Source organism: Clostridium vitabionis (genome assembly GCF_015351765.1).
GTDB classification, from domain to species: Bacteria; Bacillota; Clostridia; order Lachnospirales; family Lachnospiraceae; genus Clostridium_R; species Clostridium_R vitabionis.
The window spans coordinates 1-56209 of the sequence record NZ_JADKQA010000005.1; the positions used below are offsets into that span (position 1 = coordinate 1).

At 52.7% G+C, this 56209-nt stretch carries 58 protein-coding genes, 1 tRNA gene, 1 pseudogene and 1 riboswitch (1 of these 61 cut by a window edge); of the genes and pseudogenes, 6 read left to right on the forward strand and 54 right to left on the reverse strand.

What is annotated here, in order from left to right; genetic code table 11:
- Nucleotides 1-171: 171 nt before the first annotated feature.
- The 21 genes and pseudogenes from ISF27_RS09860 to ISF27_RS09960 all read right to left on the reverse strand — a co-directional run bounded on the left by ISF27_RS09860 (nucleotide 172) and on the right by ISF27_RS09960 (nucleotide 15580).
- The gene (locus ISF27_RS09860) at nucleotides 172-351 is read right to left on the reverse strand and encodes a cysteine-rich KTR domain-containing protein (protein ID WP_194611334.1); all 180 of its coding nucleotides are present in this window, start codon (nucleotides 349-351) and stop codon (nucleotides 172-174) included.
- Between the two features lie 199 nt (nucleotides 352-550).
- A complete protein-coding gene (locus ISF27_RS09865; RefSeq protein ID WP_002592868.1) occupies nucleotides 551-847 on the reverse strand; it encodes a hypothetical protein in 297 nt (98 codons plus the stop codon).
- A 134-nt stretch (nucleotides 848-981) separates the two neighbouring features.
- The gene (locus ISF27_RS09870) at nucleotides 982-1173 is read right to left on the reverse strand and encodes a transposon-encoded TnpW family protein (protein ID WP_002592869.1); all 192 of its coding nucleotides are present in this window, start codon (nucleotides 1171-1173) and stop codon (nucleotides 982-984) included.
- Nucleotides 1174-1251: 78 nt separating this feature from the next.
- Complete coding sequence (locus tag ISF27_RS09875; protein ID WP_038286029.1) at nucleotides 1252-3126, reverse strand: recombinase family protein; 1875 nt, start codon at nucleotides 3124-3126, stop codon at nucleotides 1252-1254.
- A 31-nt stretch (nucleotides 3127-3157) separates the two neighbouring features.
- Nucleotides 3158-3463 (reverse strand): annotated as a pseudogene (locus ISF27_RS09880) (VirD4-like conjugal transfer protein, CD1115 family); the annotation flags it as partial.
- A gap of 59 nt (nucleotides 3464-3522) precedes the next feature.
- A complete protein-coding gene (locus ISF27_RS09885) occupies nucleotides 3523-4050 on the reverse strand; it encodes a PcfB family protein (protein WP_194611336.1) in 528 nt (175 codons plus the stop codon).
- 98 nt (nucleotides 4051-4148) lie between these two features.
- Nucleotides 4149-4481, reverse strand: a complete 333-nt coding sequence (locus ISF27_RS09890) for a hypothetical protein (RefSeq protein ID WP_194611337.1) — start codon at nucleotides 4479-4481, stop codon at nucleotides 4149-4151.
- Between the two features lie 14 nt (nucleotides 4482-4495).
- A complete protein-coding gene (locus tag ISF27_RS09895; protein ID WP_194611338.1) occupies nucleotides 4496-4915 on the reverse strand; it encodes a hypothetical protein in 420 nt (139 codons plus the stop codon).
- Entirely contained in the window at nucleotides 4908-5297 is a 390-nt protein-coding gene (locus tag ISF27_RS09900) for a replication initiator protein A (protein ID WP_194611339.1), read from the reverse strand. Before ISF27_RS09900 ends, ISF27_RS09895 begins: the two co-directional genes overlap by 8 nt.
- A 165-nt stretch (nucleotides 5298-5462) precedes the next feature.
- Nucleotides 5463-6494 carry a DUF5688 family protein gene (locus tag ISF27_RS09905; protein ID WP_194611340.1) on the reverse strand — a complete coding sequence of 344 codons (1032 nt, stop codon included), beginning with the start codon at nucleotides 6492-6494 and terminating at the stop codon, nucleotides 5463-5465.
- A gap of 255 nt (nucleotides 6495-6749) precedes the next feature.
- A complete protein-coding gene (locus tag ISF27_RS09910; RefSeq protein ID WP_194611341.1) occupies nucleotides 6750-7826 on the reverse strand; it encodes a PDDEXK nuclease domain-containing protein in 1077 nt (358 codons plus the stop codon).
- A 49-nt stretch (nucleotides 7827-7875) separates the two neighbouring features.
- Entirely contained in the window at nucleotides 7876-8535 is a 660-nt protein-coding gene (locus tag ISF27_RS09915) for a hypothetical protein (RefSeq protein ID WP_194611342.1), read from the reverse strand.
- A 20-nt stretch (nucleotides 8536-8555) separates the two neighbouring features.
- On the reverse strand, nucleotides 8556-8747 hold the full coding sequence (locus ISF27_RS09920) for a helix-turn-helix domain-containing protein (RefSeq protein WP_194611343.1): 192 nt from the start codon (nucleotides 8745-8747) through the stop codon (nucleotides 8556-8558).
- 83 nt (nucleotides 8748-8830) lie between these two features.
- The gene (locus ISF27_RS09925; protein ID WP_194611344.1) at nucleotides 8831-10411 is read right to left on the reverse strand and encodes a transposase; all 1581 of its coding nucleotides are present in this window, start codon (nucleotides 10409-10411) and stop codon (nucleotides 8831-8833) included.
- Nucleotides 10412-10696: 285 nt separating this feature from the next.
- Nucleotides 10697-11728: a DUF6017 domain-containing protein gene (locus tag ISF27_RS09930; protein ID WP_194611345.1), complete on the reverse strand. Its 1032-nt coding sequence runs from the start codon at nucleotides 11726-11728 to the stop codon at nucleotides 10697-10699.
- 29 nt (nucleotides 11729-11757) lie between these two features.
- Nucleotides 11758-12123, reverse strand: a complete 366-nt coding sequence (locus ISF27_RS09935; RefSeq protein ID WP_194611346.1) for a replication initiator protein A — start codon at nucleotides 12121-12123, stop codon at nucleotides 11758-11760.
- 13 nt (nucleotides 12124-12136) lie between these two features.
- Entirely contained in the window at nucleotides 12137-13108 is a 972-nt protein-coding gene (locus ISF27_RS09940) for a ParB/RepB/Spo0J family partition protein (protein WP_194611347.1), read from the reverse strand.
- Nucleotides 13077-13883: a ParA family protein gene (locus ISF27_RS09945; RefSeq protein ID WP_194611348.1), complete on the reverse strand. Its 807-nt coding sequence runs from the start codon at nucleotides 13881-13883 to the stop codon at nucleotides 13077-13079. The genes ISF27_RS09940 and ISF27_RS09945 overlap by 32 nt, the downstream gene beginning before the upstream one ends.
- Nucleotides 13876-14307 (reverse strand): plasmid mobilization protein, encoded by a 432-nt coding sequence (locus ISF27_RS09950; RefSeq protein WP_235986277.1) that lies wholly within the window; start codon nucleotides 14305-14307, stop codon nucleotides 13876-13878. The genes ISF27_RS09945 and ISF27_RS09950 overlap by 8 nt, the downstream gene beginning before the upstream one ends.
- The gene (locus ISF27_RS09955; protein WP_194611349.1) at nucleotides 14285-15385 is read right to left on the reverse strand and encodes a site-specific integrase; all 1101 of its coding nucleotides are present in this window, start codon (nucleotides 15383-15385) and stop codon (nucleotides 14285-14287) included. Before ISF27_RS09955 ends, ISF27_RS09950 begins: the two co-directional genes overlap by 23 nt.
- A 3-nt stretch (nucleotides 15386-15388) precedes the next feature.
- A complete protein-coding gene (locus ISF27_RS09960) occupies nucleotides 15389-15580 on the reverse strand; it encodes a DNA-binding protein (protein ID WP_194611350.1) in 192 nt (63 codons plus the stop codon).
- Nucleotides 15581-15797: 217 nt separating this feature from the next.
- Between ISF27_RS09960 and ISF27_RS09965 the strand changes: the two genes are divergently transcribed.
- Nucleotides 15798-16442: a helix-turn-helix domain-containing protein gene (locus tag ISF27_RS09965; protein WP_194611351.1), complete on the forward strand. Its 645-nt coding sequence runs from the start codon at nucleotides 15798-15800 to the stop codon at nucleotides 16440-16442.
- A gap of 800 nt (nucleotides 16443-17242) precedes the next feature.
- Here ISF27_RS09965 and ISF27_RS13630 read toward each other — a convergent pair.
- The 4 genes from ISF27_RS13630 to ISF27_RS09985 form a co-directional block, all read right to left on the reverse strand.
- The gene (locus ISF27_RS13630; protein ID WP_407926082.1) at nucleotides 17243-17431 is read right to left on the reverse strand and encodes an RNA 2'-phosphotransferase; all 189 of its coding nucleotides are present in this window, start codon (nucleotides 17429-17431) and stop codon (nucleotides 17243-17245) included.
- 292 nt (nucleotides 17432-17723) lie between these two features.
- Entirely contained in the window at nucleotides 17724-18416 is a 693-nt protein-coding gene (locus ISF27_RS09975; protein ID WP_194611352.1) for an ABC transporter permease, read from the reverse strand.
- Nucleotides 18413-19330, reverse strand: a complete 918-nt coding sequence (locus tag ISF27_RS09980; protein ID WP_194611353.1) for an ABC transporter ATP-binding protein — start codon at nucleotides 19328-19330, stop codon at nucleotides 18413-18415. The genes ISF27_RS09975 and ISF27_RS09980 overlap by 4 nt, the downstream gene beginning before the upstream one ends.
- A gap of 50 nt (nucleotides 19331-19380) precedes the next feature.
- The gene (locus tag ISF27_RS09985) at nucleotides 19381-20169 is read right to left on the reverse strand and encodes a sensor histidine kinase (RefSeq protein WP_194611354.1); all 789 of its coding nucleotides are present in this window, start codon (nucleotides 20167-20169) and stop codon (nucleotides 19381-19383) included.
- A 228-nt stretch (nucleotides 20170-20397) separates the two neighbouring features.
- On the opposite strand from ISF27_RS09985, the gene ISF27_RS09990 reads away from it, so the two are divergent.
- Entirely contained in the window at nucleotides 20398-21198 is an 801-nt protein-coding gene (locus ISF27_RS09990) for a helix-turn-helix domain-containing protein (RefSeq protein WP_002575858.1), read from the forward strand.
- Nucleotides 21199-21278: 80 nt separating this feature from the next.
- Here ISF27_RS09990 and ISF27_RS09995 read toward each other — a convergent pair whose 3' ends face one another.
- From ISF27_RS09995 to ISF27_RS10035, 9 genes are all read right to left on the reverse strand, one after another.
- On the reverse strand, nucleotides 21279-22499 hold the full coding sequence (locus tag ISF27_RS09995) for an MFS transporter (protein ID WP_002584949.1): 1221 nt from the start codon (nucleotides 22497-22499) through the stop codon (nucleotides 21279-21281).
- Between the two features lie 375 nt (nucleotides 22500-22874).
- Nucleotides 22875-23111 (reverse strand): hypothetical protein, encoded by a 237-nt coding sequence (locus ISF27_RS10000; RefSeq protein WP_014080336.1) that lies wholly within the window; start codon nucleotides 23109-23111, stop codon nucleotides 22875-22877.
- A 533-nt stretch (nucleotides 23112-23644) separates the two neighbouring features.
- A complete protein-coding gene (locus tag ISF27_RS10005; protein ID WP_194611355.1) occupies nucleotides 23645-24325 on the reverse strand; it encodes a response regulator transcription factor in 681 nt (226 codons plus the stop codon).
- A 184-nt stretch (nucleotides 24326-24509) separates the two neighbouring features.
- Nucleotides 24510-26036, reverse strand: coding sequence for a MobA/MobL family protein (locus tag ISF27_RS10010; RefSeq protein WP_194611356.1), 1527 nt, complete (start codon nucleotides 26034-26036; stop codon nucleotides 24510-24512).
- Nucleotides 26037-26406: 370 nt separating this feature from the next.
- Nucleotides 26407-27732 carry a virulence-associated E family protein gene (locus tag ISF27_RS10015; protein ID WP_194611544.1) on the reverse strand — a complete coding sequence of 442 codons (1326 nt, stop codon included), beginning with the start codon at nucleotides 27730-27732 and terminating at the stop codon, nucleotides 26407-26409.
- On the reverse strand, nucleotides 27716-28450 hold the full coding sequence (locus ISF27_RS10020) for a CHC2 zinc finger domain-containing protein (RefSeq protein ID WP_194611357.1): 735 nt from the start codon (nucleotides 28448-28450) through the stop codon (nucleotides 27716-27718). Before ISF27_RS10020 ends, ISF27_RS10015 begins: the two co-directional genes overlap by 17 nt.
- Nucleotides 28437-28778: a plasmid mobilization protein gene (locus ISF27_RS10025; protein ID WP_194611358.1), complete on the reverse strand. Its 342-nt coding sequence runs from the start codon at nucleotides 28776-28778 to the stop codon at nucleotides 28437-28439. Before ISF27_RS10025 ends, ISF27_RS10020 begins: the two co-directional genes overlap by 14 nt.
- Nucleotides 28779-28780: 2 nt before the next feature.
- Nucleotides 28781-29845, reverse strand: a complete 1065-nt coding sequence (locus tag ISF27_RS10030) for a site-specific integrase (RefSeq protein ID WP_194611359.1) — start codon at nucleotides 29843-29845, stop codon at nucleotides 28781-28783.
- Complete coding sequence (locus tag ISF27_RS10035) at nucleotides 29845-30039, reverse strand: ICEBs1 excisionase (RefSeq protein ID WP_235986279.1); 195 nt, start codon at nucleotides 30037-30039, stop codon at nucleotides 29845-29847. Before ISF27_RS10035 ends, ISF27_RS10030 begins: the two co-directional genes overlap by 1 nt.
- Before the next feature lie 202 nt (nucleotides 30040-30241).
- Here ISF27_RS10035 and ISF27_RS10040 point away from each other — a divergent pair, with 202 nt between their 5' ends.
- Nucleotides 30242-30883, forward strand: a complete 642-nt coding sequence (locus tag ISF27_RS10040) for a helix-turn-helix domain-containing protein (protein WP_194611360.1) — start codon at nucleotides 30242-30244, stop codon at nucleotides 30881-30883.
- An 88-nt stretch (nucleotides 30884-30971) separates the two neighbouring features.
- Here the strand turns inward: ISF27_RS10040 and guaA are convergent, their stop codons facing one another.
- The 6 genes from guaA to queA form a co-directional block, all read right to left on the reverse strand.
- Entirely contained in the window at nucleotides 30972-32513 is a 1542-nt protein-coding gene (gene guaA, locus ISF27_RS10045) for a glutamine-hydrolyzing GMP synthase (RefSeq protein ID WP_328701600.1), read from the reverse strand.
- Nucleotides 32514-32755: 242 nt separating this feature from the next.
- Nucleotides 32756-35587, reverse strand: a complete 2832-nt coding sequence (gene uvrA, locus ISF27_RS10050; protein WP_194611361.1) for an excinuclease ABC subunit UvrA — start codon at nucleotides 35585-35587, stop codon at nucleotides 32756-32758.
- Between the two features lie 71 nt (nucleotides 35588-35658).
- Nucleotides 35659-36576 (reverse strand): homoserine O-acetyltransferase MetA, encoded by a 918-nt coding sequence (gene metA / locus ISF27_RS10055; protein WP_194611362.1) that lies wholly within the window; start codon nucleotides 36574-36576, stop codon nucleotides 35659-35661.
- An 87-nt stretch (nucleotides 36577-36663) separates the two neighbouring features.
- Nucleotides 36664-38670: an NAD-dependent DNA ligase LigA gene (gene ligA, locus ISF27_RS10060; protein ID WP_194611547.1), complete on the reverse strand. Its 2007-nt coding sequence runs from the start codon at nucleotides 38668-38670 to the stop codon at nucleotides 36664-36666.
- The gene (locus tag ISF27_RS10065) at nucleotides 38651-39721 is read right to left on the reverse strand and encodes a pseudouridine synthase (protein WP_194611363.1); all 1071 of its coding nucleotides are present in this window, start codon (nucleotides 39719-39721) and stop codon (nucleotides 38651-38653) included. The genes ligA and ISF27_RS10065 overlap by 20 nt, the downstream gene beginning before the upstream one ends.
- A gap of 106 nt (nucleotides 39722-39827) precedes the next feature.
- Nucleotides 39828-40853 (reverse strand): tRNA preQ1(34) S-adenosylmethionine ribosyltransferase-isomerase QueA, encoded by a 1026-nt coding sequence (queA, locus tag ISF27_RS10070; protein WP_194611364.1) that lies wholly within the window; start codon nucleotides 40851-40853, stop codon nucleotides 39828-39830.
- A 304-nt stretch (nucleotides 40854-41157) separates the two neighbouring features.
- Here queA and ISF27_RS10075 point away from each other — a divergent pair.
- Nucleotides 41158-41229, forward strand: a tRNA-Arg gene (locus tag ISF27_RS10075).
- Between the two features lie 431 nt (nucleotides 41230-41660).
- A complete protein-coding gene (locus tag ISF27_RS10080) occupies nucleotides 41661-42314 on the forward strand; it encodes a phosphatase PAP2 family protein (protein WP_194611365.1) in 654 nt (217 codons plus the stop codon).
- Between the two features lie 132 nt (nucleotides 42315-42446).
- Here the strand turns inward: ISF27_RS10080 and ISF27_RS10085 are convergent, their stop codons facing one another.
- The 10 genes from ISF27_RS10085 to ISF27_RS10130 all read right to left on the reverse strand — a co-directional run bounded on the left by ISF27_RS10085 (nucleotide 42447) and on the right by ISF27_RS10130 (nucleotide 50926).
- Complete coding sequence (locus ISF27_RS10085) at nucleotides 42447-43466, reverse strand: glycosyltransferase family 2 protein (protein ID WP_194611366.1); 1020 nt, start codon at nucleotides 43464-43466, stop codon at nucleotides 42447-42449.
- Nucleotides 43463-45577, reverse strand: coding sequence for an aminopeptidase (locus ISF27_RS10090; RefSeq protein WP_194611367.1), 2115 nt, complete (start codon nucleotides 45575-45577; stop codon nucleotides 43463-43465). Before ISF27_RS10090 ends, ISF27_RS10085 begins: the two co-directional genes overlap by 4 nt.
- A 130-nt stretch (nucleotides 45578-45707) precedes the next feature.
- A complete protein-coding gene (locus ISF27_RS10095) occupies nucleotides 45708-46034 on the reverse strand; it encodes a calcium:proton exchanger (RefSeq protein WP_194611368.1) in 327 nt (108 codons plus the stop codon).
- Nucleotides 46015-46506, reverse strand: a complete 492-nt coding sequence (locus tag ISF27_RS10100) for a VanZ family protein (RefSeq protein WP_194611369.1) — start codon at nucleotides 46504-46506, stop codon at nucleotides 46015-46017. Before ISF27_RS10100 ends, ISF27_RS10095 begins: the two co-directional genes overlap by 20 nt.
- Entirely contained in the window at nucleotides 46506-46697 is a 192-nt protein-coding gene (locus ISF27_RS10105; RefSeq protein WP_194611570.1) for a hypothetical protein, read from the reverse strand. Before ISF27_RS10105 ends, ISF27_RS10100 begins: the two co-directional genes overlap by 1 nt.
- Nucleotides 46698-46763: 66 nt before the next feature.
- On the reverse strand, nucleotides 46764-47441 hold the full coding sequence (pyrE, locus tag ISF27_RS10110; protein ID WP_194611370.1) for an orotate phosphoribosyltransferase: 678 nt from the start codon (nucleotides 47439-47441) through the stop codon (nucleotides 46764-46766).
- A 32-nt stretch (nucleotides 47442-47473) separates the two neighbouring features.
- The gene (locus ISF27_RS10115) at nucleotides 47474-48379 is read right to left on the reverse strand and encodes a dihydroorotate dehydrogenase (protein ID WP_194611548.1); all 906 of its coding nucleotides are present in this window, start codon (nucleotides 48377-48379) and stop codon (nucleotides 47474-47476) included.
- A gap of 50 nt (nucleotides 48380-48429) precedes the next feature.
- A complete protein-coding gene (locus ISF27_RS10120) occupies nucleotides 48430-49194 on the reverse strand; it encodes a dihydroorotate dehydrogenase electron transfer subunit (RefSeq protein WP_194611371.1) in 765 nt (254 codons plus the stop codon).
- 20 nt (nucleotides 49195-49214) lie between these two features.
- Entirely contained in the window at nucleotides 49215-50132 is a 918-nt protein-coding gene (pyrF, locus tag ISF27_RS10125; RefSeq protein ID WP_194611372.1) for an orotidine-5'-phosphate decarboxylase, read from the reverse strand.
- A gap of 20 nt (nucleotides 50133-50152) precedes the next feature.
- Nucleotides 50153-50926 (reverse strand): nitroreductase family protein, encoded by a 774-nt coding sequence (locus ISF27_RS10130; RefSeq protein WP_194611373.1) that lies wholly within the window; start codon nucleotides 50924-50926, stop codon nucleotides 50153-50155.
- A 199-nt stretch (nucleotides 50927-51125) separates the two neighbouring features.
- On the opposite strand from ISF27_RS10130, the gene ISF27_RS10135 reads away from it, so the two are divergent.
- The gene (locus ISF27_RS10135) at nucleotides 51126-51986 is read left to right on the forward strand and encodes a GNAT family N-acetyltransferase (RefSeq protein ID WP_194611374.1); all 861 of its coding nucleotides are present in this window, start codon (nucleotides 51126-51128) and stop codon (nucleotides 51984-51986) included.
- A gap of 7 nt (nucleotides 51987-51993) precedes the next feature.
- Here ISF27_RS10135 and ISF27_RS10140 read toward each other — a convergent pair whose 3' ends face one another.
- The 4 genes from ISF27_RS10140 to ISF27_RS10155 all read right to left on the reverse strand — a co-directional run.
- A complete protein-coding gene (locus ISF27_RS10140) occupies nucleotides 51994-52719 on the reverse strand; it encodes a GTP pyrophosphokinase (RefSeq protein ID WP_194611375.1) in 726 nt (241 codons plus the stop codon).
- Between the two features lie 32 nt (nucleotides 52720-52751).
- A complete protein-coding gene (locus ISF27_RS10145; protein ID WP_194611376.1) occupies nucleotides 52752-53567 on the reverse strand; it encodes an Mrp/NBP35 family ATP-binding protein in 816 nt (271 codons plus the stop codon).
- A gap of 15 nt (nucleotides 53568-53582) precedes the next feature.
- The gene (locus ISF27_RS10150) at nucleotides 53583-54146 is read right to left on the reverse strand and encodes a folate family ECF transporter S component (RefSeq protein WP_194611377.1); all 564 of its coding nucleotides are present in this window, start codon (nucleotides 54144-54146) and stop codon (nucleotides 53583-53585) included.
- Between the two features lie 56 nt (nucleotides 54147-54202).
- Nucleotides 54203-54323, reverse strand: a riboswitch (THF riboswitch).
- Nucleotides 54324-54504: 181 nt separating this feature from the next.
- Nucleotides 54505-56209 carry the 3' portion of a homocysteine S-methyltransferase family protein gene (locus ISF27_RS10155; RefSeq protein ID WP_194611378.1) on the reverse strand. Its footprint extends 806 nt past the window's final position, so 1705 of the gene's 2511 nt are visible here — the last part of the coding sequence; its start codon lies off the right edge, out of view — the gene reads right to left on this strand; the stop codon is at nucleotides 54505-54507.

Here is a 56209-nt window from a genome sequence, read left to right on the forward strand (position 1 = left end):
CCAGAATTCCGGGCTGCACTGTACGGTTGGCAGCCGTCCAGATACCTTTGCAGTTTGCTAAAATTGGACCCAATGTTGAGCAGACACTAAGTAAATCCGTATGGGTCATTCAATATTTCCGTAGGTGTACTTTTAGGTAAGTGTTTCATTTAATATCCTTCCTTTTCAAAATTAAAAAGTTTGTTTTTCAGAGTTTTTGATTATGATTTCTAATTTTTCAACATCAACGATATGTGTTAATTTACATTTAGGGCAGAAAAGAGGAAAATTTCTTAATACCGTATTATAAAATACTTGAACCCTCGTCTTTCCGTCAATTCTCAACATGAGCATTGACCTGCATTTATACATATAACACTACAACAAAATTAAGGCATAGTTTTTATACTATGTCTATACATCGTTAGTTTTGTTGTATAGCATACGCAAAATAAGCATGACAAAAAAGCCCATATTGAAAATGGGAAAAATCTTTTTTGATTTCAATGCTTATCGAATACGCATGCTATGTCAATTTAAAGTATAGCACAAAACTATGAACATTTCAACTCTATTTCAGCCTGTCGGCGACGTTGCTCTCTCTGGCATACCGCCGCGCCGCTTCCCGCCGTTCCTCGCTGTATGGGGCGGTCAGACGGAAAGAGAAGCGGCCTTTCTCAATGTCAAACTCCATGCAGCCCGTTTCCGGGTCTGCGTCAGTCTGCTGGCAGATCGCCGGATAACGGCGGCTGTATGCAAGCAGACGCTTTTTCAAGGCGGTGTTGTGGGTGCGGATATGGATAAGGGGGTCTTTCTCGTCAAACCAAATATCGGTGGTCTTTTCCTGCTTGGTAAGCCCTGTTCTCATGCAAACTCCTTTCTGTGCCCCTGTTACGCAATAGGGGCATTTTTCGGGTGTTTTCTCCGGCTCTTGACTTGGAGAAAACGGCGTTTTTGACGATAAAAACCGCCCGGACGTGGAATGTATCGTCGGGGCGGCTGTTATCGCAAGATTTCCGATTTTTCCGGCTCTTGACCGTCAGACGCAGATAAACACGAACTGTCGGCAAGTATCGTCTTGAGCAGCTTGTCGCGGAATGTTTCTGTGCTGCTGTGATTGAAAAATAACTCCGCAACAATAGTCTGCCCGTTTCTCTGCGTCGTGATGATACTGTCGGGGGTCTGTTCTGCCATAGGCAGCTCCTTTCTCCGGGCACAAAAGAGGGACTTCCCGTAGCCGGAAAATCCCTCTTGGTTGTCGGTTATTCTGTTTTACTGTGCGGGCTGTGCGGCGGCGGTCTGCGCCTTTCTCCTTGCCCGGTATTCCCGCGCCTTGATACGCTCATACTCCCGCTGCTTTTCAAGGTTTCGCGCCCGGTACTCCCTTGAATACTTCCGGTGGTAGGCGCGGCTCTTTTCCTTTTTGGCTTCTTCGATTTCTTCCCGCATTTGCCGGATTTCCTGCTCTGTCGGCTCTGCAAGCTGCGTTACTTCGTTCTCAAATCTGCCGATATAGTTGAAATATATGCTGATGTGCTGGATTGCGTATCTCGCCCTTTTCTGGTCGCGCTCATGCACTTCAATCCTGCTGATAAACTCGTTGAGAATGGCGGGGGTGAGGTCAGTAAAGGCGGCATGGCGTTCCGTCAGCTTCAAAAACTTCTGCGCCCGTCCTCCCGCGTTCTCATAAGCGGATAGCTGCTCTTGGAGTATGGAAAGCTCCGTTTTCAATGCGTAGTATTCTTCTGAATACTTCTGCGACATTTGCTCGTAGCGGTCTTGCGGGATAGTGCCGAGGGCGTTGTCCTCATAGAGCTTGTTCAGCACCTTGTCGATCTGTTCAAGGCGCGTCGTGATTTGTGGGATACGCTTCTGCTGCTTTTTGGTCTGGTCGGTCTGCTGCATGGCAAGGTTCTTTTTCACTAAGGCTTCAAACTCCGCCCGGTTGCTGATAGAATAGTCCTCGATTTTCTTCAGCACTTCCGCGACGGTCTGCATGAGCAAGTCCGCGTCAATGATGTGCGGGGAATGGCATTTGGGGTTTTTGGCTTTTCCCTTGTGGTACTCGCTGCAATAGGCAACGTGCCGCTTGCCGCCGTTTCTGTAATCTATGCGGATGTGCATTTTTGCGCCGCAATCCTTACAGAAAAGCAAGCCCGACAAAGGGTGGATTTCCCCGTCCCCGTTGGGGCGTCTGACGGGCGCGTTTTCCAAAATCCGCTGTGCGGTTTCAAAGTCGGCGCGGTCAATAATCGGCTCATGCACATTTTCGGTTATCTGCCATTGGCTCCGGTCTACATAGTGGTTCCGCTTGTCCCGGAAATGCTTTGTAGTCTTGAAGTTGACTACATCGCCGCAATACTCCTGCCGTGTAAGGATATGGGTCAAAGTGGCTTTGTTCCACTTGTAACGGTTATCCTCATTGAGCGCCCTGTTTTTGCACGTTCCCCGCCCGCGCTCTTTCATGTAGAATGTGGGCGTTGGGATTTGCGCCTGCGTCAGATATACGGCGATTTGGTTGCGGTTTTTCCCGTCCAGAAACAGGCGAAAAATCAAACGGACAACTCCGGCGGCTTCCTCGTCGATTATCCAAAAATCCTTGTTGTCCGGGGATTTGACATAGCCATAGAGAGCTTCGGTGGCAATCGGCTTTCCACTCATGCCCTTCGTCTTAATGCCGGTCTTTACTTTCTTGCTGATGTCCTTTGCGTACCACTCCGACATGATGTTGATAAAGGGCGCAAACTCCAATGTGTCGGGCTTCTCGCTGTCTATCCCGTTGTTGACCGCGATAAAGCGCACATTGTTCCGTCTGAATATCTCCATAGCGTTGCCGACTTGGAGATAGTCGCGCCCCCAGCGGGTCATGTCTTTCATAATACACACGCCGATTTTACCGTTTTCTACGTCCTCTATCATGCGGGAGTAGGCGGAGCGGTCGAAAAATCTGCCGCTTTCATCGTCGTCAATGTAGTGCCGGATATTCGTCAATTTTAGCTGTCTGGCGTAGCTTTCCAAAAACTTCTTCTGGTTCTGTATGGAGTTGCTTTCGCCGCCGTCCCTGTCCTCGTCGCCTACGGAAAGGCGGGAGTAAAGGGCTGTGATTTTGTTGTAATCATTCATGTGCATATCCTCCTGTGCGTCCATGTAGAGTTCTTTACACTTAAGATTATGCACTCCACCGGGCAGAGCCGTACTCCTCGCCCTGCCGGTACTTCTTTGCGTTCTTTCCCTTCAGATACACGGCAAGCCGGAGCGCTGCGCCGCAGACAATGCCGACGATCAGATCCGTCGGATAGAGGCTCGGAAGCAGATTTTGAAATGCCAGCTGCAGCGTCCCGCTCTGAAAGATATCCTGCAGTTTCTCCGATGCATTGACTCCCTCTGCGAGTCTCCACGCCTCGCCGAAGTTGGTGAAGATCAGGCCGACGCTGATGTACGGGAGGCAGAGGATCAGCTTTTTCTTCCACTTACTGCCATTCAATCAGCCGCCTCCCTTCCTGCATCGCCGGGAGCCTCTAGGCAGAGGTGTTCCGGTAATGTTCATCGCACCTCCTCCTTCCTTTTCTCGACTTCTTTCCGCGGGATCGATGCGACAGCAGCCTTCAGCTTCTTCAGCGCCGCGAGGAGACTTGGCTTCTTCCTTCCGGCCTCTTTCTCCTTCTTCATGCACTTGGCTGAATACTCGTTCATTACTTTTTCGATCGTGTCCGCATCCTTCGCCTTGAAGAAGACCGTATACTTCGGCGGATCCTGGTACCTGCTCTTCACCACGGCAAAATCCATCCCGTAGCGCCGGGCAATCGGTTTGAAGTCTCCGATTCCAAGCTCGGAAATATCAATGTTCTTTGCTCCCTCGTCCTTTTTCAGAATTTCCTTTACGGACATCTCTTTTCCCGTACCGTTCAACTTCTCCATCACTTTCTCCGGTGCTGTTTTCATCTGCTGTATGAATTTTGCTAGTTCCTTTTCATTCAGCTGCACTGCCTTCCGTACGAAATAATACGCTACCTGTTTCGCCGGTCCCGCAACTGCATTAATCGTTTCTCTTGCAACCTCTTCATTCAGCAATATGATCACCTCCCTCCAGACAATGTCTTCTTCCGCACAGAGATGGCTGAATACGCAAGGTACAACCGACATCCTTCACCGATGTCCGTGGCAAATGATTAAGCACAGCCGACCACACCTTTCAGCGTCGTGACAATCACCTTTGCCTTCCTCGCAATGGCGATGTCATCTTCAACTTCTTCATTTCGTACATATCCGCAGATCACCAGAAAACGGGACCTTCGGAGCATATCTTCCGACATCTCACGCCTTCTCTTGTGGGCATCCTCCACATCCGGCGGGATAATCCCGTCAAAGGCAAGCACCGGGCAAAGAGGAAGGTATCCCTCCCTGACCAGCGCTGTGCAGTACCTCACTGCCTCATCCCTGGCAACGACCGGATTCTCATTCCACGCTGCCGTCACATAGGCTCTTGGAATCGTTCTGCTCATCTCTTCTGCCTCCTTCAGTCAATCTCCAATGCGGAAAATGTCAGTTCTCCCGCACGCAGCACTGCCATATGGTTCTCCAAAATATCCTGTACATGGCAGATTTCTTCGTCAGTCAGTGGTGTCAGCTTCTGATGCTCATTTTTCATGACGACAAAACTTCCTACGAAATACTTACTTCCCTCAACAAGGAATGACTTCGTCGCATTGTACAAAACGAGATATTTGCCGCCGCCGATGCTCAGACTTCCGAAATCACCGTTCAACTTGCAGAGAATATCTACTGATTCTCTGGGTTTCAAAAGACGCATCTGTCCATCCGTTCCGATGATTGGATAATGGAGATCCCTTTCCAGCAGTACCTTTTTGCCATGATCCTGCATTACCAGCCCGTCCTTCAAAGGATCGAGCGTTATATTAATCTTTACATCATTCATTTCTTTCCTTTCTGCCCGGAAACGATTCTCCTGGCCCCTTCAGATATATTCGATTTGGCTTTCCCTGCCCTTGCCGTTCCTTCTCAAGAAAACCCTTCTCCTGCAACTCTGTTATAAGCTTTCCTGCCGTTCTGACCGAGCACCCCAGTTCTTCCGAGATCTGCCGGATTGTGCAATAAATGTATCTCCTGCCCTTTTCGTCTTCCCACCCATACTTTTCAGCGAGGCAGGTCCGATAACGGAGAAGTCCATATAGCTGTCTCGACAATGGCGTTATCTCCCGGTATGGCTGCGCTTCGTACAATGACAAAGGAATTTGCGTAAAGCTGTTCTGTTCCGGCTCTTCCGTTCGGACACTGTCATTTGCCAGTTGCTTTTTCATTTTTACCTTTCAGTTTTTTATAGCAGGGAAAGCAATAATCGCGTCCCCTTCCATAGCAGCATGGATGCAGGCAGTTTCGAGGCATTGCAGTCTTGGTGGGAAATGCCGGCGGTATGGAATCCATCTTGCCGGTCCCGATCTTCTGTGAGTTATAAACTCTGCACATCAGATTTCATTGCCTCCCTTCACTTTTGATGTTGAAGCACGCTCTATCCTGTTTGCTTTTTCCTCGGAAACGCGCTGTGATTTCTCCGCGAGATTTTCAAGAAGTGACCCTTTTCTTCTGTCCCTTCTCTTCCTTGCCGCAAATTGTTCTGCCTTCTCAAAGATGTGTTCCCGTGAATCAAAGTGATAGGCATTATCACTGAGCCTCTCCTCCGGGGCTACTTCAGTTTGATTGACAGCCTGTACAAGATCAGTGAGCTCCTCCGCGTGAAGAAATCCATTGTCTTTTGCAAGAATCACCTCGTGTATGCTCGACGGAAGAATAAAAAAGTCTCCTTCAAGCTGCTGTGCTGCCTGATCAAGGAAGCCTGGATACGCAATTACTCCAGCTCCGTGAATTGCATCCGGAGAGGAAGCGACAAACAGGAACTCATCATCACCCAGAGGTTCCCGGTGCAGAACTTCCGACATTGGCGCAATGGATGCTGGTCGTATTCTGGCTGCATTTTCCAGAGCATCCCTCTGCAGCTGTTCTGGTGTTATGCCATACTGCTGTAGCAGGGAATTGTTGATCAGGATCGTCCCTTTCGAAATGTCATCCGGATCTGCCATCACCTTGCACACAAGCGCCATGTCGGCGATATTCCCGTGCGGGACATCACGAAGACAGTTTCTGCTCTGATTTCCAGAGACAAGATCTACAATCAGCCTGTCCTTTACATTTTCATAATCAGTAATGAAACTCGCATCCAGCCTTGACATCTGAGCAAGCGTGTGACTGATCTGATGTGTCAGATTTTCCGCGATCTCCTCCATCGGCATTCCTGAAAGATATGTCTCATACGCCTTTGAAAGATTCGCACTGACCGCCATTTCAGTGCCGTTCAGCTTCACGTTAACCGCCTCATAACTACCGCCAGCCGTTTCTACGCTTCTCACACCGACTGTAATGTGACCATACCCGTCCTCCTGCAGGCGATCGATCAGCTCATCCGTCACTCGGTCTGCAAAATTTTCAAATTCTTTTGTCATAGGCTCCTCTCTTTAATGCCTGCCAGATACTTCCGTTTTTCAGGCATAAGAAAAGCGCCAGACCCGTAACACATCTGTCACGAGCTGACGCTCAGGTAATGAATATGCTGTTTTCTTCTGCAAAAGAAAGACTCCGGTTTGGGATCTTCGGTTCCCTCTCCGATTGTCCAGTATAAGAATATCACCCGGAAAATCGCCTGGAAATACTCAGGCGGTACTCATCCGGTACTCAGTTGGTACTCACCGTCCGTCCGCTTAATTCAATTCCTGTTCGATTTCCTCAATGGTCGGCATGGACTGCTTGAAATTCTCCGGGATGAGTTTGGATAATTCATATTCTGAAACCCCAATGGGGACATTTACGCTGTTCAGTGCATATCTGGCAAGCACCGCATCTTTGGTCTTGCAGATCAGGAGCCCGATCGTCGGTGTATCGCCGTCCCTTTTCAGAATGCCGTCCACAGCGGCAACATACGTGCCGAGCTGTCCCATGTCTCCCGGTTCAAAAGCCCTGGTCTTGACTTCTATGACAACATAGCAATGCAGCGCAATGTTATAAAACAGTTCATCGATGAACTGTTCCGTCTTGCCGACATTCAGTCTGTACTCCCTCCCGACGAATGCGAAACCAGTCCCCAATTCGAGAAGGAAGCGCTGGATATTGTCCATCAGGGCATCTTTCAGCTCTTTCTCATCGTATCGTTCCCGTAACGTCAGGAAGTCAAAATTGTAGGGATCCTTTGTCATCTGCTGTGCGAGGTCGCTCTCCGCATCCGGCAGCCGCTTATCAAAATTCGTGATCGCCTTTCCCTGCCGCTCATAAAGATCCGTATCAAGGAAGTTCAGGAGGACAGCCCGGGACCAGTTGTTTTCCATGGTCTTCTCTGCGTAAAACAAGGCTTTTTTCGGATCATCTCCGCATTTGTCCAAAATATTCACGATATGTCCCCACGGGATACAGAATATCGGGGATAATTGTGCAACAGCTTGTTGCAGAATTTCAGTTCCTTCAGAAACTGCAACAGCTTGTTGCGAAATTTCAGGGGAAGAAAACAGTCGATAATAGTGGTTCATGTACCGCAGGTTCCGTGGTGAGAAGGAATGCATGCCTGGCAAAGCTGCCTTTAAGTCCTTGCTGATCTGCTCATACAACTTTGATCCCCAACTGTATTTCTGTTTTTCCTGCTCAATACCTTCTCCAAGTCTCCAATAAAACTTCAGCATCTCAGAGTTTACTGTTGACGCAGCCTTTATCTGGCTTTTCCTAAAGTCACTGCTGATCTGCTGTATCCAGCGTTTATATTCATCATCTATTCTGATCTGATCACTCATGAATTATTCTCCCCTAACGGAACCACTGACAGCTTCAGGCTGCCAGACTTTATGAATACAACATATCCTGCTCGTTTTCACTATTTCGCCCAAATATGACGACAGCCAATAAAATCAGAACTGCTCCGGCCACACACATCGTATTGATGATCATTTCGATTCTGTTGGCACTGCGTCCAAGTCCGACAAAATACGGTTTCCAGATACCTTCCGCCAGGAATCCGAAGAGACTTACTGCAGACAGGCCGTACAGCGCACCAGAGAGAATGCCCGCAAGGATTCCTCTGCTTCCATGTTCTTTCGGAAGATTTCGCAGATTGACCCGTACCGCGAATACCGAAAGTAAAAGGTAAACGACCGAGACAAAAAGGCAATACCCCATGGAATCCGGAGTCAGTTCTTCAAAGACAACCGCTCCGATCGCACCCATAAAAACACAGCAGAAAAACGTAATCACTGCACGGGAAACATGCTTTATGTGCATCAGGACAGCAATTCCCGCCTCGACGAGTGCAAGAAGCACAATAAAACACATCCACGGATGTCCGGGAATCCACGTCTGAATTCCCGGATTCTGGCTGTAAATAATCAGGCTGGCGATGCCGCCAAGCACATACGGCATATACGCCAGCGTTAGTCCCATGACTGCCAACGCTATACAGACAGCCAGATAGATCAGGTAGAGTATGACTCCGAACACGGCCATCATGGTAGAACCTCCTTGCAAGACTATTTTTTGATCAGTTTTTCCATCTCCACTTTATAGGCGATCAGCCGGAGAAGATACCCCGGCATTTTGCGGTGTCCCAGCTCCCAATCCGTGATCGTCGGATAAGGTATGCCGAAATATTCCGCGAATTCCTTTCGATTCATCCCTGTACTCTCGCGAATGGGCGTGTGAAAAAACGAAAGTTTTTTCATGCGTCCTTTTCCTTTCGTAGATAAAATCAGCTTTTTCCCTTAAAAAGGGTATAATTCCCCTTTCCCCATAAATCGGATGCTTATCAGGCAAATGCAACAGTGCTTTTTCTCATCTGCTTGTTGTAAAATTTATAGAGATTCTGTCCGATAGAAACCAGAAAGACTTCAAGCACTACGGATTTGAGGCCTCTTCGGACAATTCTTTTATACCATCTGTCATTCTTCATGATACCAAATGTTCCTTCGGCCTGTATTGATCGGTTCATTCTGAGAAGCGCTCCGTGGATACTTTCCAGATTGCTGATCACTTCCTTGTGCATAGCTGTGAGTTCCCGGTTGATCCTTACCGTTCGGTTCTTATCTGTCTTTTTGCATCTCGCCGCATAGGGACAGCCGCGGCAGTCTTCGCATTGATAGATTTCTTCCTGCCTTCCGTACTGATTTCCTCGCACATTCCTGCGGTACTGCAGATGAAACGCCTTTCCATTTGGACAGCGCATGATTCCGTCTTTACCGATTGGAAAATTCACTGCACGGAATGGATCGTCATGGTAGTTCCGGTCTTTCGTCTCTTTCTTGAACATGGGAAATTTCATGTATTTTTCCATTCCGGATTGTTCGCAGAAAATATAGTTGTTGTAGGAGCCATAGCCTGCATCCGCAACCGGATATTTCGGATAGAAACCATAGACTTTCTTGAATTTATTCATTAACGGGACAAAACAGTCCATGTCTGAGCGGTAGTGATTTACATCAACGACTGCGATATATTCGTCGGCGACGCCAACCTGAACATTATAGGCAGGAAGAAGCTGATCATTCCTCATGTAGTCCGTTTTGATCCGCATAAAAGTGGCGGAGTGATCTGTCTTGGAATAGCTGTTTCTTTCATCACCGCAGATAGAGATCTTTTCAACATACTCTTCAAGCTTGCCGGCATATTCTACAAGTTTCTCATAATGGCGCTGCTGAATCGTTTTGCGGTGGCCTCTTCCGTGAACGAACTCGGTTTCCTTCAGCTGATACAGTTCAGCATACTTTTCTGCCGCTTCCCTGATGTACTCGGGAGCGTATTCTGTATTGATACTGAATCGGACATTTGTGTACTGTAATTCGTCGTTGATCGCATTGAACAGCGCTGTTATCTTGTTAAAGAGCCGGTATCTTGACTTTTCTGTGGCCTTCTTCCAAACCCAGGAGTATTTGTTTGCGTTCGCTTCAAACTTGGAACCATCTATGTAGAGATGCTGAAGATCCACGTGTTCTTTCTCGAATATCGTTTTATTTATGTCGTTGAATATTTCTTCGATGGAATCCCCTAGAACCTCATTGATAAAGTATCCAAAAGTGCGATAAGACGGAGTTTCGTGCTCCATAAGATACATGAAACGGAGATTGATCCGGCACTGGTCCTCCAGTTCACGCAATGAAATATAGCCATTCATCATGAATCCGAATAATACTGTTTTCAACATGCTGACCGGGTTATATCTCAGCCTGCCCGTATAATGTTTCGGTAAGCATTTGAGATATTTCTCCAGCTTGATTTCTCCCATGAATCTGTCAAAAGTCAGCACCGGATCACAAATATCCAGATAATCAGAAATAAGCATTGGCAAAACTGCCTGTTTGGGATTAGAATAAATGTTGTTAATATTAAACATCACAATTTAATTTTAACACAAAAAGAAGAACCTCGGGCTCTCACGAGTCCTTGGTTCTTCTTTTTATGGGCTGTGTTTTTTCACAGCCCCATTCCTATTCTCCAGATTGTTTTTTTCATCCTCGTCCATGATGATCACCCCTATGTATTTATGCATTGCATATTTTTCTAATTTCATTATATTTATGCTCTGCATAAATGACAAGCACTTTTCACGTAATCCTCAAATATTCCAGCAATAATGCAGAATTGACGTGCCGGATTACTTACGGCTCTCACTTTTTCTTCAGCGCCTTGCCAGCTCCGGCATGTCATGATTCACTTCTGCCTGATAGTAACCGTCTATCGTCGCCGGTGCATTGAATAAGGCCGCAAGCATGTATTTACGGATGTTGCGGACTTTGGTTGTATTAGCCAGGATGCAGTCAATCACGTACTGGATGTGATCATATCGCAGTTTTCGAAAACGCTCCCGGACAAGTTCAACCGGCAGGCGACTGCTGGCAATCACGATGCTCTCTGACTGCGATGCTTCAATCTCAAGCATCAGCTCACAGATTCCATCAATCATTTCGTCCTGAAACGGGTATTTTTGTAGAAGGGCTTCATAATCGATTCTATTTCGGATCTCCCTCATCGGATTCGCCGCTCCTGTAACCGCTCCGCTCTGATTGCCATGATTCTCCAAAGATGCCGTCCGGATATTATCTGCCTTCCCCTCCGCCAGAGATACGATAAGATCAGATGAGATAAGCTCCCTCTCCGTCTGATTCATTTCAGTATTACTCTTATTATTCTTATTAGGGTTGGTTTTTCCAACCTCTAGAGGTTTATTTTTCAAACTTTCAGAAGTTTGTTTTTCGGACTTCTTGAAGTTTGTTTTTCCAACTTCTGAGGCAGGTTCCGGCAACTCCTCCGACGACTTTTTCTGCGCTTTTCCGGCATCCGTCGGGATAAAGAAGTTCTTTACATAAATCACGGTAGGTTTTCCCTGACCTTGCCGCCGCTTCTCAATCAGGCCAATCCCCTTCTCACTGTCCAGCTCGGAGAGCAACTGCACCGCCTTGTTCTTCCTGCAGTTCAGATATTCCATCGTATCTTCAACGGAAAAATAGATATAAACCCGGTTCTGCGCATCTATCCAGTGATTTTTGACAGACAGACTGATACGGTCCAGCATCAGACCATACAATACCTTGGCATCCGTGGACAGATTCCGGAAATAACTGTTCGTAAACAGCTGCTTGGGAATACGGTAGAACGTGAACTGATCCGCTTCGCCTCCAGTGAAATATTTCAGGATCGGTTTCTCATCCATAGCGCCCCCCCTCTCCAGAAGTGCACAATTTACACTTCATGATTACTCGCCGGAAGGAAATTCCGGACATAAATCCGATTCGGAAATCCACGGCCCTGCTTTCTCCGCTCAATCAATCCGACCTTCTCCAGCTCCAGAAGGCAACTCTTAACCTTCCTCTCGGACAAATGAAGCTCCTCTGTGAGTTCCGGCACCGGGTAAATGACATACACATGACCATCTGCGTCCAGCCAGCGGTTTTTTGGAGAGGAGCTCATCCGATCGAATAACAGCCCGTACAGTATTCTCGACGGATTAGACAGATCTGAGAAATAATCATTGCTGATCAAAGTCTTTGGGATTCGGACAAACTCATACTGCTCCGCTTCACTGCCCGCGATATAAGAAAACTGCATGCCGCCCTCCTTCTTAATCCTGATGATTTTCTGCACTCCATTCCTGCAGGAGCTTTAGAATGACCTCTTTCCTCTGCTGCCCAGAGAAGTGCGGAGGAAAAAATTGATTGAGCTTCGCACCGGAGAATGTCACACGCCCTGTATCCTTTGGCTTCGGGAGCGCATCATTCATCAGCTGAATCAGTGTGAACTGTGTCAGTTGCTCCGGGTGATCCACCGCGCGGACTGCCAAGATCTGCTCCTTCTTCAGGAACCCGTTATCCTTCACATACTCATAGATCCACCCCTGAATCTGCCTGTCGAGATACGAGATCTCCACAGCAAGAGCGATGGCAATCCGCTTCTGATCGACAAATTCCAGGAGACGGGGATCCAACTCGGTGAGGCGGATATACCTAAGTACCTGCCTTCCACCCATACCAGCATCTTTTCCTACTTCTTCACTGCTCCAGGCGTCTCGTGACTTCTCGACTTTATGTCGAGAAGTGATAGGCTGCTTTTCATTCTCACCCGTTCTAAACTTCTCGCCACCAGGTCGAGAAGTGATATCCTTTCTAGCTCCCTGCCACCTCATGGCGTCCATCTTCATCTTCAGCGAGAAAGCTCTCTCACTCGGCAGGATTTCCTCGCGCTGCATGTTCGCGTCCACCATTGCGATAGTCGCTTCATCGTCGGTCATCGGTTTGATGATCGCCGGGATCGTCGTAAGGCCTGCAAGTTTCGCCGCGTGCATTCTCCGATGTCCGGAGATCATCTCATAGGTTCCCTCATCATCCGGTCGAACCAGTACCGGCACGAGTACGCCGTGCTGACGTATGCTCTCCACCAGTTCCTGCATCCTGTCATCATCCAAAACCTTAAATGGATGATTCTCAAACGGAAAAATCTGATCAATGCGGATTTCTGAAGTCGCGTCCTTTGCAACCGGCGCTCCCAGCAGTTCCTCAACCGACTCAAAATGCACCTTTTCTCTCTTCGCTGTCATTCTCCAGGACCTCCTCTGTCAATTCTCTGTATGCCTTTGCCGCCTTGCCCTGCGGATCGTAATCATAGATATTTTTCGCTGCCTGACTGGTTTCCGACGCCTTAACAGACATCGGAATCACCATCTGGAAAATCGGGATTGTGCCCCCGTAGGCCTGATTCACCTCTTCCACTATTTCCTTTGCATACAGCGTTCTTCTGTCCACCATCGTAAACAGAATCCCTTCAATCGTAAGCGCACTGTTGAGGCGCCGCTTCACCGTATAGATCGTCCGGATCAGCTGCTGCAGGCCGCGAACCGGCAGATATGCCGGCTGTACCGGGATCAGAACACTTCCGGCACAGGCCAGTGCATTTACCGTGAGCATTCCAAGCGACGGCATGCAGTCGATCAGGATATAGTCGTAATTACTTGAGATCCGCTCCATATAGGAGCGCAGCACCAGCTCGCGGCTCATCGCATTGACCAGAGAAACCTCCGCCGCAGAAAGATCGATACTGGAGGGAATCAGATCCATCCGCTCCGCGACAGAATGAATAGCATATCCTTCCGGAATCACTTCGTCATTTACGACTTTCATAAAAATGTCTGTGATTGTCCCATCCAGTTTGTCCGGCTCACGGAATCCCATGCTGATGGTCAGGGATGCCTGCGGATCGAGATCGATCATAAGAACTTTCTTCCCTGCCTCGGCAAGACCGGCGCCAAGGTTTACGACTGTAGTCGTCTTGCCGACGCCGCCTTTCTGATTTGCAATGGCCATAATCTTACTCATACTGCCTCTTCCTTTCTGCCATAAGCCTTTCCAGTTTTTGCAGGTGCATCATCTTGCTGTATTGCGTCTCCTGCATTACCGGCTGTTTTCCTTGCTTCTTCGGCTTCTCCTGAAATGCCTGCAGGATTTCCAGCATAGTCCGGACCGGCGTCATCAGCTCCTCATCCATTTCCGAGACGGAGTTCAGCCTTTTTAGCTCAGTCAGGATTTCCCTGAGATCCTTCCGGAACTGTACCAGCATCAACGCATTTCCAACGGCATTTACCTCATTATGAAGAACTGCATAGATCAGATAATCCTGCTTTGTCCGATATCCCAGCAGTTTCACTCTGTCATTCAGCTCCGCTTCTTCCTCCGGCGACATGCGAAAGGCGATAGTTCTGGACCGGAGGCGGTTGTGATCATCTTTGTTCTTTTGCGACATTCAGGATTGCCTCTCTTTCCTTGTTCAGCTCGGATGCCATTTCCGTCTGAATCGACGGGAACAGATGCGCATACCGGTAAGTAATATCCACTGCCTCATGACCTACCCGGTTACCGATGGCGAGAGCAGAGAATCCCATATTGATCAGTAGCGATACATGACTGTGCCGGAGATCATGAATCCGAATCCGTTTCACGCCGCTGAGCTTCACTCCACGATCCATCTCATGATGCAGAAAGCTCTTGCTGATGCAGAAGATCCGGTCCGTCGGACCGACCTTATACAGATGGCTCAGATACTCCTTCACTTCGAGTGTCAGAAATTCAGGCATAATGATGACACGTCTGCTTTTCGGCGTCTTTGGATCTGTGATGACATCCTCGCCGTGAATCCGCTGAAGAGATTTATTGATGCGGAGCGAATTTTTCTCCAGGTCGAAATCCTCCGGCGTAAGAGCCAGCAGTTCACCGAGACGGACGCCGCACCAGTACAGAATTTCAAACGCCATATACGTTTCTTCCTTGTCCGCCACCTTCTCAACAAAGGTTTCATATTCTTCCTGTGTCCAGAAACGCATTTCCCCGGTTTCTTCCTTTCCCATGTTGCCAGCTCTGCGGGCTGCATTAGACCGCAGCCCGTACAGATTCACGGCATGATTCAGAATGGCACTCAGCTGATTGTGAATCGTCTTCAGATACGTCTTGGAATACCCTTCGCCAAAAGAGTTCCGGTAGTTCAGCAGTTCATTCTGCCAGTTCACAATATCCGACGGTGTTATCTCCGACATTTTCTTATTTTTGAAATAAGGAAGGATCTTTGTCCGGATGATGTGCTCCTTGCTGTTCCACGTATTGAGACGGAGGCGCGGTTTCATGTCATTGCTGTAAACCTCAACGAAAGAGGAGAATGTCATGGACATGTCATAATGCTTTTGAAGCTTGAATGCCCGCTCCCATTCCACCGCGTCCTGCTTCTTCTCAAAGCCCCGCTTTGTCTTCTGTTTACGCTCGCCGGTCCAGTCCTCGTAATAAGTTCGGACTTCCCATTTTCCTGTCTTTTCATTCTTGATCACTGCCATGGATCAGTCCTCTTTTGCGGAGCTTCCGTAAAATACTTCCTCAAAATACTTACGGCTGATTCTACCTCTTACCGTGTGATACCCCTTGGCAATCATCTCGTCATTCAACTGGCGGATGATCTTGTATGCCATGCTGTCCGAAACACCAAGAATCTCCTGAATATCTGCTGCTTTCATAAATCTGCTGTCGTTCATTTCGTATCCTCCTGTACGCATGTTTTCGTTGTTTACAGTTCATTTATGAACTGTTTTCATGCTCTTATCCTAACAGTTCGTTTTTGAACTGTCAATACATCCTGGCAAAAAACATTACATTTCTGCACTGTTTTTGATATACTTACTGTAGTTCCGAAGCTCCGGAAGGCTGCTGACGAACAAAGGACCAGACAATCATGTACGAAAGAAGGAAGATATGCCTGACAAGGATTCCCTGTTCATCCACTCCATCGGCAGTAAGATCCGTCTCTACCGGAAGTATCGCGGACTGACGCAGAAGGAGCTCGGTGATGCATGTGGCTTAAATGAATCAACCATCCGAAACTATGAGCTTGGCAACCGGTATCCGGACAAGCAGACCCTGACACAGATTGCTGATACTCTTCACATTGATGTCTTCAGTCTCCTAGACCCGGATCCCAACGATCCGACCGGAGCCATTCATGTCCTGTTTGACATCGAGCGCTGCTACGGCCTCATTCCAAAGGAAATAGACGGCCGGCTGTGCCTTGTGCTCGATCAGGACGCAGATGCTGGTGTAAAGAAAACTCTCACCCCCTCTGAAAAGTTAAAACGTCTGCAGTTTCAGGAGAGCCTCGCCTTATGGGAGCATGTCCGCAAGGTTTACGACGAAGGCAATCTCCTGGACGAGGAATATGACGACTGGAAGAGCGCTTGGCCTGACTTTATCGACAAAGACCAGATGTACGGTTATACTCCGAATCCCGAAATCGCAAACAAACTCCAGAAACTGCAGGGTGAGAATAAAACGACTGCCGCACCGGATTCCGGGGCTAAAGCGAAAAGAAAACGCAAGCCGGAGAAGCAGGATACGGACTGAACGTGGCTGTGAAGTTAAAAAAAGCCGGGTTTCTCACCCGGTAAATTCATGGAAAACTGTCCCGAACGGGACAAGATAAAAAGACAGAAGAAAAATTTTACATCATTCATTCAGTGACGACTCATTTTTTTATATTGTCATTGTATTGTCACTGAACAGAAAGAGAGGCTGTAAACCCGCTAAATATAAGGGTCTACAGCCTCTCACTTATCATTCCAGCTCGAGTCTCCATAAAGAAATCTGCGTAATTTGTGTAGCGTCTATGCTACTTTTCTTCGGTTTTATCACTCCTTTTGATCACGCTAATTTATATCGCACTCAAAGTGTACTCAAAATGTACTCACAGCTTCAAACTGCTTCGCAGCTGGTGTCCCCAATTTGTACCCACTGGCTTCTTTGCCTGAATCAGTCGCCCTATCGTCACCTTGCGCGAAGTCAATATTAATCATGCCTGATCTCCTAATGTCCGTGATTTCCGCTTCCAACGTAATGTAATTCATCCATCGCATTAATAATCCTTTGAAGAGAACGGAGACTGATTGATAAATTTTCCGCCATTTCTTTCCGGATAATTCTGTTATTTGACTTTACCATTGCGAGAATGCCAGATTCATAGGATTCTCTTATTTTTTCTTCATCGTGAGTGCCACCGTGAGGGACATTGGCACTCACGCCTGTCCCCCAGCCTTCTCCGCAGTGCCGGTGGAATCTTACCGTAAATCCGTAATCGTCGGGACACCTCTTCTTGACCGCAGTCTCTTCATCCAGAGACAGGTGCACATACAGCCTCGACTTCGGGATCAATCCCTGTTTATCAATGGATGCCGTAAACTTTTCGCGGTTCCGTGATACAGGAATTCCGGCGGTTCCATTTCCTCCAGTTCCACATCTACTGGAATAGAATGTCCCTGATTTGCACGAATCAGCGTATGATCTTCGTTATAAGAATACCGTTGTTTCTCATCTGTTCTGACAATTTCGTCCAGCATATCTCTGTCAATCTTATATTCCCCAGATTGATCCCGGCAATCATATCATCAACATCCGCCTAGCCATGCTCATCCAGCGTGATGCCGATCGCCTCCGGCTTATGGCGAAGGATAAGACTGATAAAGCGGCTGGTACCGGTAAGTGAATCTGACATATCCAAAACTCATTCCTTTCCATAGACAGACGCATCTTCCGCGACCATTACTGTACGGTCTTCATACCCGTATGTGTAACATCTTTTCGGCGGCTCTTTGGGGATGTTTCCCGTGGCCGGATTGTTCGAGATATTTCTCAAGCTTTCAGTCTATTCATCCAATGATGAATTGAAAAGACATAGAAGGCGATACACACTATAAATATCGACGTATAGCTGCACCATAGAATCGGGAACGAATTGATCTGGCTGATGATCACCTGATAGATAAACAAAAATCCAATGCCGTATAAAAACACAGAAGACACGGACTTTTTCATAATGGCAACCGCAGAGATAAAAAGCACTGCTGCCTCCGCGACAAGCAGATCAACCATCACATATTGCCAGAATTCGTTGCAGGCACTTTTCGTAAGGACACCATTTACCAGAGAAAACCGGTTATCTGCGATAATAACAAAAGCAAAGCAGATAACCTGCGATAGAAATTGACAAGTAAGGCTAATCATAGAAGCCAGCAGTATTTTTGCCAGAAAAATACGTGTCCTTTTAATCGAATATGTAAACATGATCATTACTGTATGGTTGACATATTCTTCCACAATAATTTTGCTGATCAGATAAGCTGTATAAAACAAATAGAAATCCCATACGGTAGATGTCATCATTTTAAAGATCACCGCAAAACTGCTGGCGTGGTCCTGATTGACTCCGAATATGGAAACAAAGGTTGAGAAAAGCAAAATTGCCGTAATCGGAACATCTAACAGAATCAGATTTCTGATCCGGATTTTTCGAGCCTCAAGGCGCACTAGTGACCATATTTTCATTGCTGGCCTCTATTCTGCAGAACTGCAAAGAAATAGTCCTCTAATGTTTTATTGGCCTGCGACAGTTCATAAAGGGAAACCCCGCCATTTATCAGTTCCTTAGCAATCATGGATGAATCCGTATTCTGATAAATATGAATTCTGTTATTTTCCTGCACTGCAAAATCTTTGATTCCAAGACGTTCGAGAATGATACAGCTTTTCCTGACATCATCAATGCAGATAGTCAAATGGCTCCGGTTGTTGTTCTTTATTTCGACCATTGTCTTTTCCTGAACCATTTTATGCTGATCGATTATCCCAATCCAATCCGCCAAATGCTCCATTTCAGACAAAATGTGGCTGGAAATCAAAATTGTAGTGCCATAATCCCTGTTGATATCCTTCATCAGGGTTCGCATATTCTTGATCCCTTCCGGATCAAGCGCGTTCGTTGGTTCGTCCAGTATCAACAACTTAGGATAGGCTAATATGGCACGCGCGATAGCAAGGCGTTGACGCATCCCCAGCGAATAAGTCAAAACCTTTCGCCCGGCCGCCGCCGTCAGATCAACCTGCTCTAAGACCTCAGCTGCCCGTTTCTTGTCATGAAATCCCATATAGGAAGCATGGAGCTGTAAATTTTCAAGTCCCGTCAAGTGCTCGTAAAAATATGGATACTCAATGATGGACCCGGTTGAATCCAATCCTTCTGATGTAACTCCTGTATGATCAAAAATTCGCAGGCTGCCCTTGTCCATCGTCTCAAGTCCAACCAGTATTTTCATGAGAGTGCTTTTCCCGGCACCGTTCAGACCAATCAGTCCATAGATCGAACCTTCCGGAACATGAATATTGAAATTGTTTAAGGCTATGGTGGAATCGAACCTTTTTGAAATGTATTCCCCTTCTATGATGTATGTGTATGCATTCAATTCAATAAGCCCCCTTTCTGTAAATGGATGTCTTATTGAATGATATGATATCAGCCGATGTTGTCATTTTCTGTTCGCATTTCTAACGTTTTTCTAACAATAATTGAAAAACAAGTAGCTCCGGGCTGGCTCTCCAACTGAATTGACATGTGACAACGTGCGGCAATCTTTTCCACGATGGATAGTCCCAATCCGGCATGTCCTTGTAAAGCATAGTCTGATTTATTGATCTGATAGTTTCTGTCAAAGATCTTTTTCTGCTCCGCAGGCGGAATGCCGGGTCCATGATCTGATATCTGTATGACAATTTCCTGATCATTTTGCGAAATGGCAATTCCCAAAAACCTGCCGGATTCGCCATACTTAATAGAATTGTCGATCAAATTTTGCATGATGCAGCGAATCGCGTCAGGACTCGTCGCAGCATAAATTGGAGGATCACTTAAATCCAAACTTACCTGAAAATGATTATCATTCAGGCAATCATAGTATGAAAGCGCGATCTCCCGGCACAATTCTGTAAGGTTTATGCGTTTCAATGGAAATTCCGCATCCCCCGAACAGATTCTGGCAAAATCCAGCTGTTGGAGTATGATATGCTGCATCATCTGCGCTTTTTGTTTTGTTTTCTGCAGGGCAAGATTTACTTCAGGGGAATTGTTTCCAAACTCCCGGTATTTCAATACTAATAAGTCGATATACCCAGACAGGGTAGTGATCGGCGTCTTCAGATCATGGGAAATGTCGGCAATATTTGTCCGATACTCTTCCTGAACATCACGGTATTGCCGGGAAAGACGATATCTTTGAAGCAGCAAAGTATTGAGCGAAGTGATCATCCTCTGCAGTTCCTGATTATCTGTATGATATAAGAGAGGTTTGAAATCATCCTGCTCCCTTGTAATATATTTCGTGATTACGGAAATACTCCTCTGTAAGTCTCTTCTCATGTTATATTGATAAATGGAAATGGTAAAATAAAACTGTAAATGCCTATGCCGTTATGCTATGAGCATAGTACATAGCATAACGGCTTCTCTTTCGTTGAGCTAGCAAGGAGGGTGAATATGTCTTTATCCATACAAGAGCGATTAAAAGACCTACGTGTGGAGCGTGGCTTGACGCTGGGGCAGCTTGCGGAGCAGACCGGGCTTTCCAAGTCTGCGCTGGGCAGTTACGAAACGGAAGACTTCAAGGACATCAGCCACTATGCCCTTATCCGGCTGGCGAAGTTTTACGGTGTGACCGCTGATTATCTGCTGGGGCTGTCTGAAATGAAAAATCACCCAAACGCCGATCTTGCAGACCTGCGTTTGAGTGATGAAATGATTGACCTGCTGAAAAGCGGGAGGATAGACAATACCCTGCTGTGTGAGCTGGCGGCGCACCCGGATTTCCCCCGGCTGATGGCTGACCTTGAAATCTATGTGAACGGAACGGCACTGAAACAGGCGCAGGGTGCAAACGCCATAGTGGACACGATGAGCGCAACTGTTATAAAAAAGCATAATCCTGGCATGAGTGATACGCAGTTAAGACAGCTTATCACCGCCCATATTGATGAGGACGAGTTTTGCCGCTATGTGATACAACGGGACATAAACGGGATTGCCCTTGCTCTGCGGGAAACACACAAGGACGATTTTTTCAGCGTCCCAGAGGATAACCCGCTAAAAGAAATGCTGGAAACTGCTGGTGAAATCGTCAGCCAGGACAGCGACACGGAACAAGCGTACTTGGCGTTTATCTGCAAACGGCTCAAGCTGAATTTTAGGAAGCTGTCAGTAGAAGAACGGAAGTGGCTGAAAAAGATTGCGGAAAAATCCGACTTGCTGAAGAATCCAAAACCGCAGAGAGGACGAAGATAAAAAATGCCTGAACGGCGGTTCTGGTTTTTCAGAACCACCATCCAGGCATTTTGTTTAGTAATAGAAAAAGGTGCAGTTGATTATTGCGTATTGTCAATCTCTCTCAAACCGGGTAGTAAAAATACGGCAAGCGCAACGATGATAATGCCAATTCCGCAAATGACAAACCATTTCTCAACTCCCAGCCGCTCCGCCAGAGGCCCGGAAATGACAAGGCCAAACGGCATGGCGAGGGAAGCGGCGCTTGTCAGTAGAGAAAAAACTCTCCCCAGATATTCTGGTTTGACCGTTTCTTGAAAAATCGCATTTTGCACACCGTAAAATGGAGCGGAAATTCCCATAACAGTACAGCACACAACAAAGACAAGAAATGCGTCTGGCGGCAAAAGCCCGGAGAGCATATTGCTAACGCCCATCAGGAGAACGGAAAGACCGATGGTGTACCGCCGTTTCTTAAAACCGCCCCAAATGCTCAGAATGACTCCGCCAAGCAGCATACCAACCGCAAAAGCAATTTCAGCGGCAGAGGCATGGGCCGGTGTTCCTTTGAAGTATGACATACAGATGAGAGGAAAAAGCGTACTGATTGGCATATAAAAGAACATATAAATTACACCAATCCAGAGCAGAGCAAAGAGGCCCCTGTTTTGCTTTAATACCACATACCCCTCTTTCATATCCTGTAAAAACTGTTGTCTTTTCGTTTCTGGACATAGTTCAGGCGTTGGTATGGACGAAATCGCAACAGTCACACAGGCAAGGATTGCACCCACAATATCTAACAATATAATTGCATTAAGAGGCCAAACAGCATATAAAAACGCTGCGGCAGCTGGACTGATAATCGCACTTACTGCTTGCATGGTCTGCGTGTAACCAGCGCATTTTGTAAGTTCCTCTTTTGGCACAATCATAGGTGTTGCTGCGCTGAATGCTGGAGAATGAAAAGCAGTTCCCGCACTTCGGATTAACAGGACAACCATAATAGACCATACGGGCAATTCCATGTAAAACGCCACCAGCGCCAGAATACCGCCAGCGGCGGCAATTATCAAATCCGCACCAATCATTACGCTTTTACGGCTGTGCCGGTCAACAAAAGCACCTGCAAACGGGCCTAAACAGGCTTGCGGCAAAAATCCAATCAGTGTTGCCGCCGTCAATATGATTGCAGAATTAGTTTTCGCAACCAAATAAAAGATAATGGCCATTTGCAAAATACCGCTGCTAATAAAGGATATTGCTTGTCCGGCAAGAAGTGTAAAATAAGTTTTTCTCCATGAATTGTTGTTTTGGGTCATAATGCGAACCTCCTTTTTTATTGCATTGTTCCTTTGTTTCTGCAATAAAAAGCAGGCGTTGTCCCACAGAGAGGGCAGACGCCTGCATAACAACAAAGCACGAAAAAACACCACGATACAGTTCAAAGACTGCTCGTGTCAAACCTACGTGTTCCTTTGCATACGCACGCAAAAAAAGCCCACCATCATGTGGAAAGGTACTTCTACTTTTTATTGCTTATTAGCGTACACAAATTAACACACGTAAGCCTCCTTCCAATCTCAAACTGTCGCACAGTATAACACACATCCGATAGACTTGTCAACCATTTTTAACCTTGTTTTCCATCTTGTTTTTCCATCTCTTACGGGCAGTAGCAAAGCCAGGCGAGCCAGTCAACGGTCAAGATGAACGGCGCTTTCAGCGCCGCCGTTGACAGTCTCGCCCGTCTTTGCTAATGGGTAATCAAGGCGGGAAAGCCATTTTAGGGCTTTCCCGCCCATTTCAATTTTGGGAGAAGAAAGGCCCCAAAATGAACGAGTGCGGCCAAACACTTTTAGGGATTGGCCACCTTGTCCACCCATCCAGCGGGGCGGCGGGGAACGGTCAAGGCCGGGCGTCAGCCCATTCATTTCAGCCTTGACGGTTTCCTGCCGTCCTGCTACTTTTCCCGGAGTGTGGCCACACATCTGGTCACGGTGTCCAGAGCTTTGGGACTTTTTGTCCCATAGGCCGGGGGCGGAGGACGAGGGACGGGGGCTTTCATAATACGCCCTGTCTGCTGCTGAAATCAGCCCTTTGTTTCCGGCTTACCAGCCCCAAACAAAGCCCTGCTTTCCTGCCGCGTCAAATGCCCTTGCCCTCCCCGGCGGCAACGGTATTTTCAGGGCAACGCCGACAGAGCGTATAACACACTACACTTTGCTCCGCAAAGTCGTGTGCCAAATGGGGCGCTGCCCCCTTTGGAAACCCCCGCAACAAACAGGTGCTATGCACCCAGCCGGGAGCATAGCGCCGTTTGTTGTCAGCAGCCCGTTTCACGGTCTGCGTGTAGTTCCTTGTAAACTGACCTAAAACCCGATTAAAATAGCAATTAAAATTATAGCAGCTGTCAAGATCATGCAAATTTGTCTCCAATATAAATTCCATCACAGTTGGATTTTTATTAATCTGAGTTCTTCATGCGGTAGCCGATTCCCCATAAAGTTTCAATGCAGTCTCTTGATGGGCCAAGCTTTTTACGAAGGCGGTTGATATGCGTATTGACGACATCTTCATTATCTGCATATGAATCTTCCCATACGTGCTGATAAATCTGTCCTTTGGAGAAAACCTGATTTTGATGAGATGCCAGGAAGTACAAGATATCGAATTCTGTTCGTGTCAGGTCAATCTTCCGATTGCCTATATAAACTTCTCTCGTATCAGGGTTGATAAGCAAATCATAGATTTGAATGGATCTCTGCGGCATTTTTCCGTCGTAAATCTCAACTCTGCGCAAATTTGCCTTAATCCGTGATTCGAGCTCCGTAATGGAAAAAGGCTTTACTACGTAATCATCTGCACCATACGTGAAGCAGATAGATTTTGCATTGTCACTGTTTTCTCCTGTGATCACAATGATCGGCAATGTGCATACGTTACGTATGTTTTTAATTGCAGTGATTCCACTGCCATCCGGCAGCCCAAGATCAATTAATATGAGGCAGTAGGCAGACATAGATGAAATGTCCACTAAAGAATCCAATCTATGGACAGCGGTAATATGGTAGCCTTTACAATTCATATAGTCAGTGAGCAGTTCACACATGTGAAGATCATCTTCTATAAGCAAAATCTTTTTCATGATTAATACCAATATTCAAAAGCAGGTTTCTCTAAGCATCTCCAGTTAAAGTGTCTGTACGGTTTTCCCATACATTCATTATGCGCAGACAACATGGATAATCAACCAAAAAGGGGGAACTCGTTCTGCAAATCGGATAATGTTTCTGTATAGAATAATTCAAATGCAAAAGCTTGCTGCACACTTACAGACTTGCCTCTTTACCGAATAATTTCTTATCTGCATGGTTCATGTTGCGTCTAGGGGCTTCTGTTGTCATTGCCGCAAGTTGCTTCAGTACACTTGTTTTCTGCTCCTTCATCCGCTGCTTTTGCAGCTCATGAATATCCTTATCCAGCAGGGTAGTTCCATCCCATTCTTCCTGTGCCCTGCGGACCTGTTCCAGTGCCCTCTTTGCCAGCCGGTATTCCTGCTCCGCTTCCTTTATGCTTCCGTACCCGTTGGCATCCACAATCAGAAACAACTGATTCCTACATAACCTGATCTGGCGCTCCAGTCCGTCAACCCGCTCCTGCAGTTCCTTCCGCTCTTTGTGATGGAAGATGGATTTCGGTGTATGATCCAGCGCCAGCCGGACCGTTTCTCTTTGTTTCTGCAGTGCATAGAGCTTGCGGTTGGTCTTATTGAGCTGCCGGTGAACCGATTCGATCCGCATGAACCGAAACTCCGCTTCACGGGAATCCGGGCGCTCAGCCTTCTGCTTCCCCGGCAATACAGATTCCGGCCTGTCAGAGCTTTCCCTTATACCGCCAGCGTCTGTTTCTTCCTTTACGGGCTGCATCAGAAGATCCAGAAATTCCTTAAGTATTGTGATGGCTCTCCTTAAAATCTCCGCCAGAAGCCCCGGCTGCACACCATGCGTCTTTATAGATTCCGATACCCTCTGGACGACTTCCTCCTGCTTGAACTCCGTCACTTCCTCCTGGCTGCCGCCAGCAATCAGAACCTGATCTACAGTCTGATTCCATTCCTGACGGAGCTGATTGTCGCTGCGGATTTCTTCCTCTTTCGGATTATTTTTCCCGATCTTCTTTGTGGCAAGATAGGGGCCGGATGCATCAAAGATCTGCAGTTTGTCTTCCTCCCGGTCCACGACCTTGTTGATCAGATCCGTGTACATCACCTTTACATCATCGAGAAAGTTCCGGTTCTTGAACACGTCCTTTCTTCCGGAGAACCACTTGATGTCATAGATCTCGCCTTTCGCCAGGATCCGGCATCCCGGTCTGACATTGCCGTCCGCATCTAAAATTTCCTTTTTCGTCCGAACATGACGTCCTGCTTCATCGAAAAACATGTTCCGGCCTGCCCGCTTCACGTCTGTCTTCTCCAGCATTTCCCGGTCCGCAAAGACTAAGTGGATGTGATAGTTGGTCATTGCCTTATTGTGGTGAAGCGCTGCTGTACACTGCACGCCGTATTTCTGCCGGAACGTCTCTGTAAACAACTGGAGCAGAAGCTCCGGATCTTTTTCTCGCAGGCTTTCCGGGAGGGCGATGATCAGCTCCCGCCCTTCAATACACTTGCCCGTTTTTTGATTGCTCTTCCAGAAATCGTGCTGCGCCTGTTCCGACAGATACTGCCAGAACTCCGACTTTACTGTGGTGTAGACGGCATACAGATGTTCCTGTCTTTTCGGATTGCTGATATAGTCCACACGCCCCTTCACGTCGGTCAGCTTTGTCATCCTGATGAAGGAATGTCTTGGCATGGATTTCTCTCCTCTCGCTATTGCGAGCCCCCGGAGGGCCTCCGGAGGACGAAACCCTTTGTATAAACCGCAGGTTTGTGCAAAGGGAGTATTTCGCTCTCAGTCGCCGAGGGCTCTTCTGATTTGTTTCCTGTATGAGTTTTGAAATGTTTCTGATCTGAGTTTGCATGATTTTTTCTTTCGGCTGTTGCCGGGTTATCGCCATATCCGGCGTGGATTTTGATTTCTGATTGCAGTTTCCGGCACGGCTTTTTTCTTTGCACCTGTTCGTCTACTTCTTCAATCAGATTTGTAAACGTAAACTGTAAACGAGATAAAAAACATCTTTTTTATCTCGTTTACGTTTGCCCGTTTACAATTTCATCGTCTCTCAGAAAGGAATGTCTGCATTATCCGGCACCTGCATGAATCCTTCTTCCTCTGTCAGTCTGATCCATGCTCTCTGTGTCCCATAATTCACAAATCTGTGGGATTTTGTTTTCGTGCTCCAGCCCGTCATACCTGCATTCATCGTATTGGAAATTGGCTGCAGAACGCTGCGGTTTCTCGGATCATAGGTCTGGCCAAATGCCTCTTCATAGATCTGAATGGCACACACTTCGTTTCCGCTGAATGTGTCAAGAAAATGTTGAATCACACCGAATGTGGAATCGTCCGGCATATATTCCATCTGCATAGCCCTGACGGTTTCCTCCATCTCCTTCGGAAATGTCAGCTTGAAATCTCCGCTTCGATAAATGGTCATTGCCTCTGCCCAGCAGTCGATAATATACTGACGGCATTCCTGTTCATTTTCGAGCGGATGATGTTCTGCACGACTCGCATCAATCTGCACTGGGGCAAATCTCCGGTTCCCTGTCTTGTCGTACGGTAGGAAATTCACGTTGTTGGATGTCCCTAGAAAGACACACTGCCGCGGCCGGTCTTCCGGATGAACCTCGTACGGAATCTTATATGTTTCTTTTGTCCTGCTCAGAAATGATTTGATGAGTTCAATGCTCTTGGCGCTGGTGGTCGCCAGCATTTCCGCCATCTCGATGAACCAGTGACCCTGCATTTTCCGATAGACATTGTCATCATCCAGTCTCCGAAGATCATCGGTGAACCATTCGTCACGAATCGCCAGGAATCTAAGAAGCGTTGACTTTCCAGCTCCCTGCCCGCCGACGAGACACAACATGATTTCAAATTTACAGCCGGGACGAAATGCTCTGCTGATTGCTCCGAGCATCATCAGCTTTGTCATTTCATAGACGTAATCACTTTCCTCTGCACCAAGGTATTTCGGAAGCAGATGACGGATCCGTTCCACGCCATCCCATTCCAATGTGTTCAGATAGTCCCGGATCGGATGAAAGGAATTCTCACTGCTGACAATGTCCAGTGCTGCACGGATCTGCTTTTCCCTCGTCAGTCCGTAATGGTTTTCCAGATAAAGCCGGATCTGATTGACATCTGTATCTGTGATTGCCTCGCCCCGGCGTTTCCATCCGACATCCTTAACGATTTCCGTTTTGTCGGTCAGCTCGTTCCGGCGGATACTGCCAGCAAGAATCGGATCCTTCTGAAGCACAGTCACACAGTTCTGAATAGATTGCCTTGGCAGTCCCTTTTCGGTCTGTTCCAGTTCTTTTGTGACATCTTCCACAGATAGCCTCCCCGCATTCCGCAGTTCCTGATCAAGCAGGTCTTCCATCTGCAGATTCTCTGTTCCATTTTTGTTCTCGTCTTTCAAGATTTCTGATGACCTCCTTCATTTCAAGAAAGAATCCTCTCTGTTCCGCATCTGATCCGTAATAGAGAACGTCCAGAAAATAGTTATATGCGTCGAGATTGCTGAGGGATTCCACGAACAGCGGATTCCACTCCTCCGATTCGGATTTCGGGGCAAATCGTTCTTTCCAACCCTGCATACTGTTCACATACATCGTCAAGACACTGATCGCCCAGGACCGCCACCTTTTGAATTTCTCATTGACTCTGCAATCTGTCTGTCTTTGCTTTGCCGCCGGGAATCGTATTGGCCGAAATGTTTTTTCTGATATGTGAATTTCAAAATCTCCTGCCAGTTTTCTGGCTGCCTCAATATTGGTCAGATGAAACAGCTTTGCCGCGTAGTCAATCACATCGCCATCTGCTCCGCATCCGAAACAGTGAAACCGTTCATCCACCTTCAAACTTGGATTACGATCCGGATGAAACGGGCAGCACGCCATCCCGTTTCTTCCAACCTTCAGCCCGTAAAATTCTGCCGCCTCTCTTGTGGTTATTTTGTTTTTTATTGTCTGAAAAATATTGTCGCTGCTTCTTTGGTTCGCTATACTATGACTGTCATTTTTTGATCGGAACCGCCCCTCAGCTGTGCCACCAGCTGATTTCGGGGCAGTTCTTTTTACTTTTTCAGGATTTCCCATGCGAATTATCCTTGTCCGGTGTTTTGGTACTGATGCGGATCATTTCTTCCACAAGAGCACTGCACCTTTCAACTGCGTCACGTATTTCTTCCAGATCCGATACCTTCTCCAGTGCTGTCCGGAGTTTTTTCAGTTCCACGGCCAAACGGTCGCTCTGATATTTGCCTGCGCGGATCACAACCGTCTCTCCATAGAGCATCCTGATGAAGTAATCACCCTTGGCCAGTCCGCTGACTGCGACTTTTGCATCAATCAGGCGAAGTTCCTCTTCCGAAACCCGAAAATTCAGAATCCGGTTTCTTTTTCTGTCCTTGTTTTCACAGCTCATTTTTATTCCTCCTCCCTGCCGAAACGATCGAGCCGTTCTGCAATTTTCGCCTGCTTGTTGGGATACAGATGGGAATACGTATTCAGAGTCGTTTCGATCTTTTCATGTCCGAGCCGGTCCGCTATCTCCTTCGGTGAGAAACCAAGTTCAATCAGAAGGCTTGCGTGACTGTGCCTTAAATCATGAAGCCGAATCTTCTTGACTCCGCTGGCCTTAATCCCGCGCTGCAGCTCCTTTTCCAGAAAAGTCTTGGTAACGGGGATCAGAGGTTCATCCGGATCCGGATCATAACGGTCTTCCAGATAATCGCGGATATCCTCTACCAGGAATTCAGGGATTGTGATGTCACGGATGCTCTTCGGTGTCTTAGGCGGTGTAATAATGTCTTTTCCTCTTAGCCGTTGATAGGATTTGGTAACAGAGATCACTCTGGTCTGCAGATTTACATCATTGATTTCCAGCGCCAGCAGTTCCCCGATCCGCATCCCGGTCCAGAACAGAATCTGAAATGCTAGCCATGACTCTCGCTTATCGATAATGCAGTCGGCAAATGCATTGAATTCCTCTTTGGTCCAGAAGCTCATCTCACCAGCCTTACTTTTCCCCATACTGCCCGCGGTCCTGCACGGATTATTCTTCAGTCCGTAATAGCGGACCGCGAAATTGAAGATTGCGCTGAGCTGGTTATTGATGGTCTTCAGATACGTCTTGGAATATCCCTTGTTGATGAGTTCCGTCTGCCATTTGCGAATATCAGCCGGAGTTATCTCATTCATTTTCTTTTCTCCGAAATACGGAAGCACCTTGTCATCCATAATGTAGTGCTTATTGATCATGGTGTGCTCCCTGAGCCGCGCTTCCATATCCTTGAAGTACAGATCCGCGAAGTCCTTAAACCTCATGTCGAAATTGCTCTGCTGCTTCAGCAGGAAATTCCGAAGCCATTCCTCGGCTTCCCTTCTCGTGTTAAATCCCCTCTTCATGCTCTTTCTGAGCTTTCCCGTCCAGTCACGATAGCGATATTGAATCAGCCATTTTCCTGTCTTCTTATCTTTTTCAGGTTTCATCAGGTGGTCACCTCCTCGATTCCATAGCATCGTTTTTCCAGATACTTGCGGGGCACTCTTCCGGATACTGTCAGGAATCCTTTGGTCTGCAGTTCTTCATTCAGCACGTGAATAATCTTGTAGGCGTGCCCTTTGGAAATTCCCATTATCTCTGCGAGCTGTTCCGCTGTCACAAAATTCATTTCCGATCTCATGTGTTTCCTCCTCCTGTTGTTTTGTAGCTTACTAGCTACATTCATTATATTGTAGCGTTATCGCTACGTCAATGTCTTAACGGAAATTTTGTAGCCAAGTCGCTATGTTTGTGATATGTTTTATGTAGTGACAGATATCTCCCGATCCTATATGGACCAAGCATATGTACGGAATACGAAGAGAAGAGGGGAATTACATACGATGACAATCGGCGAAAAAATAAAATATTTCCGCAAACAGCGGGGTATTACACAGGGAGAACTTGCAGAATTGACAGGAATCCATCCTGTTTCCATCCGAAAATACGAGACAAATAAAATGCAGCCGCTCCCTCCTCAGGTCGAGAAGATTGCAGCTGCATTGAACGTAAACTTCAGTGCGATCTATGGAATGGATCAGAGCGCTTTCCGTCTGGAAACACGCGGAGATCTGATGGGATTATTGATGACTGCTTATAAAGCCGGACTGATTCAGGTTGATGGTCCGAAAGACAGATATGGTGCCTTCAAAGAAGAGCAATGCTGCATCCGCCTGCTCCCGGTACTCTCGCAGTATTTTGCTGTGGCTGGTCAGGAAGATGAGAATAGGAATATGCTGCCAGCACTAAAAGTGACAGATTCATCTGTCCTGTCTGATTTTATTCGTTGGGAAGGTTTATACCGTGAAGGATATCTGAAGGATCAGGAGCTGCTGACAAAAGGAAATTCTTCTGAAGATGAGAAATATGTCGCTGATGATTTTCGGGAGATGCTGGAGCAGATCGAGCTGGACCTGCAGGCGTCTCAGAAGAAACTGGATAAGACCTGTGATCACGGCGATGATGCCGACTCTGAAACGGAATAATTTTGAAAAGTGTACTCAAAATGTACTCACGAGACATAGAAAAAGTCCGGAAGCCCAGTGTTTATGCTGGTTTCCGGACTTTCAATATTTATTCAAACTCGATTGTCCCCGGCGGCTTGCTCGTTAGATCATAGAATACTCTGTTGATCCCCTTGACCTCATCGACGATCCGGTTCATCACCTTCTCAAGGACGGCGAACGGAATATCGCTTGCCTCCGCGGTCATGAAGTCATCCGTCTCGACAGCGCGGAGAACGCAGGCATAATCGTAGGTGCGGAAATCGCCCATGACACCGACGGTGCGCATGTTCGTGAGGGCGGCAAAGTACTGGTTGATCTTGCGGTCAAGCCCTGCCTTCGCGATCTCCTCACGATAGATTGCGTCCGCGTCCTGAAGGATGCGAACCTTCTCCGGGGTGACCTCGCCGACGATACGGACACCGAGGCCGGGTCCCGGGAACGGCTGGCGGAACACCAGGTAATCCGGGAGGCCGAGCTTCAGGCCGACCTGGCGGACCTCATCCTTGAACAGCATCCGCAGCGGCTCGATGATCTCCTTGAATTCCACATTTTTCGGAAGGCCGCCGACATTATGGTGGGACTTTATGGTCGCGCCCTTGCCGAGGCCGGACTCCACAACATCCGGGTAGATCGTTCCCTGGCAGAGGAAGTCCACCGCGCCGATCTTCTTTGCCTCGCGCTCGAACACGCGGATAAACTTCTCGCCGATGATCTTGCGCTTCTGCTCAGGATCTGTGACGCCCTCAAGCTCCGCAAAATACTCCGGTCCCGCATTGACGCGGATAAAGTTCAGGTCATACTGCCCCTTCGGCCCGAAAACAGCCTCAACCTCATCGCCCTCATTTTTCCGCATCAGGCCGTGATCGACAAATACACAGGTCAGCTGTCTGCCGATCGCCTTGGACATCAGCGTAGCGGCGACGGAGGAATCCACGCCGCCGGACAGGGCAAGGAGCACACGGCCATTTCCGACCTTTTCCCGGATCGAGCGGATCTGATCCTCGACGAAGGTATCCATTTTCCAGTCGCCGGCACACTTGCAGACATCATAGAGGAAATGGCGGAACATCTTGGAGCCTTCCGCGGTATGGGATACCTCCGGATGGAACTGGACGGCGTAGATGCCGCGGGATACATCCTCCATGCCGGCAACCGGGCAGTTCTCCGTGTGCGCGGTAACCCGGAAGCCCTCCGGCACCTTGGCGATATAGTCCGTGTGGGACATCCAGGTGACCGTGGTCTCCTGCACATCGCTGAAAATGACGGAGCTGTTGTCCACCCTGACCGGGGTCTTGCCATACTCGCTGACCGGTGCGGTCTTCACCTCGCCGCCGAGCTCGTAGGCGATCAGCTGTGCACCGTAGCAGAAACCGAAAATCGGGATACCGAGACTGAACACCGACGGGTCAATGTGCTGGCTCTCCTCCTTGTATACCGACTGGGGGCCGCCCGTGAAGATAATGCCCTTCGGGCCGATCTCCCGGATTTTCTCCACGCCGATCGATGAGGGGTAGACCTCGGCGTACACGCCCAGATCCCGGACACGCCGGGCAATCAGCTGATTGTACTGCCCGCCGAAGTCCAGAACCATGATCATTTCTTTACTCACAGTTGTCCTCCTTGATGGCCGCCCGTGCGGGCGGAATAATGTGTTTTGACATGGCTGGAACTGCTGGTTTTCTTATGTAAAGTCTGTTCAGAACAAATTCATTATAAATTTATCCTGCGGCTTCCGCAAGGCCTGCGCGGGGAAATGCGTATGCCGGCAGCAGAGCCGCCAGCAGGGAATTGCCTTTGCCCGCGCGAAACCCGCAAAGCCCGCGGCCGGGAATTCCGTATACCGGCAGCGGCTCAGGCATTTTCCAGATACTTCTTCACATACTGGCCGGTGTAGGAGTTCGGCACCTTCGCGATCTCCTCCGGTGTGCCCTTCGCGATGACCGTGCCGCCGCGGTCGCCGCCGTCCTGCCCGATGTCGATGATGTAGTCCGCCGTCTTGATGACGTCCAGGTTGTGCTCGATGCAAATCACCGTATTGCCGGTATCCGACAGGCGGCGCAGGATTTCCACGAGCTTGTGGACATCGGCAAAATGAAGCCCTGTGGTCGGCTCGTCCAGGATATAGACGGTCTTCCCGGTTCCCCGGCGCGACAGCTCGGTCGCGAGCTTGATCCGCTGCGCCTCACCGCCGGAAAGCTCCGTGGACGGCTGGCCGAGGCGGATGTAGCCGAGGCCGACATCGTACAGGGTCTTGATTTTCGTGTAGATGCGCTGGACATTCCGGAAATAGTCCAGTGCCTCCTCCACGGTCATGTTCAGAACCTCGTAGATATTTTTCCCTTTATAGCGGACCTCCAGGGTCTCCCGGTTATAGCGCATGCCATGGCAGACATCACAGGGAACGTAGACGTCCGGCAGGAAATGCATCTCGATCTTGACAATGCCGTCCCCGGAGCAGGCCTCGCACCGGCCGCCCTTTTTGTTGAAGCTGAAACGCCCCTTATCGTAGCCGTGCATTTTGGCGTCACTGGTCGCGGCGAAGAGCTCGCGGATAAGGTCAAATGCACCGGTGTAGGTCGCCGGGTTGGATCTCGGCGTCCTGCCGATCGGCGACTGGTCGATCGCGATCACCTTGTCCAGCTGCCCGATGCCCTCGATGCGGTCAAACTCCCCGGGGATCACCCGCGCGTGGTTCAGCTCCCGCGCGAGAGCCTTGTAGAGAATCTCATTGACCAGGGAACTCTTCCCGGATCCGGAGACCCCGGTCACCACGGTCATCACCCCGAGGGGGAAATCGACGTCAATATTTTTCAGGTTGTGCTCCCTCGCCCCGCGGACAGTAATCCAGCCCTTCGGCTGCCTGCGCTCCTTTGGCACGGGGATTTTCCTGCGCCCGCTGAGATAAGCTCCGGTGATGGAATGCGGGTTCGCCATAATCTCCTCGGCTGTGCCGGTGGCCACAATCTCCCCGCCGTGCTCACCGGCGCCCGGGCCGACATCCACGATGAAGTCCGCCGCCCGCATGGTGTCCTCATCGTGCTCGACGACGATCACCGAGTTGCCGAGATCGCGCAGATTTTTCAGGGTAGCCAGAAGCTTGTCGTTGTCCTTCTGGTGGAGGCCGATGCTGGGCTCGTCCAGGATATAGGCGACCCCGACGAGGCCGGAGCCGATCTGGGTCGCCAGGCGGATCCGCTGCGCCTCGCCGCCGGAGAGTGTTCCGGTCGCCCGGGAGAGAGACAGGTAGTCCAGGCCGACGTTGATCAGGAAGTCGATGCGGGAGCGGATCTCCTTGAGGATCGGCGCGCCGATGGATTCCTGCATCGGGGTGAGGGAAAGCGTATCCAGATATTCCCGGAACTTGACAATGCCCATCTCCGTGGCTTCGTAGATATTCTTGCCGCCGACCGTGACCGCCAGGGAGCCCTTCTTCAGGCGCTGTCCGCCGCAGGTCTTGCAGGGCGTGATCCGCATGAACTGCTCGTATTCCGCCTTTCCGGAATCCGAGTACGTTTCCCGGTAGCGGCGGTTCATGGACTCGAGAAGTCCCTCAAAGGCCACATCGTAGACGCCTTCCCCGCGCTGACCCTTATAGTGGACCTTGACCGGATGGCCATTTGTCCCGTAGATCAGAAGGTCATGAATTTCCTTCGGGTATTCCCCGAACGGCGTGTCGAGGCTGAAATGGTATTCCGCGGCCAGCGCTTCCAGCAGGGAGCCGGCAAAGCTCTTCCCGTCGGAGGCGGACTGCCAGCCGAGCGCCTGGATACAGCCCTGGTGAATGGACAGCGTCTTGTCCGGAATCATCAGGTCTTCATCGAACTCCATCTTGTAGCCGAGGCCGAGGCAGTCCGGACAGGCACCGAAGGGGTTGTTGAAGGAGAAGCTGCGGGGCTCGATCTCGTCGATGCTGATCCCGCAGTCCGGGCAGGAGAAATTCTGGCTCATGAGCAGGGGCTCCCGGCCGAAAATATCGACGATCAGAAGTCCCTCCGAGAGCTTGAGGGCAGTCTCGATGGAATCGGTCAGCCGCGTGCGGATATCCGGCTTGACGATCAGCCGGTCCACAACGATCTCGATGTTGTGCTTGATGTTCTTGTCCAGGGTGATCGTCTCGGAGAGGTCATAGAGGTTTCCGTCCACGCGGACGCGGACATAGCCGCTCTTTCTCGCCTGGTCCAGCACCTTCTCATGGCGCCCCTTCCTCCCGCGGACAATGGGGGCAAGGATCTGGATCCTGCTCCTCTCCGGCAGGCCGAGAATCTGGTCCGCCATCTCATCCACCGTCTGGCGGCGGATTTCCCGGCCGCACTTCGGGCAGTGGGGGATGCCGATCCGCGCCCAGAGAAGGCGCATATAATCGTAAATCTCGGTCACCGTGCCCACGGTGGAGCGGGGATTGTGGTTTGTCGATTTCTGGTCGATGGAAATCGCCGGCGGGAGACCCTCGATGCTCTCCACATCCGGTTTTTCCATTTGCCCGAGGAACTGGCGGGCGTAAGAGGACAGCGACTGCATATAGCGCCGCTGTCCTTCCGCGTAGATCGTATCGAAAGCCAGGGATGACTTACCGGACCCGGAAAGGCCGGTCATCACCACCAGCTTGTCGCGGGGAATGTCCAGGGAGACATTTTTCAGGTTATGCTCCCTGGCCCCGCGGATTTTGATGTATTTGCTGGGCATATTGCTCCTCATGGTAAAAAGGCGGCTCAATCCGCCGGAAACGGATTTTCCGGATTCCGGAATGTAAGTGTTCAGCGGATATCGTCGATAATGTACGGCGTCGCCTGGTAAACATAGTAGTTCAGCCAGTTGGAATAGAGGGTGTTCGCCATGTTCCGCCACTTGAGAATCGGCCTGCTGTCCGGGTCGTCATTCTCGAAGTAGTTGACGGGAATCGCGGGGTTCATGCCCTTGCCGAGGTCGCGGTGGTACTCATTCGCCAGCGTCATCCGGTCGTACTCCGGATGCCCCTGGACGAAGATCTGGCGGCCGTCATTGCGCATCACGATGCCGACGCCGGCTTCCGGTGACTTGGCGAGGATCGTCAGCTCCGGGTGCTTCAGGATGTCCTCCTCGTGCACCTCCGTGTTGCGGGAATGGGGCATATAGAAATAGTCGTCGAAGCTTCTCATGAGCGGCACCCTGTGGTGCAGGCACTCATGGCGGTAGACGCCGGAGAGCTTCACCGGCCTCTGGTATTTCGGGATCCCATAGTGATAGTAGAGGCCGGCCTGCGCACCCCAGCAGATATGGAAGGTGGACTGCACATGGGATTTCGTCCACTCCATAATCTCAGTGAGCTCCGGCCAGTAATTGATCTCCTCAAACTCCATATTTTCCACCGGGGCGCCGGTGATGATCATGCCGTCGAACTTTCTGTGCTTCACCGCGGAGAACGGCACGTAAAATTTGTTCAGATGGGACTGGGAGGTATGCTTCGAGATATGGGTGCTCAGCATCAGGAATTCGCAGTCCACCTGCAGCGGGGTGTTGGACAGTGCCCGGAGCAGCTGCGTCTCCGTATCCTCCTTGAACGGCATGAGGTTCAGGATCAGAATCTCCAGCGGGCGGATCTCCTGGTTCATCGCGCGCGTCTCGTCCATGATGAAGATATTTTCCTCTTCCAGAATCTGCTTCGCCGGAAGATCATTTTGTACTCGAATTGGCATTGCTTATCCTCCCCTTTCTCTATCGTGCCGGCTTTTTCCCCGCCGGCCCGGTCAGGCCGGAATGCCGGTTTTTCCCTGCCGCGCCGGTCAGACCGGGATGCCGGCTTTTTCCAGAAATTCCTCCTCCGTGAGAATCGGGATGCCGAGTTTTCCGGCCGCCTTATTCTTCGCCGATGAGGACGTTGCATCATTGTTGATCAGCATCGTGGTCTTCGAGGTCACACTCCCGGTCACCTTGCCGCCTCTGGCCTCGATCTCGGCCTGCAGGGCTTTCCGGTTGGAAAAATGGTTCAGCGAGCCGGTGATCACGATGGTTTCCCCGAGAAGGTTCTGGGGCGTGCCCGCGGCGGCGGGATCCTCTTCCTCCCGGATCGTCAGCTCGGCGAGGAGGTCGTCCACGACGCGGTTATTTTCCTCGTCAGCGAAATACCGGATCCACGCTTCCGCCAGAACGTCGCCGATACCCTCAACCCGGGTCAGTTCGTCCCGGTGCGCATGGCGCATCGCCGCAAAATCCCCGTGGAAATGGCGGCAGAGCAGCTTCGCGTTGGCGAGGCCGATGCCGGCAACGCCCAAGCCGTAGACCACCCGGTAGAGGTCCGTCGTGCGCGCTGTCCGGATGGCCGCCTCAAGGTTCCCGAAGGATTTCTCCCCGAAGCCTTCCATCTGCACGATGGTATCCCGGTACCTCTCCAGATGGAAAATATCCGCGTACTCGTGGATGCAGCCGGCACCAATCAGCTTCTCCAGGGTCATCTCCGAGAGCCCGGCGATATTCAGGGCGTCGCGGCTCGTCAGGAGGACGAAGCTCTTGATCTTCTTTGCCGGACATTCCGGGTTCGTACAGTAAAGCACCTTCGCGTCCCCGTCGCTGCGGATCTCCGTCTTCCCGCCGCAGACCGGGCATTTCTCCGGGATGTCCCGGACACCGCTCCTGGTCAGGTTCTCGGCGATCTGCGGGATGATCATGTTCGCCTTATAGACGGTGATCTTATCTCCGGCGCCCAGCTTCATGTCCTCCATGATGCTGATGTTGTGGACGCTCGCCCGGCTGACTGTCGTGCCCTCCAGCTCAACCGGGTCAAAAACCGCCACCGGGTTGATGAGGCCGGTGCGGGAAGCGCTCCACTCGATCTCGCGGAGTGTCGTCTCCGCGGTCTCATCCCGCCATTTGAACGCGATCGAATCCCGGGGAAATTTTGCCGTGCGCCCAAGCGATTCGCCGTAGGCGATATCGTCGTAAAGCAGGACCAGCCCGTCGGAGGGGATGTTATTCTCCGGGATGGCCGCAGCGTATGCCTTGACCGTATCCGGCAGCGTCCCCGCGGTGACCTCCTCATAGTGGACCACGGAAAATCCCTGCGCCTTCAGCCATTCGAACTGGCGCTCCCGGGAGTTGCCGAAATCCACCCCATCCGCCTTCACCAGGCGGAAGGCATAGAAATGCACATTCCGCGTCGCGGTGATTTCGCTGTTCAGCTGGCGAACCGACCCCGAGCAGAGATTCCGCGGATTTTTATAGCGGGCGTCCGCGTCGCCGATCTCCTCGTTGATCCGCTGGAAATCCGAGTAGAGGATCACCGCCTCGCCGCGGAGAATCAGCTCCCCGGGGTAGGCGATCCGGAGCGGTACATTGGCAAATACTTTCGCGTTGGGGGTGATCAGCTCGCCGATCTCCCCGTTTCCCCGGGTGACTGCCCTGGTGAGCTCGCCGCCCGTGTAGGTGAGAACAATCGTGAGCCCGTCCATTTTCCAGGAGAGAAGGCCCTTCTGGGTGCCCAGCCAGCTCACCAGCTCGCCGACATCCTTGGTCTTCGAGAGGGAAAGCATCGGTTTCTCATGGCGGACCTTCGGGAGCTCGCTCTGGATCTCGTAGCCGACGTGCTGGGTCGGGCTCCCGGCAAAGATAATCCCGGTCTCCTTCTCCAGCGCCTGGAGTTCATCATAGAGGCGGTCATACGCATAGTTGCTCATGATTTCCCGGGCTTCCTGATAGTAGGCCTTTCCGGCTTCATTCAGCGTCCGGATGAGTTCCCGGATTCTCTCCGCCTGATCTCCGCGCGCAGGGGAGGACTTACTTGTCTCTTCTCCCATCATGATCTCCCTCCGTTCTTCTCGCGATCGTGATTTTGTGGGACTTGTCAAAAGCCTTTCCGCTGCGCTTCACCGGGACGGCGCGCCCGCCATCTTCCCCGTGAGTTTTTCTTCCGTCTCCCGGGCGGATGACACCGGTTCTCCCCGCATTTCCGGGCTTTTGGCCGCTGACGCCATACGGGTGGCCCTGGCCGGCTTCGCGCTGCCCTGCCCCGTAAGACCCCCTCCGCCTTTGGGTCCCGTCAAAGTAACCGTGGCCTGAGCCGTGTTCCTTCCGCGCGGCGCTCTCCCCGGCCGCGGCATCCGGGTGATCCAGAAGGCGCAGGAGCTCGCTCAGCTCCTCCCCCTGGATCTCTCGGTACTGCCCCTTTTCCAGGCCGTCCAGGCGGATATTCATGATCCGGATGCGTTTCAGCGTCCGCACATGATAGCCGAGTTCCTCGCACATCCGGCGGATCTGCCGGTTGATGCCCTGGGTGAGGATAATCCGGAAGGAGCGCTGCCCCATACGGATGACACGGCAGGGCCTGGTTTTCACCTTGAGCTCGGTGAGGTATACGCCCCCGCTCATCTGGCGCAGGAAGTCGTCGGTCACCGGCTTGTCCACCGCGACGACATATTCCTTCTCATGAAAATAGCGCGCCCGGAGAATCCTGTTGACCAGGCTGCCCTCGTTGGTCATGAGCACGAGCCCGTCACTTTCCTTATCCAGCCTCCCGACCGGGTAAATGCGCACCGGATAGTTCAGAAATTCCACGATGTTCTGCGCGCGGTCATTGTCCGTCGTCGTGCAGACAATCCCTCTCGGCTTGTTCACCGCGAGGAGAACCTGCTTTGGCCGCTCCACGCTGAGATCGCCGATCTCCCGGCCGTCGCAGACCACCTTCTGGCCCGGGTGAACCCGGGATCCGAGGGTGGCGGGAACGCCGTCGATCGTCACCTTGCCCTCGCTGACCAGCTGGTCCGCTTCCCGGCGGGAGCAGACGCCCGCCGCACTGAGGTATTTATTCAGACGAATGCCTTCGCTGTCCGCAGCGTTTGTATTTCCCATATAACCTCTTTCTCCGTACTTTAGCGCCGCTGTCCGCGGGCAGCAGCGGATGATCCGGCCTCTGCGCCAAGCCGCTCTCCGGGCTTTCTTAACCAAATGGCATCCTTTATCGGATAAACATAGCATCACCGAAGGAGAAGAAGCGGTACCTCTCCTTCACCGCCTCCTGATAGGCATGCAGGATGTTCTCCCGGCCGGCGAGCGCGGAAACCAGCATGATCAGCGTGGATTCCGGCAGGTGGAAGTTGGTGATCAGGCAGTCGAGAATCTTGAACCGGTATCCCGGGTAAATGAAGATGTTCGTCCATCCGCTCTTCGCCTGGAGGATGCCGTCGTCCGTCGCCGCGGACTCCAGGGTACGGCAGCTGGTCGTGCCGACGCAGATCACCCGTCCGCCGTTTTTCTTCGTCTCATTGACCTCACGGGCCGCCTCCTCCGTCACGATATAGAATTCGGAGTGCATCTTGTGATCTTCGACCTCATCCACCTTCACCGGCCGGAAGGTGCCAAGCCCGACATGCAGGGTGATATGGACAATCTTCACGCCCTTGTCCCGGATTTCCCTGAGGAGCTCCTTGGTAAAATGCAGCCCGGCGGTAGGCGCCGCAGCCGATCCCTCATGCTCGGCGTAGACCGTCTGGTAGCGGTTCTTGTCCTTCAGCTGGTGCGTGATGTAGGGCGGCAGGGGCATTTCCCCGAGCTTATCCAGGATCTCCTCGAAAATGCCCTCGTAGTGGAACTGGATGAGGCGGTTGCCTTCCTCAAGAATGTCCACGACGGTTCCGCGGAGCAGGCCGTCGCCGAAGATGATCTCCGTCCCGACTTTGCACTTCTTTCCCGGCTTGACGAGGGTCTCCCAGCAGTCGTTGGCCTTCCGGGTCAGGAGCAGCACCTCGATCTTCGCTTTTGTGTCGGATTTTGCCCCGATCAGCCTCGCCGGAATCACCTTGGTGTCATTGATCACCAGGCAGTCGCCCGGATTCAGATAGTCGATAATGTTGCGAAATACCGTGTGGCCGACCTCTCCCGTCTTTTTGTCCAGGAGCATCAGGCGGGAGGACGCCCGGTCCTCGAGCGGATCCTGGGCGATCAGTTCCTTCGGCAGATCATAATAAAAATCTTTAACATCCATTTTGTTCAGCCTTTCCGCGCCGAATGCAGGAGACGGCGGAATCTGTTCTTTCTGTCACCGTTGCTGTCCGGGTCCTGCATCTCGCAAAGCCTTGCTTCTCGAGATGTGGGGAGCCGAGCGCCTGCGGCGCTTGGCCACATACGGGAGAGAGCCCGCAAGACGGCCGCCTGCGGGCGGTTTCGCGAGCGCTCTCCCGCATGTGCCGAACAGCTACAGAGTATCATTATAACGCCTTTTCAAAATGCGGTAAACAAAAAATCCCTCTTGAATTTGTCTCCGTTTTCGTGTATTATACCAGAGTAATGCGTCTGTAGCTCAGTGGATAGAGCAGCGGCCTCCGGAGCCGCGTGCGTAGGTTCGATTCCTATCAGACGCATATTTTTTGTACCTGTTCATCCCCTGCCGGGGAGCAAAGCTTCGCCGGAGGCAGGTCTGAACAGGTATTTTTTCGTCCCTGTTCAACCCCGCAGCACGAGAAGCTTTGCCTGGCGGGCAGGCCGCTGCATATTGACGGTGTTTCTCCCGCGGGGCAGAACCTTCCCTGTAAAAATGTCGAAATTGCATGCTCAAATCACGTTATTTTTCTCTGCGAACATCCGTTAAACTTTTCTAAACTCCCTTGAATCCCAGCATACCCTGTGCTAAGATACTCCCGTCAGATGTTAAGAAATGTTAAGATTGTGTAAATGTCCGGCACATGTCGGGAATACTCACAAAGGCCGCCTATGGGCGGCTTTGCGGATATTTCCGACATTTGGGGTTCCGAACAGGACAAAATTGACAGGAGTTTTGAAAAGAGGGATTGTGATGAAAGACCTGCTTCATAAGTATGGACACGTCTGGATCCTCGCTTATTTCTTTATTTATATGAAATGGTTCTTCTGGCTGGAGCACCGGAAGGTAGCCCATCTGACGATCATGCACACCAGGCTGGATGACCTGATCCCGTTCAACGAGTACTTTATCATCCCCTACCTGCTGTGGTTCGTCTATATCTTCGCCACCGTCGGGTACCTGTTCTTGAAGAACCGCGAGGAATTTTACCGGATCTGTGTCTACCTGTTCACCGGCATGACGGTCTGCCTGCTGATCTGCACGCTGCTTCCAAACGGCACGGATCTCCGGACCGTTGTCGACCCGCACAAGAATCTCTGCAGTGCCCTGGTCGCGATGATTCACCGGGTAGATACGGCAACCAATGTGTTCCCGAGCATCCATGTGTACAACTCCATCGTGGCGTGCATCTGCATTTTCAAGAGTGAGACGTTCCGGAAGTTCCGCGGAATCCGCCCGGCGGCACTGGTTTTGACGATCCTGATCTGCTTGTCCACGGTATTCCTGAAACAGCATTCGGTGACCGATGTCACAGCGGGTTCTCTCCTCGCCTTTGCCATCTATCCGATGGTCTTCAGCGGACAGCACCAGAAGGCAGAGGCAGGAAAGCCCGAGACCGTACATTGACTTTTCCTCCGGAAAACCGAATCCGAGAGTTGACAAAACCGGGAAATGGTTCGCGCCATTTCCCGGTTTTTTTTGTCCATGTCCAATCCATGTGGGCATGAACAGGTAAGCTTATCTTTTCGGCCTGCCGCGTCAGTTGAACCCGTAGAACTTCTGCGCGATGCGGTAGCCGCCGCTCGCGATCTTTCTCCCCTGCTTTCCCGGCAGGTTGACCGCCTGGCCGAGGAAACCGCAGCGCAGCCGCAGATAGAGCGGCAGGTTTTTCTGCCGTAGGGACTGCCAGAGTTCCTTCTTCTTCTGAAGGTTCTCCTCCGTGCCGGAACGGATCGACAGGATGGAACAGATGGTCATCATGATATCCAGATAGTTGACCATATAGCGGCGGAGCTTTGCCGGCTGGATCTTTGCCGGATCATAGCAGGAAAGCATGATCCTGGTCACCAGATACTGCTGGTCGATGCGGCCGATCATGATCTGCTCATTGACGGACTGGTCCGAGCGTCCGATGAAGTAGCGGTAGAAATTGACATCCAGATAATAGATGGTGTGTACAAATGGAAGCGGCTGATACACAAAGATATTGTCCACGTAGAAGGTATGCTTCGGAAGCTCCAGGCCGGAATTGCGGAGCATCTGCGTGCGGTAGACCACGGAATGCATCAGGATGTACTGCCCGACATGGAAATGGCGGACGTCATTCCAGCCGCAGAGCTGTCTCGCCGGGAAGGCGGTGTGATAGTTCATCACTTTCTTCCGGCGCGCCCCCTGCTTTTCGTAGACAAAGTTGGTGAGCAGCATATCCAGGGTCTCATTATTCTGGACAAACCTCCGGAGTGTGGCCAGCACCTCGCGGTAAGCCTCCGGATCCACCCAGTCATCACTGTCCACTACCTTGAAGAAAATGCCGGCAGCGTTCCGGAGCCCGGTGTTCACCGCCTCGCCGTGTCCGCCATTTTCCTGGTGGATGGCGCGGCAGATCCCCGGATACTTTGTCTCATACTCCCGCGCGATCTCGAGCGTGTTATCCTTCTGTGAACCGTCATCCACGATCAGGATTTCCACCTCGTCCCCTCCGGGAAGGAGGGACTCGATGCACTTTCTCATGTATTCTGCCGAATTGTAGCATGGCACAGCAAATGTCAGAAGTTTCATTTTTCCTCCGTCTTTTCCCCGCTGAGGTCCTGCAGCGGCTCGTTTAATTCCTCGGTTCCCGGAAGAACAAAGCGCCCTCCGCGGATCAGCGCGGTCTTCTCCCCGTCAGCACGCACCGCCAGGACGGTGTCCAGCTCTGCGTAGGGAATGGTGATATCCGTGTGGCAGCCAAAATAAGCTTTTCCGGGATCAGTGGTTCTCAGGCGGGAGATTTCATTCTCCTTCGCGACCATCTCCCGGCCATCGGGATTGAAGACCGCGACATCCTCCGACCAGCTGTAGCAGGTGTCCCCGACCGCAAAATGGGGGCCGGTCTTCTCCGCGATCAGGATCGGCAGCTGGGCCTGGATCCCGTAACGGATGCCCATCGCGTAGGCAGAGGTGTTGGTTCCGATGGCAAATTCGCCCATCGGGAGCGTCTCGTGATCACGGAGGATCACCTGGCGAACCAGCTTCCGGTTCTCCTCCTCCCGGTCAAAGTTGCGGCAGGTCGCCGAGACGGTCCGCCCGTTGGCAAACCGGATCTCCAGATCCCGGAAGTGGTACCCATCGATAAAGACGTTCTGCACGTGCAGAAGTCCCTCCGTCCCCTCAAGCTTCGGGGAGGTAAAAATTTCGCCGAGCGGGATATTGACATCCGCGACGCAGTTCTCAAACCGGCTCTCCCGCGACCTGTCCATGAGCGGGCAGAGGGCAATCCGGAGATTTGTCCGGTTTCCGTCCTTCCCATGGATCTCCGCATATTCCGCAGTGTCCAGGACATCGATCATCTTCTGCTGGATCTTCCGATAGCGGTCATTGTCCAGCGTGTTAACCCGGATGGTCTCCCGGAAGATTTCCTCATACTTTTCCCCGATATCCGGGAGCGGAAATGCGATGATCGTGAACGTCGTCTCATCCCCGGGGATGTACCGGTTCACGAGCTGCATGGTCTCCGATGTGTAAGCCAGAATCAGCTTCTCCTGCTTCTCCGTGAGGGAAAATGCCTCTTTCCGGTTCTCCGGATGGAACGCGGGCTCCCCGAAGACCTCGAGCACCGCCGGCCCGGCGTAGCCCGCCGCGAGCTCCTCCAGGTCGGCATAGCTGGTTCTCAGGACTTCCAGCTTCCGCTCCTTCATCGCCTTGTCATACCAGGCCGCCATGTCATAACGGTGGTCGTAATCATACTGGCGGTTAGGCGAGGTGGCATAATACCCGGTCTCCCGGGATCTCGCCTGGTTCATCGCGCCGTGAATCCGGCGCGGAAGGACAGCCTCAAGGCCCTCCCGGCGGAAATTCTCCACCGCGATCCGCATCATCCGCTCAAAGCCCAGATGCCAGCGAAACTGTACGGTCTTTTTCTTCTCCCAGGTTCTCCCGGACACGCGGAAGCCGTCGAGATAACCGCCTGTGAAGGTATCCGCCATCTTCCGGACCGTCTCCTCCGGGAGCCCGGCCATGTACTCCGCCGTCCGGAGCTCGGTCGGGGAGATATACTCGCCAAAGCGGTAAAGGTAGCGCGGATCCGCAAGGTCGCTCTCCATGACCAGCTTCTTCCCGAAATCCGCCTCGGGATCGAGGGATTCCCGGTTCCTGTCCGGGATCATCCTGTCCGCGTAGTCAAACATGTGATAGTAGAGGATGTCCCGGACACCCTTCTGAATATCCGTCTCCCCGGATTCCTTCCCCGCTGTCTCAAAGAAGCTGTATAATTCCAGAAAGAGCTCCTCCAGAATGGCGAGATCCAGCGTCCTTCCCTCGAATGCCGCGTAGACTGCCGTGCGGATCTCAGCATAGACCGCGGAAAGATACCGCCCGGCCTCCCCGGCCTTTCCTGCCGCATATACGGGATTTCCCCAGCTCTCCGGATAGTTCTCCGGAAGAATGTCGGCATAGAGCGCATGATTCAGCGCCGATAGCTCCTCAAGCGGCGCGCTGTCAAGCTCCCCGGACAGCGTCCGGTCCGCCGCATCCGCGCACATCAGGAGAAAATCCGCCGTGCGGCGGAAGAATTCCCGGTAGGGCTCCCGCACCGAATGCTCATCCGCAATCTGAAAAATTCTCTCCTCCGCAAGTTTCCGGCGCTCTGCTGCCGCCCTGCGGTCTTCCTCCAACTGTTTCTGATCCGTCATCGTCTGCAGTTTTTCCTTTCCCAAACTCCACATCGGGCAGGTCATGTTCCCACGGATGCCCAACCGCAATCCTGCCGTTCTCAGCTCTCCGCCCCTGCCGGGGCAGACCGGCGCCATTTTACGAAAATGCTCACGCCCTTCCGCCGACCAGGATGACCATCAGCCAGACGATCAGCAGAAGGCCGCCCACGGAAAGCCCGATCTTCGCCAGAATATAATTCTTATCCTTTTCCCGGAAAGAGCGGATCCCGAAATAGACGGCGGCAGCGGAAAAGAGCAGGCTCGCAAAGCAGAGGGAGACCGCCCCCGGCGGCGTACTGCCATGAAAGCGGACGCCGAATGCCATCCCGGCAATTCCCGCCAGAAGGGAGGCGATTGCCGTCCCCAGGCAGTAACCGCCGTTGTCCGCCAGCGGCTTGCGGATATACGATATCTTATTATCCCTTGTTCTCTTCATTTTCCTGTCTCCGGATTCTCCTTCTCCGCCGGCGGTGCACAAGTTCCCCGAGGATCCGCGCCGCGATGAACCCCAGGGCACCGCCGAGCGTATTCAGGAACATGTCATCCACATCGAAGCTGCCGATACGAAAAACCAGCTGCAGCGTCTCGATCAGAAGGCTCATGAGAAAGCTGGCAAATACCGTGCGGTACCACCGTTCCCCGAATCTCGTGACAACCGGCAGGAAAAAGCCGAAAGGCAGAAAGCAGACGACATTGCCCGCCGTGTTCAGGAGAAATGCCTTCATGCCCAGTGTCTTCCGGTACTCGTAGAACCGGCGGATTTCCCGGAAGAACACCAGGTTGTAGGAGTATCCCGTATGCCCGGTCCTTCCGAAATCTTCTGACAGAAACATCACATACACGAGAAGGACCAGGTAGCAGCCAAAGAGCACCAGCCCGATCTTCTCGTGCGTCCGCCGGTATTTCATCAGAATGTGATCTTATCCTTGTGCTTCAGCAGCGCGGCGCCGCTGATGATCATCATGATCCCGGTGGCAAGGCCCGCCGCGATAATCACACAGCCCGCAACGATACCCATAATGCCGGATGTTGACATGGTCTTATAAACCTTTTCCATTTTCTCCATCTTGCTGATCTCCCTGTCTTCCTGATCTTCCATGTTTCCGCCTCCGCGCCTTCCGCCGGTGACAGGCTTTTCGCGCATATCCAGTACGCCTGCTCCGGGTTACTGCCTGGCCCCATATCGGGCATAATAGGCATCAATCGCCTGCTTCAAGCTGTCGTCGATCACCGTACGGCCCTGGCATTCCCTGTTCCAGAGGCGGTCCACTACGTCCTTCATCGTGACGATCGCCGCTGTGGGGAAGCCATACTTCTCCCGGATCTCCTCGAGGGCGCTCATCTCCGTCTTTCCGCGCTCCATGCGGTTCAGGGAGACGATCAAGCCCTTGATCTCCACCTTCGCCTGGGACATCAGGATCGGATAGGTCTCCTCGATGGATTTTCCGGAGGTGGTCACATCCTCGATGATGACCACCCGGTCGCCGTCCCTGAGGCTCGAGCCGAGAAGGATCCCCTTATCGCCGTGATCCTTGATTTCCTTGCGGTTGGAGCAGTAGCGGACATCGACGCCGTAGAGGCGGCTGATCGCCATGGCCGTCGCCACGCTCAGCGGGATCCCCTTGTACGCCGGGCCGAAGAGGACGTCAAAGTCCAGGCCATAGTTGTCGTGGATCGCCCGCGCGTAAAATTCGCCGAGCCGGTTCAGCTGGTTGCCGGTCACATAAGCGCCCGCGTTCATGAAAAATGGGGACTTTCTCCCGCTCTTCAGCGTGAAGTCCCCGAATTTCAGGACCTCGCTCTCCACCATAAACTCGATAAACTGTTCCTTGTAGTTTTCCATGATTTTCCTTTCCGAGGCTTGCTTCGCGCGGCTCAGCGCACCGCGCCGACCAGGTCGGTGATCCGCTCCACCCCGTATTTTTCCATATATTCCCGGATCCCATCGATGACGTCAAGCGTCGCCCGCGGATTGCGGAAATTCGCCGTCCCCACGGCAACCGCCGACGCGCCGGCAAGAAGGAATTCCAGCGCGCTCTCCGCGTCGGTGACCCCGCCCATGCCGATCACCGGAATCTCCACTGCCCGGGCCGCCTGATACACCATGCGGACCGCGATAGGGTGGATCGCCGGCCCAGACATGCCGCCGGTCTTATTGGCCAGGACAAATGTCCTGCGGTTCACGTCGATCTTCATGCCGGTCAGGGTATTGATCAGGGAAATGGCATCCGCGCCGCCGGCTTCGGCTGCCTTCGCAATCTCCGCAATGTCCGTCACATTCGGCGTGAGCTTCATGATTACCGGCTGGCGGGCAGCGGCCTTGACCGCCTTCGTGATTCTCTCCACCCCGGACGGGCTTGTCCCGAAGGAAATGCCGCCCGCACGGACATTCGGGCAGGAAATGTTGATTTCCAGCATGTCCACCGGCTCATCCGCGAGCTTCCGCACGCATTCCACGTACTCCTCCTCGGTGTGCCCGCAGACATTCACGATGATCCTCGTGTCATACTGCCTGAGGAACGGGATATCCCGCCGCGCGAAGAGGTCGAATCCGGGATTCTGCAGGCCGATGGCATTCAGCATGCCGCCGCAGACCTCCGCCACCCGGGGCGTCGGGTTTCCCTCCCAGGGTGTCACCGCGACCCCTTTCGTGACAACAGCCCCGAGCCGGTTCAGGTCGACAAAATCGCTGTACTCCGCGCCGGAGCCGAAGGTTCCCGAGGCGGTCATCACCGGATTTTTGAGTGTAACGCCGGCGATGGTCACGGAGAGATCCGGCATCGCGCCGGCATTTTCCCCCGCGGCTGACTGTTTCTTCTTCCCATCAGCACTCACAGTTCCACCTCCCCCGCCTCAAAGACCGGCCCGTCCTTGCAGACGCGCTTATTGTTCACATTGCTGTGGGCATCCTTCTCTGTGGACTTCGTCACGCAGGCCAGGCAGGCGCCGATCCCGCAGGCCATCCTCTCCTCCAGGGAGAGGTAGCAGGGAATCCCCTGTTCCCGGGCAAATGCCTTCACTGCCCGGAGCATTGGCGTCGGGCCGCATGCAAAGATCACCCCTGCCCCGTCCGCGAGGTTCTCCGAACGGATGGCGTCGAGGACATTGCCCCGGACGCCGAAGCTTCCGTCCTCCGTGGCGACGACTGTCCTCCCTGCCGCCGCAAAATCCTCCCGGAGGAACATCGCGCTGTCCCGGTAACCGAGGACCGCCGTCTTTTCCCCCGCATAATGCTTCATCAGATTGTAGACCGGCGGGAGGCCGCTGCCGCCGCCGATGAGAAGCGCCCTGTCGCTTAGCGCGGGGAAACCATTGCCCAGAGGCCCCAGGATCTCCACCGGTTCCCCCGGCCGGTACCGGGAGAATTCTTCCGTCCCGGCGCCTGCCACGCGGAAAACCAGCCGGAGCTTCCCCGGCTCCGTATCGCAGATTCCGAACGGCCGCGGGAGAATCCGCGACCGGTCATGGCTGTAGAGCGCGACAAACTGGCCGGGCAGGGAAGAATCCCCGCACCCGGTCCCGATCCACATGCTGAACATTCCCGGCGTCAGCTCATCGACGCTGATCACCGTGCCTAATTCTCTCCTTGCGGGCATTTTCCCGTTCCTTCCTTCTCTCAGAGAACGCTGCTGATATCCTTCACCATGTCGATAACCGCCTGCCGGGCCGCGTCGGCATAGTGCTCCGGCCCAAACTTCGCGTAGGCTTCCTTCTTGTACGCCGTGATGATTCCCCGCGAGGAATTGATGATCGCCCCGAGGCCGTCGCTGTTGAAGCAGAACCGGAGATCCTCCGCCGTCGCCCCCTGCGCGCCGTAGCCGGGCACCAGGAAATAGGTGTGCGGCATCAGCTTCCGGAGAACTCTGCTCATCTCCGGGTAGGTCGCGCCGACAACCGCGCCGACATTGCTGTAGCTGCCGTCCATGGAATCCTGCCCCCACTCCACGACCTTCTCCGCGACAAGCTCATAGAGCGGGCGGCCGTCAACCTCCTTGTCCTGGAACTCCCCGCTGGACGGGTTGGAGGTCTTCACCAGGACGAAAATGCCCTTGTCAGACCGGTTGCACTCATCCACAAACGGTTTTACCCCATCCGTGCCGAGATAGGGATTCACGGTGATCATATCGGTGCCGAAGCCCTCGTACACCTGGCTCCCGATAGTTACCTTCCCGAGATGTCCTGTCGCATAAGCTGCGGAGGTGGATCCGATATCCCCACGCTTCACATCGCCGATGACCACCAGCCCCTTCTCCTGGCAGTACCGGACGGTCCGCAGGTAACACTTAAGCCCCTCAATCCCGAACTGCTCATACATGGCGATCTGGGGCTTCACGGCCGGGATCAGGTCGCAGGTGGCGTCAATGATGCCCTTATTGTACTGCCAGACCGCCTCCGCCGCCCCCTCCGGGGTCTCGCCGCAGCGCTCCAGCGCGTTCTTCAGGATGAACTGTGGAATGTAACTCAGCATCGGGTCAAGGCCGACGCAGACCGGCGCCCCGGTAGCAGCAATTTTGTCAATCAGCTTTTGAATCATCGGATTATCCTTTCCATGGTTTATGGTGTAAATGTGATCGTCATGACAAGATTTGGCGTGTTTCCGCCCTTTCCGGAAGCCGCGCCGGCGAACACAATATTTTCATGCAGCCAGAGCTCATCGGCGGCAAGGGAAATATTCGCCAGCATGCAGCCGAAGCTGACCTCGCGGTATTTTCTCCCGGCCAGTTTTCCGGCGAGCGTGATCTTCTCGAAAACCCGGAGCTTCATCCCGGACGGCTCAAACCGCCACGGCTGGCAGTTGAGCGCCGACGGGGCGAGCCGGGCTGCCCGGAGGATGGTCCGCATCGCTTCCTCCGGCTCCTCCGAGGGAAAACACAGTTTTCTCAGCGGGAGCCGTTTGGCCAGCGGGCTCTCCCGGAAGAGCGGCTCATCCGGATAGCCGAATTCCATAGAGGCCACGGCCCGTTTGCCATTTCTTGCCCGCCCGGCGCCAGCCTCACCGCCGAGAATCCGGCTCCCGATCCCCTTGCAGACAAGGTAGAGCGCGACCTGTTCCAGAATATAGCCCGCATTTTTCTCCGCCAGGCTGCCGGCAGCCGAGTAGACCGTCAGCAGCTGCGGCGCCCCGGAATCCCGCCTGCGGAATCCTCTTTTTCCCCTGCCCTTCTTCTCCTCCCGGTCAGAGATCACAGCCTCCGCCGCGAGATGATCATCCAGTCTCTCCGTGCTGTCAAAAAAGCGGAGAATCTGGCGTCTCAGTTCTTCCGGCACTTTTTTCTCCAGATATCTCCGCACCGTGTGGCGACAGCTTATCGCCTCATATAAATACATCCTGATACTCCTCGCTCGGACGGCCGGAAGGCATGCCCGCCCTCCGCCGCCGTCCTCACGGCTATTTTATCACGGGGGCATAGGGTTAACAACGAAAAATCCGTCGATTTTTCGCCCTTCCCCGGGGCTTTCTCTGGCCGTTCTGCCCCCGCCGCGGTATAGTGGGAGGAGAAAATCCGTCTCGCAAAGGAGTATCCCTATGAAGATTTCGTCCACAGTCCGTCCGGAAGAAGCCGTCCTACGGGAAATTTCCGGCCTCGTCCGGCTCGCCCGCGCCTCCCATCCCGCCTGTCCCGGCTTTCCCGGAAACGAGGAAACTGAGCGCACCTGGCTCGCCCGGGATGACAGCGGAAAGCTGCTCGCTTTTCTCGCGGTCTGCCGCCCGGACGGGGATAATCTCTCGGAATGTGCCGGCATCACCCGCCCGGAGGCCCGGCGGAAGGGCGTCATGCGCGCCCTCCTCGACGCCGCCTCCCCGCTCCTGGATTCCCGTGATGTGCTGTTTTCTTGTGACGGTGAGGATCCGGAGACAAAAAGCGCCCTTCTCGCGATCGGGGCAGAGCCTGCAGGCCCTGACCAGTGGCTCATGGGCGTGGAGCTCGCTGCTGATGCCGCCAGGGATACGCGCGAGGAACGCCTCCCCCGCAATGCGTGCCGGCCTTCTTCCGGCAGCGCATCCCTGCCGGCTCCCGCAGGCCCAAGGCCTGCTGAATCCAAGCCCGCGCTGTGGATGCGGCGGGCAGCGGAGAGCCATCCGGACGGCAGCCGTACGCTCCGGTACCGCTTCACCGCCGACGGGCTTCCCGCCGGGGAGGCGGCTTCCTGCCGGGCGGACCTTCTCCCCGGCGGTACTGCCTCCTTCGGGGAATTCCTGGTGGCGGAGGAGCTTCGGGGGCGGGGAATCGGGGCGGAAGCATTTGCCCGGGTTCTACTCGACCTCCGGGATGCCGGCGCCCGCCGGGTCATCCTGCATGTGGACAGCGGCAATATCCCGGCGGTCCGCCTGTACAAAAAGGCAGGGTTCCGAGTGCTCGAAACCCTGTCCGTCTACTTCTGGTAAATTCCCGTCAGACCTCGAAGTTCTCGCCGGGCAGTATGCCCTTCTCCTCAATCTTCTGGCGGATGTCCATCATTCTCCAGTCGGTGTGCGCGATCGTCTCGGCGCATTCCCGGAGCTCTCCCTCCAGTTCCAGGGCGTCCTCCTTGTCATAGTGGCGCTTATAGCGGAGCTGGTGCTCGAGGCTTGCCCAGAAATCCATCGCGATGGTCCTGATCTGCACCTCCACGCGGATCGGGCGCATCCGGTCCGCGAAAAAGACCGGGATCTCGATAATCATGTGGTAGCTGCGGTATCCGTTCTCCTTCGGGGACCGGATATAATCCTTGACCGCAAGAACCTTCACATCGTTCTGGAGCGCCAGCATCCGGCTGATCTCATAGATATCGTCAATAAAGGTGCAGATGACCCGCACACCGGCGATATCGTCCAGATTCTTCTCCATCGACGCGATCGTCACCGGGAGGCCGCGCCGCTCCAGCTTCTCCACGATGCTCTCCGGGCGTTTTACCCTGGTTTTCAGCATCTCGATGGGATTGCGGGATTTCCGCACGGAGAGGTCATCGTTCAGCACCTCAAGCTTCGTGCGGACCTCGCGGATGGCGCAGGCATAGCGCATCATGCTCTCCCGGAACTGCTGGGCATGCTCCTTGAAATTCTCCGGAACGCCATACTCAGCCGGCGCGTTGACCGCAACCTGGCTCAGCTCGCCGTTCGGATTCGGGGTAATATTCATCGGTCACATCTCCATTGCAAATGATCCGGCCATCAGGCCTTCTCCACGGCCTGCGCTGCCTGATCCAGGAACGGCGCGGACACCTCCTCCACGCGGCCGGCGTCCACCATCCCGGCAACCTCGGCGTTGATCGGGATCTTCGCCAGCACAGGAAGATGGTAGCGGGAGGCAATCTCCTCGATGTGGCTCTCCCCGAAGACGGAAATCTTCTCCCCGCAGTTCGGGCAGACGAGATAGCTCATATTTTCCACCAGGCCGAGAATCGGAATATTCATCTTTTCCGCCATGCGGACGGCTTTCTCGACGATCATCGTCACAAGATCCTGCGGGGAGGTCACAATGATGATCCCGTTCACCGGCAGGGACTGGAAGACGGTCAGCGGGACGTCACCGGTGCCCGGCGGCATATCCACGAACATGTAGTCGATATCCTGCCAGAGGGTCTCCGACCAGAACTGCTTGATCACGCCGGCCAGGATCGGCCCGCGCCAGATGACCGGCTCCGCCGGGTCATCCAGGACAAGGTTAGAGGAAATGATATGGATGCCGGTCTTTGTCTCCCGGGGCACCATGATATTGCCGTTAACCGCCTGAAGATAGCCGGTGATGCCGAAGCTCTTCGGGATGGACGGGCCGGTGATATCCGCGTCCAGAATACCGACGTTGTAATTCTTCCTCCGCATGACGCAGGCCATAAGGGAAGTAACCAGGGACTTTCCGACACCGCCCTTGCCGCTGACGATGCCGATCACCTTTTTCACCGAACTCCCTTCATTCAGCGGGGCGATCATGTTCGCCGGGTTCGGCTGCGGGATCCGCCGCCCGTTCTTGTCCACTTTTTCTGCCATGAATATACTCCTTTTTCATCGGCCGGCAATCCTGCGGATATCCCGGAGGATGCCGGAATTTTCCAGCTTTTTCACAATCAGGGTAAAAATCAACGAGTTCACCGGGCACTGGACCGCGTTCTTGAGCAGCCGCATCGGGAGAATGACAAAGAACCCCTTCCCATAGAGCAGGGAAATCCAGAGCGTATTCAGCCCGCAGTTGATCAGCAGGGCCACCAGGGATTCCGCGAGGAGCACCCTCCGGAAGGACAGCGGCCGGTTGTACAACACCGTCCCGTAGATCATGCCGGCGAGCACCGCATTCAGCGTGAATCCGGGGAAAAATGGTCCCGTGGGCTTGATGACAAACTTGATGATGTCCAGCACCCCTTCATAGAAGGCGCCGAGCACCGGCCCGAAGAGGAAGCAGACAAAGGCATTGACGAGGCTGCTCAGCCCGATCTTGAGAAATGGCCCGGCCTCGATCGTGAAATAGCCGAGAATCACCGACAAAGCGAGCAGCATGGCCGACAGGGTCACTGCCCGGAGATTTTTTATCTGTCCAAAAGACGCCCGGTAAAGTTCAACAGTTTTCCGCATAAAAAGTTCTCCTTTCGCAGACAACTGCCGCATCAGGAGAAATTCTCTTTGCGTGATGCAGCGGGATGCGGAATATCGACCGCGAGCCCCGGGGCGGAGATTCTTCCTCCCTGGCTCTTCGTCTGGGCGGCAACTCCCTGTCCGCCCGGCACTTGGCGCCGGTATTCCTACTCTGCTTTCTATTCACTTGTCCGTCTTCCGGCCTCCCGCCGGAAGCCCTGCTTCGCCCTTGAGTATAACACGTTCCCCCGGGAAACTCAACGCTCCCGGGAGGGCGGCGGAAGCTCCGCGGCATTGGCGGCTGCGCCACACGGCACAGCCAGGAATCTGCCGGGAGCCACGAACTCGTGAGGGCGGCTCAGCCCAGGATCTTCTTCGCGTACTCTACGGACGACATGGCATCCCGGCAGTAGGCGTCGGCACCGATCTCCTCCGCGTAATCCGCGGTCATCACCGCGCCGCCGACCCAGACCTTCACCCCCGGCGCCTTCTCCCGGAGCTCGCGGATGGTCTCCTCCATGCTGGGCACCGTGGTCGTCATCAGAGCGGAGAGCCCGACCAGGCGGACATTTTCCCGGAGGGCGGTCTCCACGATCTTCTCCGGCGGGACATCCCGCCCGAGGTCGATGACATCGAAGCTGTAATTCTCCAGCAGGACCTTCACGATATTCTTGCCGATATCGTGGATATCCCCCCGGACCGTCGCAATGATGATTTTCCCCTTCTTCTCCCTGGACGCCCCCGAGCCGGCCATGCGGCTCTTGATGATCTCAAAGGCCGCCTTCGCTGCGTCCGCGCTCATCAGAAGCTGCGGGAGGTACAGAGTCCCTTTCTCAAACTTCTTGCCGACCAGGTCAAGGGCCGGAATCATGCACTGGTTGACCACATCCAGCGGCTGCGCCGTCTCCAGCGCAAGTTCCGCGGCGCGGCCCGCCTGCTCCTTGAGCCCCTTCTCCACCGCGAGGGCGAGATCCGCCATCGCGCCGGGGAGGCTTAGGCCGTCCGGCTGCCCGTTTTCGTCTGACGAAGCGCCGGCTGCGCCCGCGCCTCCCCGGCCGGGATCTCCAGGATTTCCGGCACTCCCCGCCGCGCGGAGGGCTTCCTGGCTTCCGGCCTTCACGTAACCCTTCGGCACCGGCGGCTCATAATTGCTGTACGCCGCGATATAGTCCCCGCAGTGCGGGTCGCGGGCGGTCAGCGCACGGAACGCGCGGTAGGAGCGCATCATGGCGTCATTGTTGGGATTGATGATCCCGGCGGAGAGCCCGCTCTGCATCGCCATCGTGAAAAACGCGGCGTTGATGATCTCCCGCTGGGGAAGCCCGAAGGAAATGTTCGAGACGCCGAGAACCGTCCCGCAGCCCAGTTCCTCCCGGACACGGCGCACTGTTTCCAGGGTAACCAGCGCCCCCCGTTCCTCCGAACTCACGGTCAGGCAGAGGGCGTCGATCAGGATGTCCTTCCGGTCGATCCCGTAGGTCTCCGCCTCGGCGATGATCTTCCGCGCCACCCGGATTCTCCCGTCAGCGTCTGCCGGAATGCCGTCCTCATCCAGCGCCAGCGCGACGACCACGCCGCCGTAGCGGGCAACCAGCGGGAAGACCGCGTCCATGCTCTCCTTCTTCCCGTTGACCGAATTGATGAGCGGCTTTCCATTATAAATGCGCATCGCCTGTTCCATCGCCCGGCGGTCGGAGGTGTCGATCTGGAGCGGCAGCTCCGTGACCCCCTGCAGCTCCCGGATGACGTCCGTCATCATCGCTGCCTCGTCCATGCCCGGAAGGCCGACATTGACGTCAAGGATCTGTGCCCCCGCATCCTGCTGGGCAATCCCCTGCTGAAGAATATACTCGGTGTCATGTTCCCGGAGCGCCTGCTTGAACCGCTTCTTCCCGGTCGGGTTGATGCGCTCGCCGATGATCACCGGGTCATCCCCGATCCGCACCGCGCCGGCGAAGGAGGTGACCACGGTGTCATGCTTTTTTGTAATCTCCGGCGCCTTCCTGCCGGCGGCAAGGTCATGAAGGCGGCGGATATATTCCGGCGTCGTCCCGCAGCAGCCG

Bases quoted from the DNA above. Each gene is read 5' to 3' on its own strand.
- ligA (WP_194611547.1), bottom strand. From the start codon at position 38,670: ATGGGAGAAGAGACAAGTAAGTCCTCCCCTGCGCGCGGAGATCAGGCG.
- ISF27_RS10090 (WP_194611367.1), bottom strand. From the start codon at position 45,577: ATGACGGATCAGAAACAGTTGGAGGAAGACCGCAGGGCGGCAGCAGAG.
- ISF27_RS10005 (WP_194611355.1), bottom strand. From the start codon at position 24,325: ATGAAAAAGATTTTGCTTATAGAAGATGATCTTCACATGTGTGAACTG.
- ISF27_RS10100 (WP_194611369.1), bottom strand. From the start codon at position 46,506: ATGAAATACCGGCGGACGCACGAGAAGATCGGGCTGGTGCTCTTTGGC.
- ISF27_RS10130 (WP_194611373.1), bottom strand. From the start codon at position 50,926: ATGTATTTATATGAGGCGATAAGCTGTCGCCACACGGTGCGGAGATAT.
- ISF27_RS09905 (WP_194611340.1), bottom strand. From the start codon at position 6,494: ATGACAAAAGAATTTGAAAATTTTGCAGACCGAGTGACGGATGAGCTG.
- ISF27_RS09945 (WP_194611348.1), bottom strand. From the start codon at position 13,883: ATGAGTAAGATTATGGCCATTGCAAATCAGAAAGGCGGCGTCGGCAAG.
- ISF27_RS09915 (WP_194611342.1), bottom strand. From the start codon at position 8,535: ATGATGGCCGTGTTCGGAGTCATACTCTACCTGATCTATCTGGCTGTC.
- ISF27_RS10010 (WP_194611356.1), bottom strand. From the start codon at position 26,036: ATGCCAAGACATTCCTTCATCAGGATGACAAAGCTGACCGACGTGAAG.
- ISF27_RS09985 (WP_194611354.1), bottom strand. From the start codon at position 20,169: ATGATCACTTCGCTCAATACTTTGCTGCTTCAAAGATATCGTCTTTCC.
- ISF27_RS10115 (WP_194611548.1), bottom strand. From the start codon at position 48,379: ATGCCGGATCTCTCCGTGACCATCGCCGGCGTTACACTCAAAAATCCG.
- ISF27_RS09925 (WP_194611344.1), bottom strand. From the start codon at position 10,411: ATGTTTAATATTAACAACATTTATTCTAATCCCAAACAGGCAGTTTTG.
- ISF27_RS09955 (WP_194611349.1), bottom strand. From the start codon at position 15,385: ATGGCAGTGATCAAGAATGAAAAGACAGGAAAATGGGAAGTCCGAACT.
- pyrF (WP_194611372.1), bottom strand. From the start codon at position 50,132: ATGATTCAAAAGCTGATTGACAAAATTGCTGCTACCGGGGCGCCGGTC.
- ISF27_RS10095 (WP_194611368.1), bottom strand. From the start codon at position 46,034: ATGAAGAGAACAAGGGATAATAAGATATCGTATATCCGCAAGCCGCTG.
- ISF27_RS09895 (WP_194611338.1), bottom strand. From the start codon at position 4,915: ATGAATGATGTAAAGATTAATATAACGCTCGATCCTTTGAAGGACGGG.
- ISF27_RS13630 (WP_407926082.1), bottom strand. From the start codon at position 17,431: ATGCTGGACGAAATTGTCAGAACAGATGAGAAACAACGGTATTCTTAT.
- ISF27_RS10030 (WP_194611359.1), bottom strand. From the start codon at position 29,845: ATGAAACCTGAAAAAGATAAGAAGACAGGAAAATGGCTGATTCAATAT.
- ISF27_RS10035 (WP_235986279.1), bottom strand. From the start codon at position 30,039: ATGAGATCGGAAATGAATTTTGTGACAGCGGAACAGCTCGCAGAGATA.
- ISF27_RS09920 (WP_194611343.1), bottom strand. From the start codon at position 8,747: ATGAAAAAACTTTCGTTTTTTCACACGCCCATTCGCGAGAGTACAGGG.
- ISF27_RS09935 (WP_194611346.1), bottom strand. From the start codon at position 12,123: ATGCAGTTTTCTTATATCGCGGGCAGTGAAGCGGAGCAGTATGAGTTT.
- ISF27_RS10080 (WP_194611365.1), top strand. From the start codon at position 41,661: ATGAAAGACCTGCTTCATAAGTATGGACACGTCTGGATCCTCGCTTAT.
- ISF27_RS10120 (WP_194611371.1), bottom strand. From the start codon at position 49,194: ATGCCCGCAAGGAGAGAATTAGGCACGGTGATCAGCGTCGATGAGCTG.
- ISF27_RS10025 (WP_194611358.1), bottom strand. From the start codon at position 28,778: ATGAGCTGTGAAAACAAGGACAGAAAAAGAAACCGGATTCTGAATTTT.
- ISF27_RS09930 (WP_194611345.1), bottom strand. From the start codon at position 11,728: ATGGATGAGAAACCGATCCTGAAATATTTCACTGGAGGCGAAGCGGAT.
- ISF27_RS09940 (WP_194611347.1), bottom strand. From the start codon at position 13,108: ATGACAGCGAAGAGAGAAAAGGTGCATTTTGAGTCGGTTGAGGAACTG.
- ISF27_RS09950 (WP_235986277.1), bottom strand. From the start codon at position 14,307: ATGTCGCAAAAGAACAAAGATGATCACAACCGCCTCCGGTCCAGAACT.
- ISF27_RS10000 (WP_014080336.1), bottom strand. From the start codon at position 23,111: ATGAATGGGCTGACGCCCGGCCTTGACCGTTCCCCGCCGCCCCGCTGG.
- pyrE (WP_194611370.1), bottom strand. From the start codon at position 47,441: ATGGAAAACTACAAGGAACAGTTTATCGAGTTTATGGTGGAGAGCGAG.
- metA (WP_194611362.1), bottom strand. From the start codon at position 36,576: ATGCCAATTCGAGTACAAAATGATCTTCCGGCGAAGCAGATTCTGGAA.
- ISF27_RS10140 (WP_194611375.1), bottom strand. From the start codon at position 52,719: ATGAATATTACCCCGAATCCGAACGGCGAGCTGAGCCAGGTTGCGGTC.
- ISF27_RS09990 (WP_002575858.1), top strand. From the start codon at position 20,398: ATGTCTTTATCCATACAAGAGCGATTAAAAGACCTACGTGTGGAGCGT.
- ISF27_RS10145 (WP_194611376.1), bottom strand. From the start codon at position 53,567: ATGGCAGAAAAAGTGGACAAGAACGGGCGGCGGATCCCGCAGCCGAAC.
- ISF27_RS10105 (WP_194611570.1), bottom strand. From the start codon at position 46,697: ATGGAAGATCAGGAAGACAGGGAGATCAGCAAGATGGAGAAAATGGAA.
- ISF27_RS10015 (WP_194611544.1), bottom strand. From the start codon at position 27,732: ATGGAAGACCTGCTTGATCAGGAACTGCGGAATGCGGGGAGGCTATCT.
- ISF27_RS09890 (WP_194611337.1), bottom strand. From the start codon at position 4,481: ATGAGCAGAACGATTCCAAGAGCCTATGTGACGGCAGCGTGGAATGAG.
- ISF27_RS10020 (WP_194611357.1), bottom strand. From the start codon at position 28,450: ATGGGAAATCCTGAAAAAGTAAAAAGAACTGCCCCGAAATCAGCTGGT.
- ISF27_RS09975 (WP_194611352.1), bottom strand. From the start codon at position 18,416: ATGAAAATATGGTCACTAGTGCGCCTTGAGGCTCGAAAAATCCGGATC.
- ISF27_RS10085 (WP_194611366.1), bottom strand. From the start codon at position 43,466: ATGAAACTTCTGACATTTGCTGTGCCATGCTACAATTCGGCAGAATAC.
- queA (WP_194611364.1), bottom strand. From the start codon at position 40,853: ATGGATGTTAAAGATTTTTATTATGATCTGCCGAAGGAACTGATCGCC.
- ISF27_RS09900 (WP_194611339.1), bottom strand. From the start codon at position 5,297: ATGAAAAAGCAACTGGCAAATGACAGTGTCCGAACGGAAGAGCCGGAA.
- ISF27_RS10150 (WP_194611377.1), bottom strand. From the start codon at position 54,146: ATGCGGAAAACTGTTGAACTTTACCGGGCGTCTTTTGGACAGATAAAA.
- ISF27_RS09910 (WP_194611341.1), bottom strand. From the start codon at position 7,826: ATGAGTGATCAGATCAGAATAGATGATGAATATAAACGCTGGATACAG.
- ISF27_RS09875 (WP_038286029.1), bottom strand. From the start codon at position 3,126: ATGGACGCACAGGAGGATATGCACATGAATGATTACAACAAAATCACA.
- ISF27_RS09865 (WP_002592868.1), bottom strand. From the start codon at position 847: ATGAGAACAGGGCTTACCAAGCAGGAAAAGACCACCGATATTTGGTTT.
- ISF27_RS09960 (WP_194611350.1), bottom strand. From the start codon at position 15,580: ATGAACGACAGCAGATTTATGAAAGCAGCAGATATTCAGGAGATTCTT.
- ISF27_RS09870 (WP_002592869.1), bottom strand. From the start codon at position 1,173: ATGGCAGAACAGACCCCCGACAGTATCATCACGACGCAGAGAAACGGG.
- ISF27_RS09860 (WP_194611334.1), bottom strand. From the start codon at position 351: ATGTATAAATGCAGGTCAATGCTCATGTTGAGAATTGACGGAAAGACG.
- ISF27_RS10040 (WP_194611360.1), top strand. From the start codon at position 30,242: ATGACAATCGGCGAAAAAATAAAATATTTCCGCAAACAGCGGGGTATT.
- ISF27_RS09995 (WP_002584949.1), bottom strand. From the start codon at position 22,499: ATGACCCAAAACAACAATTCATGGAGAAAAACTTATTTTACACTTCTT.
- ISF27_RS10065 (WP_194611363.1), bottom strand. From the start codon at position 39,721: ATGGGAAATACAAACGCTGCGGACAGCGAAGGCATTCGTCTGAATAAA.
- ISF27_RS09965 (WP_194611351.1), top strand. From the start codon at position 15,798: ATGCCTGACAAGGATTCCCTGTTCATCCACTCCATCGGCAGTAAGATC.
- uvrA (WP_194611361.1), bottom strand. From the start codon at position 35,587: ATGCCCAGCAAATACATCAAAATCCGCGGGGCCAGGGAGCATAACCTG.
- ISF27_RS10135 (WP_194611374.1), top strand. From the start codon at position 51,126: ATGAAGATTTCGTCCACAGTCCGTCCGGAAGAAGCCGTCCTACGGGAA.